Below are 57,671 nucleotides of genomic sequence, written 5' to 3'. Positions count from 1 at the left end.
ATGAAATGGATGCCGACTCCTATTGTTATGGCGATGATTGTTGGCGTGATGATTCGGTTTGCCATCGATATGATTACATCCATTACGATTTCTCCCCTGCTCGCGGGCTCAGCTATTTTAGCTTTTTTACTTTCATCACGATTTTTTAAAAAAGTTCCACCTGTTTTATCCGCACTGTTAGTTGCTGTTCCATTAGCCATCATAACTAACGCCTTTCAGTTTCAAGGGGAACAGGAATTATTTATCGTACCGCAATTGATTATGCCAGCATTTAGCATGGAAGCCATTGTGTCGATAAGTATTCCGCTTGCATTGCTTATCATTTGTTCTGAAAATGCTCAAGCGACAGGAGTGTTAATGGCGCAGGGCTATCAGCCGCCAAATAATGCCATGGCCATTTCCGGATCGGCTATCGGTCTTGTTGCTGCCTTCTTTGGCGCCCATGCCATCAACATTGCTGGACCAGGCACTGCGATTTGTTCTGCGAATGAGGTAGGAAATAAAGAAACTCGATATGCCGCATCGTTTGTGAATGGAATCTTCCATACCCTATACGGATTATTTGCTTCACTCATCGTTCCTTTTGTCATCGCGATGCCAAGTGTGATTGTTACCGTTATCGCCGGTTTAGCGATGTTAGGTGTTCTTACCAAGTCACTGAAGACCGCTTTTTCTAATAGTCAATTTCAAATGGGCGCCTTTTTTGCCTTAATCATTGGTATTTCCGGTGTGAACTTTTTCCATATTAGTGCTCCATTATGGGCAATTATCGGAGGCTTACTCATATCGTTTCTTATTGAAAAAGAACACTTTGGATTACGATTAAAAGCTGAGATGAAATAATATTTTGAACGAATAAAAGGCCATCATTTCGATGGTCTTTTCGATTGTAACAGCTCTTACCCAATTGCTTTTTTCAAGCATTTGTTCATTGTTAACAACTTCTATATAGCATGCGTTCATGCCATTTTGAGATTATTTATCTAGCAATTCACAAAAGCTTATCTCAACCCACTCCTGCATCATCATTTTCATCTTCTTTCAGGTTATAAACTTAACGATATGGCTAAAATGCTATTGAGATTTCAAGCAGAAATACAAGTTTCTTCTTTTATAAAGAAGATCCTCTGACACTTTTTTAGCTTTTTATATCGAAGGTGGATATCACTGATATGATGAAAATTACTAAAACTCAATTGTTTTCGTTAATTATGTTATTCGAAATTGGCAGTACAACATTATTTGTTCTAGGAATTGAAGCAAAGCAGGATGCTTGGATTGTGGTGTTCCTTTCCTCGTTAGTAGGATTATTGCTCCTGTGGGTCTATACACAATTCCCTAAACATTTTCCAAACCAAAACTTTGCTGAAATCTTGACCCAATTAGTGGGAAAAAAGTTCGCAGCACTGTTGCTCCTTTTATTTGGTCTTAGCTTTTTAAGCGGTGCCAGCCATAATTTTTATGAATTTGGCCAACTAATCAAAATGACAGCATTACCGACTACGCCTCTGCTGGTCATTTTGTACATTTTTATCATTGCCTCTATTTATATTCTAAATTTCGGATTTGAAGTGCTTGCTCGGACAGCAGAAATTCTTTTTCCTGTTTTTTTAATATTTCTTCTTACGATTTATATCATCACACTGCTTTCGGGTAATTTTCAGATTAGTGAAATGCTGCCGATACTAGGAAATGGATTATCTCCCATTCTGTCAGAAACACCTAAAGTGATAAGTTTTCCTTATGGAGAAATGGTTGTTTTTCTCATATACTGGCACTATGTAGACAAACAACAGGATATTAAAAAAATAGCCATTACAGCCTTAATTTTTTCTACTATAGCCATTATTCTCACATTAATTGCTATTATCTCTGTACTAGGGGTAAATTTGGCAGCAAATGCGGAAATTCCATTGCTAGAAACCATTTTGACCGTTAATATTGCCGACATTTTTACGAATTTAGATCTTCTCGCCGTTTTAATCATGTTTATCGGTGGCTTCTATAAAATGTCCCTGCGTTTTTATGCATTTGTCTTAATACTAACTTGGTTATTTAAAGCAAAAAGCCCTAAAAAAATCTTGATCATTTCAGGACTGCTTTTTCCGTTATTCACCGTCTATCGTTTTCCAGGTTTGGATTATAAACGCTGGAAGGGTGATATCGAATTGAATGTCGTATTACTGTATGCACTGATCCCAATCTTGCTTTTAATGATTCATTATCTCAAAAAGAGAAAGCATCATAAATCCCAAGAGGAGCGTTCAAATGTCAGCCATTAAGACCCTATTTAGTACAGACTTTCTTATGGGCATCTTATATACAGGAGGAGGTTTATCTGTCCTGATTTTGATCTTAATGATCATCTTCCATTCCATTGCTAGATTCTTTAGACGATAAGGACCGTTTTCACTCAGGCTTAAACGGTCCTTTCATTAATCCTGAACTTGTAATATTTACTTTCACATGTAAGGAATAAGTTACATCAGCAAACCTTTCCGGCCACTCATCTTTTACTTGATTCCAAATCTCTGGATACTTTTTATTTAATGCGGATCCAAAGCCAAATATATCGGTTTGAAAAGCCTGTGCCTTCTCAATCACTTGTTTTATTTCTTCTTCCATTACCTTTTTATTTTCTTCTTCAAGCGCCTCTAAAAAACGGATCTGTTGTTTGGAATCATTAAATTTAACCGTTGCCTGCTGCTCGGTTACTTTTCCTTCTTCAGTGATATGAATCGAAAAGGAAATCTGTTCTCCTTTTACGTCTGGTACAATCTTAGCGTTCATACTTACTACGTCAACACTAACAAATTTACCCTCTTGTAAATCAGTGGGGAGAGAAATCGCTCCTGTCTTAATATCACCCGTTATCCATCGATAGCCTCTCGTTTCGCTTTCGTTTAAAAAATCGATTAATTTATCCTTTTTAAACATAGCAGCGCCGGAAAGCCTTATATTACTTTTTTGAGAATGTTTATCCTTGTCTTTTTCTTCAAGAAGAAGGACACCTGCTACTGGATTTGTTCCTGCTTCCAAAGCATCCTTATAAAATGTAAGCATGTTAGTTGATACAGAATTTAAATGGGATGCCGTTTGTTCAAACACATTCTTTAAAAAGTTAGCCGGGATACGTGACACTCCTACATTTTCCGCTTCTAATATTTTCCTTGCACTTGTTTCTTTGGTTATACAAATCCATACATACCCTCTTATTTCTTTCCCTCGGTAAAAAGAATCTAATACTGAAATTAACCCTTCTCTAGCTAACTCTTCACTTACGATAATCACTTTATTATGTGCATAGAAACTTTTCCGATCGACCATTTGATTTGTTTTTCTTAATGCTTCAAAAATGGTTTTACCTGTTGTCGTTTCTAATAAAAAAGGTTTACCCGGACTAGGGTTTTGTGAACTTTGTGCCGCCGGATTTAAAATTTCTGAGGTAAGGATAAACTCTCCTGTTTCGGGATCCTTATCAATGGCTATCGCTCCCACAATGCCAATTTCTTTTAATTCCTTTCTGTCCCAGCACCCAGACAGTAATAGTATGGAAAGAAAAACAAAGACAAACCTTATCAACTTTGCTCCTCTCCTTCAGTATCAGGTCTAGTTGGTTTATTGTGGTTACTTTGCCTTTTTGATTCTCTCCAAACCACCGATTGAGGTCTTGATTTATGAAGCCATAATGGCATTCGAATGATGGAATCTGCCCATCCACTCCAGAAAATCGGTGCTTGTGGGGATAAAAAGGGTGACCCAAACGAACGCAATGAGCACAAATGACCTAACAGCATTAAAAAACCCATCAAAATCCCATATAATCCTAATGCTCCAGCTAAAAAAATAAGGAGAAATCTTGATAAAATAATTGCATCGTTCAATGAAGATACAACAAATCCACAAATCCCGGTAATGGCTATCACAATGACCATAGGCGCACTAACAAATCCAGCTGTTACGGCTGCCTCTCCAATGACTAATGCCCCGACTATACTGATTGCTGCTCCTACCGGTCTAGGCATTCGAACTCCAGCTTCACGAAGGATTTCAAAAACAATGGCCATTATTATCGCTTCTATAAAGGTAGGGAATGGAACTTTTTCTTCTGCCGCTGCCATTGTTGTAAGAAGAAGCGCCGGAACCATTTCATGATGATAGGTTGTTAGTGCGATATAGACACTAGGAGAAGCTACTGTTAAAAATAAAGAAAGCAGGCGTAATAACCTGATTAATGAAGACAAATAGGGCCTTGAATAATAATCTTCACCAACCTGAAGATTCTCTACAAATAAGTGCGGCACAGTCAAGACAAAAGGTGTACCATCACAAAGAATAGCAACTCTTCCTTCAAGTATTTTGGCAGCCACTTTGTCTGGCTTTTCACTATTAGCTACTGTAGGAAAAATGGAATAAGGATGGTCTTCAATAAATTGCTCTATGTATCCTGATTCTAATATGCTATCAGTATCAATATTCTTTAATCGTTTTTTTACTTCATTAACCACCTTTGGATTAGCAATACCGTCTATATAACCAATTCGAATGTTTGTTTTCGTTTGCTTCCCTATCTTCATCCCTTCAAAAACCAAATGAGGATTATTAATCTTTCTTCGGATTAAGGAGGTATTTACTTTTAATACTTCATTAAAACCTTCCCGAGGTCCTCTTACACTTGATTCTGTATCAGGTTCGCCTACGTTTCTTGCAGCAAATCCCTGAGTGCTAATAAGTAATCCGGTCTCGTATCCATCAACCAAAAGGAGAGTTTCACCCAACATAATACTATCTGTTACTTTGTTCCAAGCCTGTACTTTTTTCACACTCAATGAACTTAAAATCCGGCTTTCTACGATGGTTAAAAAATCACCTGATTCCTCTTCCGCTAAAATAGCAGAGCTTACCGTATGATCTGGTTCCAATAAAGACTTAATAATATGTAAATTGATATAGCTTTCATTCACCAATCCGTCAATAAAACAAAGAAAGACATGATGTTTTTTTGAGGTAACCACTTCTAATTCTCTATATTTAACATCTTCGCTTTTACCAAACAGCGTTTTAATATAATCGATATTTTTATCTAATTGTATATCCATTACATTTTGCTGATCATCAGCAGTAACAGGTTTCTCCTCTTTACGAACATCATTTTTAATCAAATCCATTATTTTACGATACCTGATTCTCTTCATTACCCAACGGCCTCTTTCCAATAACGGTTTTCCTTGTTAGTATTCGTCCGTATTTGAAATAAATTCCTATGAAACAAAAAGATGGCTGCCTCTCCAAATGAAACGCAGGGACTGTTCTCACGTTTCTACTATAGATATAATTGGTTTATATCAAAATAAAAAGCAATCCCTGGAGAGATTTAATTCCACAGAGATTGCTTGATTTAGTAATTGAAACAGAAAATCCGTCCCAATGTTTCCCACTTTCTAACCTAAATAAAAACTACCAACTACTAACCTTTTTAATACTAGGTTCTTGATAATAAAGAATCTCAGACAGAATTTTGTACCCTTTCATATCCTTGAAAGCTTCCCTTGCTTCCTCTTCTGTATGAAACTCATACATCTTAATATTTTGTTTTAAAAAGACAGTTATAATCCACACGAACGGTTCCTCCAGATTAAATAATCCTTATTGTTATTTTTTTAATTTTCCATCTATTAAAAAGACTAATCGTTCTTTATGCTATCAAAATATGTTTTTCATTTATGCCAACTTATAAACCAACTCTGAAATAACGTGATAATTTTTCTTTGTATATACATAACCTTCCAAAATCATCCGTGCTGTACGTACAACCTTGATTGCTGTCATATTTCCAGCAATGATATCCACCTTTGTTTCCATAATCCCAGCTGGATGTCCTAAACGTACGACTTCTTGCTTTACGTTTACCAAATCAGATAAAATGGTGTCTTTCAAAAATGCTCCTGCGGTTGTACAGATTGCACCTGTTATGGCTAGTGCTTGGTGTGGTTTTTGCATAGACATCATTCTGATTGTACAGTCCATATCTTCTGCTTTTCTTTCTATCCCTGTTACATCGATATAATCTCTTGGTGGAGCAATAATGGTCATTTTAGGGACAGCGGGTGATTTTCTTGTTGCTTCTTCTTTTGACGCAAATTGACACATTTCAGCTGCAATCGCTCTAATTTCTTCCAATTCCTTTAGCTTTTCTTGTGTGAATTGATGTGGGAGCTCAGTACCTTTAAGTCCAATATCTTGAGCGTTCACAAAGACTAATGGATTGGCTACATCAACAATTGAAACATTGATTGGACCTTTAGATGAATGTACGATATCCGTTGCATTTCCAGTTGGAAAGAGTTTTCCTGTCACTGCACCTTCTGCATTTGTAAATGATAGATAGATAGGAGACCCAGTTCCTGGCACTCCCGGAATTGAACAAAGACCATCCGTTTTTACATGTCCATTTTCAACCTCTACCTCAGCAATAATAACCTTTTGTGTATTCGTATTAAAAATTCTAACTGTTGTAATAGGCTCAACCGCTGGCACTAATCCTTGTTCAATCGCATATGGACCCACTGCTGAAGATATATTACCGCAATTCCCCTTGAAATCTACTAATTGATTTTCTATACTAACCTGGGCAAATGTATAGTCAATATCAATATCCTTAAAATCTGACTTTTTGATAATAGCTACTTTACTTGTTAAGGAATTTGCTCCGCCTAATCCATCAATTTGTCTGCTATCTGGACTTCCCATTATATCTAATAGAAATTCATCCCAATCTAAACGATCACTTGGCATATTTTCTTCTTTTAGAAATACACCTTTACTCGTTCCTCCACGCATCACGACAACAGGTACTCTCATATCGATCATCCACCTTTCTACTCACCTTGAAATACTATCGGTTCTTCTAAAAATATAGTAAAATATGTGCTATCATAAGTAAAATAGATAATTTATTAGAAATTTCTCAAAAAAAACTTATAATCATGAAAGGATTGGAGGGGAATATTTTGGATGAAAAGGATTGGACTGCGATCCAAATTTTATTTCAAGAGAAAAATATCAGCCGTGCATCTGAACGATTATATATTTCGCAACCTGCCTTAACATACAGGCTCAAAAATTTGGAAAAAGAGTTTGGAACGAAATTATTTTTCAAAATAAAAGGAGGCATTGAATTTACTTCAGAAGGTGTCCATTTGGTAGAGTATGCAGAAGAAATGATCAAGAAGTTACAAAAGACAAAAGACTATATGTTGAATATTCAACAAGATGTCAGAGGAACATTAAGATTAGGAGTATCTAGTAACTTTGCTCAATATAAGCTGCCTAAAATATTAAAAAGATTCTCGACTCAATTCCCAAACGTGCAGTTTAATATAAATACAGGTTGGAGTAACGATATTATTAACCTTCTTAATTCAGCTACGGTGCAATTAGGGATTCTCCGGGGGAATTACGAATGGTACGGAAAAAAGGCCTTATTACATACAGAAAAACTTTGTTTGATTTCTAAAAAAGAAATCAAATTGGAGGAATTACCTGAACTTCCATTTATTAATTACAAAACGGACAGTTCATTAAAAACTCTAATTAATGGCTGGTGGCATGATCGATATTCTGAACCTCCCTTCATCATGATGGAGACAGACCGACTCGAGACCTGTAAAGAAATGGTTAAAAATGATTTGGGGATTGCGATTGTCCCACAAATTTGTCTACAACCTTCAGATAACTTACAAATTCATGAATTATCCTATCATGATGGGGAACCAGTTAATCGATATACTTGGTTAATGTATAATCAAGATTCATTACAACTATCCACTGTGAAAAATTTTATAAACTTCTTAAATGAGAATCCGAATATTTAATAAGAACTTATATAGAAAAAGAGGAATAGGTTGATTTCCTCTTTTTCTTTTTGCTTAGATTATAAGTTTTTTTTAAGAAATTCGTTAAAAATTTTATAGTTTACTTATTTATCCGCGTATTTTATTCTAAAAATATAGAATATTCCGAAGTATACAAATTTCAATTGATAGTAGTTTTTATTGTTTACTCTATCATTTAAGAAAATTTGAAAACGATTACTATTTTAGGAGGGGATTCATATTCTTACTTTTTTAGGATTAGCAATGGTATTGGTTTTTACTTATTTGATAATGGCAAAAAAGTTATCGCCTGTAACTGCACTTGTGGTTGTACCCATCATATTTGCTGTCATTGGAGGATTTGGTTTAGAACTTGGCGGGATGATGCTGGATGGATTAAAGGAAGTAGCTCCTTCTGCCGCGTTACTATTGTTTGCCATTTTATTTTTTGGAATTTTGATTGATGCAGGCTTATTTGACCCACTTATTAATACAATGATGAAATTTGTAAAAGGAGATCCAGTTAAAATAGCAATCGGGACGGCCATCATTGCCATGACCGTGGCTTTAGATGGAGATGGAACGACTACTCATATGATTACGATATCTGCTATGCTGGCACTGTACCTTCGAATTGGCATGAACCCACTTGTTCTTGCCACCATTTCTCTACTTTCTGTCAGTATAATGAGCGGAATGACTCCATGGGGAGGCCCCGCTACAAGAGCAATTGCCTCTTTAGGGCTTGATGCCAATGAGTTTTTCCTGCCTCTGTTACCTACCATGCTTTCAGGAATGGCGTGTATTCTATTCATAGCCTATGTTCTTGGAAAAAAGGAAAGAGCTAAAATTGGAATTATCCATTTAGATCAAATTCCTCAACAATCATTAGAACTAAGCGAAGTCGCTGCTTCTATTCATATACTGCCAACTAATACGAAACGACCTCAGTTAAGATGGGTCAATCTATTGTTAACCGTAGCGGTCATGGTGGTTTTAGTCATGGGGTTAGTCTCCGCACCGATATTATTTTTAATTGGATTTGTTCTCGCTGCGATGATTAACTATCCTAATTTAGATGAGCAAAAAGAACGCATTTTAGCGCACGCTGGAAACGCCTTAACGGTAGTCATATTAGTGTTTGCAGCTGGTATTTTCTCAGGTATTTTTTCTGGTACAAAAATGGTAGATGCTATTTCCAATGCATTAGTTGCCATTATTCCAGAATCCGTAGGTTCCTTTTTCCCGTTAGTCGTTGCACTAACCAGCATGCCATTTACCTTTGTTTTATCTAACGACGCTTATTACTTTGGGGTTTTACCAATTCTAGCCGAAGCAGGGGCTGCTTATGGTGTAAGTCCATTAGAGATTGCAAGAGCATCCGTATTAGGGCAGCCTGTACATTTTCTAAGTCCGCTTGTTGCCTCTACTCTATTATTAGTTGGTATGGTCAAAACAGATATTGGAGAATTTCAGCGTTTTGCCTTTAAATGGACCCTGCTTTGCTCCTTAGTCATTATTTCCGTTGCTTTTATTACCAGTGCAATCAGTTAAATTAAATCCATTCTTCATTCATGAAAGATAAAAATAAAGAGCGATCCAAATTCAGCAAGTTTACTAGAATTTGGATCGCTCTTCTTTATAAAGCAACATAGAAATCTCCACAAGATGGTCTATCTCTCTATTCCCATTGATTGATTATCAGGCCCCGCTATTTTCGTGACCGCATGTACAATGGTTTTGGCGAGATTCATGACAGTAAATAAACGAGTATCATTTAAAAACTGGGATGAGGGCAATGGATCTACATAATTAACAAATCCAACAAAATGATAATCACCTACTTCTGGAAGCATCTTTTCAAGTGCTTTTCCTGGAGTAAGAGGCCCCTCTTTAAACATCACATATCCTACTTCCTTTTTCACCCCGATGGATGCATCAATACTAATAATGAAAGGGTTTTTTATCTTTTTATGAATCTCTTTCAAAATACTTTTTAAATTAAATGCATGGACAGGTTCTTCCAATGTTCCATATACACGATACGGTACATGGTTTTCTATCAGCATGGTCCCTACTAGCGGTCCTAAAGAATCACCAATATAACGATCCGAACCGATACATAGAAAGACAAGCTCCCTATCACTTTCTAATGATGGTTGAATCATTTCTTTCACTTTATGAATAAACATCTCCATCTCTTTTTCATTCGTTCCATTCGAATTTACATAATAGGAACGTTTTTCTTGATTTTTCTTCTCTTTTTCATAATAAAAAGGACACACTAGCCTCACCCCTTCATTTGATTCATTACCAAACTCATTTATTGATAAAGACTTTTTTTCATTATACCGTAAACTAGGCTGATTGATGTGAATGGGCCTTCTTTTTGACCTCCATATACTTTATCAATCGAAATAATGGTGGAAGTGTACTACAGACGGTAACGACTCTTAATACCTGTACGGCAACAACAAAGGTAGAATCCTCATTTAGAACAAGTGCCGTTGTTGTCATCTCTGCAATACCGCCAGGTGCAAAGGCTAGGCTTGCTGTGAGAAAGGTAATATCCGTAAATATTGAAACAAAGTTCGCACATAGAAGCGTAAAAAAGATTAAACCGACTGTATTTAAAAATGAAATCAATATGATTCTATTTAATCCTCTAAACATATTTTTTTGAAAACGCGATCCAATGCTTGCCCCAATAAAAATTTGCGATACGATCATAAACAATTGCGGCCACCAAGCATTAAGATCAAACCCTAGCAGGATGGAACCAAAAGCTTTGACAATTGCAACACTAATCATACTGCCAATCAACCATGGAGCGGGAAGCCTTAAATATTTCCCTAAATAATAGCCGCCACATGCGACCAATACAAACAAAATCGTCGAAGTCAGTTGGTCAATCCCAACAATTATGACTTCTTCAGGAACTGGATTCAAACCTTCTAGACCCTCAAGATTTCCACTAAAAAAAGACATTGCGACAGGAATCGTCAGCAGTACTAAAAAGACACGCATCGTTTGAATAATACTCACAACACCAGTATTCGCTCCTACCTCTTCTGCAATACCAGGAATGGAAGACAATCCCCCAGGTGCAGTGGCAAAAAAACTGGTTAATAAATCCAAGTTACTATACTTCCATAAAATGAATCCAGAAAATAAAGTAAAAAGAATGGATAACAAAAGCATAATGAGAATGGTTAACCAATTTTCCAGAAAAATGTATAGAACTGAACTTGTCACCCTCTGACCCAGTTCAATCCCTAAAATACACTGTCCGATATATAACCAATATTTTGGCATTCCACCTTGATGATAGGATAAATAAGCTTTTTTCGGTCGTAGAACCGTAAGAAAAGTTGCAGTAAGTAGTGTCCCGATCATCCATCCAATTGGAAGACCTGTTAGGGAAAGTAGAAATCCTCCGAATCCACTTAGAAATACAAACCATATGTTCTGAAGAAAACCTAGATGTTTATTCATTCTAATTCCTTCTTTCAATACTGTGGCATAGACTCCTTTTATGGCTTTGCCTATTAGTTCAACTATAGTATAATTTTAGCAATAATAATAATACCGTTTTTTTATCATAATCCATAAATATTTTTTATGGCTAAAGGAGGTTATTGTAGGTGGATGAACGAGATTGGATGGTTTTACAAGTCCTCTATGAAGAAAAAAACATTACAAAAACCTCTCAGCGTTTGTATATTTCCCAGCCAGCCTTGACAAACCGCTTACAGCAATTAGAAAAAGAATTCGGCATAAAAATTGTCAATAGAGGGAGACGCGGGGTCCAATTCACCCCACAAGGAGAATATTTAGCGAAAAGCGCACATGAAATGTTACTAACCATCCAAAGAATTAAAGAAAATGTCCTTAATATGGAAAATAACGTCGTAGGTACCTTAAGATTAGGTGTTTCAACTTTTTTTACTGACTATATGCTTCCTAACCTATTAAAACGGTTCAAAGAACAGTATCCTAATATTGAATTCAAGGTAACAACAGGCTTTAGCAGCCATGTTGCCGAATTAATTCACAATCAGGATGTCCATATTAGTATTGTAAAAGGTGACTATAATTGGAACGAACAAAAACATTTATTATTTGAAGAGTCTATTTGCATAGCTTCCAAAGATGAAATTAATATACATGATCTTCCTAACCTCCCAAGGATTAATTATCATACAGACTTACTATTGAAACATTCTATCGATAATTGGTGGTCCGAAAGATTTACCCAGCCGCCGCTTGTTAATATAGAAGTAGATAAACTGGATACCTGTAAGAAAATGGTTGTGAATGGGTTAGGCTATGCGATTATGCCTAGTTTGATATTAAATGATGTCCATGATCTTTACAAAAAAGATCTTCAAACGATTGATGGAAAACCAATCGTTCGTAAGACATGGATGTTTTACCATAAGGATTCGCTAAAATTAAACATTGTGAAGGCATTTGTTGATTTTATGGAAAAGGAATTTGCTGGGCAATAAAAAAATCCCAGCTTCTCTTGTCATTTGTAACACAAGTGCCGGCAGACAATACAAGCATCTGCCCCTATTAAGACAGATGCTTATTGTTATTATTAAAGATTTAGGCTAATTCTATTTTTTCTTTTGTATACTGTGCGGCAGAAGTCCCCGCTAATTTACCAAAAACAGCTCCAGACATTAAGCCTGATCCACCAGGGTAATTTTTGTAGAAGATTCCACCAACCATTTCACCTGCTGCAAATAGTCCTGGTATGGATCTTTCTTCTTGGTTTAACACCTCACCTGCTTGGTTAACTAATAACCCACCAAAAGCAAAGGTAATTCCACAAGTAACCGGGTAGGCATAGAAAGGCGCTTGGTCGATTCGTAATGCCCAATTGGATTTAGGCGGTGTAACACCAACGGTTCCTTTCCCATCTTTTATCGTTGGATTATATACCCCTTCTTGGACAGCAGCATTATATTCGCTAATGGTTTTTAAAAATTGAGTTTGATCCACAGATGTTAATTCCGCTAATTCCTCAAGTGTATCTGCTTTAATAACTGTTGCTTCCTCTAAATTATATTCCTTTCGCAGCATGGAACGGACTTGAGCATCAAAAATTTGATAAGCCATATGGCCTGGCTGTTTTAAGACTTCACGGCCATACTTGGCATATGTGTAGTTCCGAAAGTCAGCCCCCTCATCAACAAATCGATTTCCTTCATTATTTACCAGCAGCCCAAGCGGAAAGGAAGATTTCTTGTAGATATCTCCCGGCTTATTAAAATCCCCTACTTTTGGCGCCTGATAATCGGTGCCAATGGAGTGACAGCCCGTCCACCCGAACTCGCCATATTTTTGTGCTCCAACCGCTAATGCCATTGTAATTCCATCACCCGTATTGAATTCTGTCCCTCTTACAATCGCTGCTTCCCATTCCCTCCCAAGCTGTGTACTTCTCATTTCTTTATTCGCTTCAAAACTGCCACATGCTAAAATGACACTAGCTGTATCAACAATCATGACATTCTCTTTCTGTTCAATCTTAATACCGGTAATTTTGTCCTTATCCATCTTTAACTCGATTGCACGTGAGTTGTACCAAATGTCAATGCCAAGTTCTTCAGCCCGGTTAAAGAGCTTTTCCATTAACCCAACGCCCTTGTTTACTGTTTTAATCGGAAGTCCTCCCCAAAAATGACGTTTACCACCCTGTTCAAAGGATTGATTTTCATAGTTTAATTCAAATTGAATTCCATGATCATGCATCCATCGAATGGTTTCATAAGATTTGGATATAAGTTGATTTGCGAGGATAGGATTACTTTTTCCTTCTGTCACCCGCATTAAATCTTCATAGAAATCCTTTTCTGTATATTCGGGCATGACCACTTTTTCCGCTTCTTCATCTGTCATTTCAGGGATAATCTTTCTAATGTCCTCCAGATTGTTATAAGCAACACGAATCGCTCCATCCGTAAAAAATGAATTACCCCCACGCTTTTCAATAGGTCCTCGTTCTAAAACAAGTACATGTGAACCATTTTCCTTTGCCGCAATCGCCGCACACAAAGCGGCATTCCCTGCCCCAACTACAACAACATCATAACTTTTTACAGTATCCATCAAAACCCCTCCTACATGTAATTATCTTTCTTTACATAAATCATAGGATAATAACAGAGATTAATAAAATACTGTTAATTTATAATATTCCATAAGAAAAAGTTATGGATGATTCTTGCAGCTCCAAAGGGATAGGTTTGACCCTTTGGACCAAATGTGTTGAAACTCTATTTCTTGCAGATTAGATTTGGATACGTCACACTGATTCCCCGCCTATTTTTTCAACAACTTATTCATTATGTTGGATAAACGACAAATCCAATGTTCTATTGGTATGGATTCGCTGCTTTCTATACTAAAATACAACTATAGATAAAAGAATAAGTTAGATTCAAAAGGAGGAGCAAGAAAGTGACAAACAATCCTAATATGATTTGTGATTTGGAAACAGGTGTATGCGGAGTTGCTGATGCGGAAGAAATGGAGATAATTGATTTTAATTCATCAAAAAAATCAATCGAACTTTATTATGTAACAGATCCTATTTGTTCTCACTGCTGGGCAATTGAGCCCGTTCTTCGTCGATTTATCGAGCAGTACGGACATTATTTCAACTTTCATACCGTTATGGGAGGATTGCTCGAAAAATGGGGTGACGGACCGGTTGATCCTGCGAATGGAATTTTCAAACCTGCTGACGTGGCCGGTCACTGGAGAGAAGTTGGAGTCCATTCCCGTATGCCTATTGATGGGTCGCTCATGATTGATAATCCCGTTCAATCCTCCTACCCTCCTTCACGAGTATTTAAAGTGATACAAAAACATCATAACGATGCATTAGCCTATGAATATTTACGACGTGCAAGAGAAGCTCTCTTTGCGTTTAATAAGAATATTTCCGATACTGCCGTTATGATTGAAATCGTCAATCATCTTGGCCTTGATGGAAAAGCTATTGTGCTTGAAGCAGAGCAGCCAATCGGACAGCAATTATTAAATGAAGATTTTAGTCTGGCTAGAAGCCTTGGTGTTAGAGGTTTTCCGACCATCGTTATGATTAATGAGGAAAACAAAGGAATCAAAATCGTTGGTGGACGCCCGTTCCAATACTATGTGGATGGTTTAAAACAAGTCCTTAATGCAGAAGAACTTCAGCCAAAACAACAGCCATCTCTTTCGGACTTACTCGGAAAAGAAAAATTGCTGTTTTCAAAGGAAATAGAAGTCATGTATGATGTAGAACAGTCAGATATTAACTCTTTTATTGAAAAAGAGCTTTCATCCGGCAGTTATGATAAGAAGGAAATCCTTGGGGAATTATATATTATAAAGGCTGCAAAATAAAGGAGTATAATCATGGCATACGTATTACAGGTAGACTTTAAAATGAATGGACCATTCGGAGATGAAATGGCAGAGGCATTTTCCGATTTAGCGAAAAGCATTAATGAAGAAGAAGGCTTTATATGGAAGATTTGGACAGAAAATCCCGAAACAAACGAAGCCGGTGGAATTTATCTTTTCCAAACAAAAGAAACCGCTGAAAAATATATTGATATGCATTCCAAACGATTAGCCAGCTTTGGGATAAATGATGTCAATGCAAAAATCTTTGCTATCAATTCAAAGCTGACTGAGATTACAAACGGTCCTCTTAAATAATCATTTCTGCCTTTTTCGTTTAGGCACAAAGGTTACATTACTATCAAGATCCTATTGGGGAGGAGCAGATGATATCTGCTCCTTTCTTCATGAAATCGTATCATTAAGATATTAACCTTAATTCTTCCAGTCCATTCAAATGCTCAAATGCTGGAGTAATTTTCGTAATCAATTGATCTTTTAATATATGCTTTAACTCGCTTTTCTTTTGCTTCGCTAATGTTAATTGACTATTATCCGAAAAGAAAATCAATGATTGATTATCAGTGGATGTAGGGTCATGTAAATCGAAAAATAATTCCAATAACTCATTATAAGAAACCTTCCATGGATTAAACCATATTTCTACTATATCAAGATTTTTCTCTCTTAAATGTCCAATTCGAACGTTTTCAATCCCGCGAAAACTTGTAATAAATGCCTCTTGACTAAAAAATTCACTTGCACCAAATACTGCTCTTTCCATTTTTCATTCGCTCCTTTTAGAGCGATAGCCTCTTTCCAATCAAAAAACCTCTCTTTGTATAAAGAGAGGTTCGTATGATTGCATACATTCCTCTCATCTTGCAAAGATTTATACCTTTGCAGGAATTAGCACCGTTCAAGTCAACGTCCTGACTTGATGGTTGCCGGGTTTCACAGGGCCTGTCCCTCCACCACTCTGGATAAGAAGTTATCGCTATTGATTTTTTATTTATTGTTTATGATACTATCATTCAATTATCTAAAAAGCAAGCATTTTAATAAAAATAATTTGAAACTTCCTATTACTCATCGAATTTGTTCTTGTTTCACTATCTCCCCAGTAGCCGTTCCGCTGTGCCAAAAACCTCAACCCGGTTCCGGCCATTATTCTTTGCTTGGTACAGGGCAAAGTCTGCATTTTTTAATAACCTTTCAATATCTAATGGATGTTCCACATCCCCTGTTTCAATCCCAATACTAACGGTTACTCGATTGGTCACAGGTGAATATTCGTGAACAATTCCCATGCTATATACAGCTTTTCTTATCTCATCAGCAAGATGATAGACTTGATCCTCATTCCAATCAAAAACAATCATAACGAATTCTTCTCCCCCGAAACGTGAAAGAAAGCCATCCCTAGGTGCAATCAGCTGTTGAATGGTACTGGCAGCTGATTGGATTACTTTGTCTCCTTCAAGATGCCCATAATGATCATTAAATTGTTTAAAAGCGTCAATATCAAGCATCATCAACGAAACATTTCTCTTTCCCTGATTGTTATCTAATTGCTCTTGTATAAAGTGCTGAAAACCCCTTCTATTCGGAATTTTCGTTAGCTCATCAATGAATGAGAGATACTGAAGCTTTTCATTCACCTTTTTTAACTCTTCATTTATAGCCATATTTTCTTCTATCTTTAGAGCAAGATGATGATTGCTTTCCTTAAGAAGCATTTCATTGAAAAAATTAGCCGCGTAGCTATTATAGAGCATCCGTGAACCTAGCCAGCAAAAAAATAAAAATACAGATAGATTAATATAATGTCCTATTAACGTGTCCATAGAGGATTGAAAAAAAGGTAAACCGATAAACAGCACAGCAATAGGCGGGATATAAAGCTTGATGATTGTGCAGTTGGAAGCAAGAAAAAGGATTGAGACACACACAATGTTCACACTAAAAGCCATCACATGACCATATCCCTTTTGGTCCAGCAGTGTGATAACAGATCCCCACACGCCAAAGAAACAAACAAAACACAACAGTCCCAATCGGAACCACTTATATTGCCTTTCCGTATAATCCTTTATACGTTCAAACCAATGCATATAGCCTAACATGATTACACTCATGATGAGTAAAAGAAGATACAAAATTAAATAAGTATTCGAGAAAATCAACCGCTGATAGTTGGCAAAGCTTGTCGTCAGATTAATACAAATCATGATAGCTTCAAACAAGATCACAATCTTTGCAAACAGCTTACAGCGCTGCAAATTTACATTGAAGACATCCTTTTCCAGCAATTGCAGCTTTTCAGGGGATGCAGATGGGCCTACAAGCACATGTAATAGTTTCATAACAAACCTCAGAAAACATAGAATTTTTAGGCTAAAAGTATGTATTTTCATTCTACTATATCTTATTTCTACTTATTATACGATAGAATTGCTCAGCAGAAATGGAGGAGGAACCTTTGCGAAAAATATATCGTTTAGGAGTTCTGTTGTTTTTCTTTTGTCTAGCAGCCCCAATGGCAGGTCTAGCAGCAGGATTTAAAGATGTTTCCAAGTTGTACACATTCTATGATGAGGTTAATTTTCTTTCCTCACAACAAATCATTACCGGTTATTCAGAAGGAATTTTCAAACCAGATCTACAAGTGACCCGGGCGGAGGCTGCAATAATGATTGGACGAGCCTTAGGGTTCGATGATATTCCACGGGATACAAAGTTTAATGATGTTACTGCAAACGTTACAGGTTCCGGCTACATTGCATCAGCCGTTGAAATGGGAATAATTACAGGTTATCACGATAACACCTACCGCCCGTATGAGCATGTTACACGTGGACAAATGGCTATTTTCATAGACAGAGCATTTGAATTACTAGATAGTAATCAATCCAATAAGTTTCATGATATTTCACCGCGCATGAAGGCATATCAATCTATCTTAAACATACATGCACTCGGAATTGCAAATGGATATTCAGATAACACCTACCGCCCAGATATAACGGTTACCCGGGGACAGTTTTCCGCCTTTTTGGCCCGTGCCCTCGAGCCTTCATTTAGAGGAGCTCTGACCTTCGCTGTTGAATCTGTTTCAGGCTGGGAAGAAGGTTCTTCGATAGTCGAAACGGACATTGACACAGAATGGGTGATTAAGTTTAATGATGAGGTGGATTGGCAAAGGCTTTATAAACATATTTATGTTGTACGAGAAAGTAATCAGCAGGTTCATTATATTCATCCAATAATTGATTACAATCATCCACAATCTGTTAAACTTCTTTTAGGTCAGCTCTATGAATTTGACGAAACCTACACTCTATATATTACGGAAGATGTTCAATCGACAAGCGGAAATCCTTTATCAGAACCAGTAAGGATCAAATTTCATACAAACAAGCCCGAATTTGATGTAGAAAAGTCAGTGGAGCAAGATGGTGTAAAATTTGACATCATGTTAGATCTGACCGACGAGAAGGTTTTCGCAAAGGTTAAAGCAACCAATATCACAAGCGGCCCTATTCCATATGTGGGGTTTAGTGGGTGTGACCCCGGTATTTCTGCCGGACTATCTACCGAATCTGTGGATGGTTCAGTCAAAACAGGCAGTAAATGGCGTTTGTCAGGCAGCTGCACTCCTGAAGTTCCACAGTATAGTCTTCAGCCCGGCGCTTCAATTGAAGTCGTCGAAGTGCTATACCCGCCTGAACAGCCTGCAGGTAAAAATCTTTATGTAAAAGTAAGATTTCAAAGGGGAACAAGTGAGAGTCATTCTACATTTAATCCAATAGATATTTCATTATCTTTTCAAAAAAATGAATAAACCTCTGTCAATACATTGATATCAAAAAACCTCCAAGCTGGAGGTTTTTTAGCTTTTATTTAATCTTTCTATCAGATATGTTCCACTAAAGTCATATTTTACTTAAATATCTTCCCTATTACTAATAGTCACGGTAATTATCCCTGCACATACAATAACATCGTTCAATTGAATTCAATTTGAAAAGAGAGGATTATCATGTTCTGTAGAAGAGAAGTTCACAGAATTTCCCCCGAAAAAATCATCGAAATCAATCAATTCTTTCATGAATACGTTATGCCAATTCAGTTAAAAAATGGAGCGACATTGATTGGACGCTGGATAACAGAGGAAGAAAATGAGATTGTGACCATGTGGAACTATCCAAGCTATGATGAGTATTTAAAAATTGAAGAGAGAGTCAAAAAAGATAAACTGCATAAGCAAGCACAAGCACAGCTTTTAAAATTAGGTAAGCTCTTCTTAGATTATCGTCAAGAATTTTTAACTTCAACAGGAGTGTATCACTCACCCAAGCAAACCGTGACAGTAAGCGGGTATATTACAAATGAAAATGGAGAAGCCTTGCTCGTTCAAACCTATTGGAGATCAGATACATGGGAACTTCCCGGTGGCGGGGTTGATGACGGAGAAACATTAGATGCAGCACTATGCAGGGAAATCTTTGAAGAGACTGGAATAAATGTTAAGCTATTTGGAGTAACAGGTGTTTATTCAAATGGAAGTACACTATCAATCGTATTTCACGGAAAAAGGATTGGCGGAGATGTAATGACATCTAATGAAACAAAGGATGTTCGGTTTGTGAAACTCGATGAATTGAATGTTCATCAATATATTACACGTGGAAAGTTTCTTCCAAGAGTACTTGATGCAATGAAAGGGAATTCCATACCGTATGAATCATTTACCGTTCGTCCATATAAACTTTTGGAAAGATTAGAAGGAATAGTCATACAGGATGAATCTTGAAAAATAAAGCAAATGGATGGTTCTCCTGCTTTTATGGAAGTAGGAGAACCATCCATTTGCTTTTTGTGTTATTTTAATCAAAAATGATGTTTTTCACCTGTAACATGATGTCTTGGATTAGTTCCTCAGCAGTTAAACTTTTTGCTAATCTAGGACTTTGACCTGACCATAGTGACATATAATCTGGATTATTTTGAGCGGCAGCTGTTTTTCGAATCGATTGAGTTAATGTATTTTGAACAGGAAATGCTGGAAATGAGGCTTCATTCTCATGCATGGTTGAAATAAATTGGTTGTTAATGCCTCTCGCCCATTTGCCTGAGAAGGCCCGAGTTAAAATGACCTGGTCTTCGTCGGATTGAAGAATAGCTTCCTTATGCAGCCTATGTGCACCGCTTTCTTGACACGTTAAAAAGGCCGTTCCCATTTGTACAGCCTTTGCTCCTAAACAAATCGCTGCCATCACTCCTCTTCCATCCATTATTCCACCGGCAGCAATCACTGGAATTCGAACACAATCAACAGCCTGTGGAATAAGGGACATTAAACCGATCAAGCTCTCTTGATGACTATTACTGAAATTGCCGCGATGACCGCCTGCCTCACTGCCTTGAACCACTACCATATCCATTCCATTTTCTTGATTTTCCAAGGCTTCTCTTACGGTTGTAGCTGTTCCAATTAAAATCATCTGATGTTCTTTTAATCTGCTTATTACTTCCTTCGACGGGATTCCAAATGTAAAGGAACAAACAGGGACTTTTTCTTCTATTACTATCTCCATATGTTCATGAAACGTTTCCATTAGTTTTCGAGCATCAGGAAGTTGAAAACTATCATCTGCTATGTTTAGATGATTTTTTATAGACTGTAATTTTTCGTTAGCAAAATCGATCCCATTCTGGGAAATGGTAAATTCTCCTGGAACAAATACATTTACGCCAAAATGGTTTAAGGTTAACTCCTTCACTTCCCGAATTTGTTCCCGTAATTGAGCAGGTGTCAGATAACCCGCTCCAATCATTCCGAGCCCCCCGCTGTTTGATACTGCTGCTACTAACTGGGAGGTTGTTATTCCTCCAGCCATTGGAGCTTGAATAATAGGATATTTTATTTTCAATCTCTTTGTTACTTCAGTAGAAAGCATAGTCCTCACCTCGTTTTTTAGTTGGCTATGTTAACGAATTATGTTAATAAGTCAGATTTTTGACTCATCCGTGAGAAATGTCCATTTCTCACGCCTTTCAGCTGTGCTGAAAGGTTGCTGTATAGTTAGGCTTTATAGACTAACTTGTACTAAACTGATTTTACACTCTACCCTAACGTATTCAGCAGTTCCTTTGGGGAATGTACCACATATTTCGGTTGTTCCTTCTCAATCATTTCATAGCCGTCCAAACCCCAACTGACCCACATGAACGGCACATGAACTTTGTTGCAGGCAATAATATCCCGCACTTCATCTCCTACATATACTAACTGTTCAGGAGACAGCTGCCTTTGTTTTAAAAACCTCTTAATGACAGTATCCTTGCCAAATAATTTACTGGATGTCAAAACCTGTGAGACCGTAGTAATTTGTTCTTGTTTTAAAAATAGTTCGATGTTTTCTTTCGAATTAGAGGAAAGAATTGTGATTTCATAGCCTTTTTCTGACAATGCATCCAGCATGTCTTTGATTCCGTCAAACAGCTTAACTTCATTCACATTTTCTTTAAAATAACGATAAATCTTCGGCAAAATAAGCGGTAATTTATGCATCGGAAAGCGAAAGTGCTTTGCCCTTTGCTGGATGGTTAAATTTCTTGTTAAAACAAGATCCTCTTTCACGACAGGTTCATAATCATATTGATCTGCATATGTATTCCAAGCATTTATAAAAACGCCGCTTGAATCAGCCAATGTTCCATCAAAATCAAACATCACATACTTCAAAAACTGCTCCCCGCTTTCATTTCCTTTTCTTTTTATTTTAACAGAAACAAAAAGGTTAGGAGCAGTTCTATTGCTATCAATCGAAATTTGGTTGTCGAATAAGCAAAAGTGTCAGCGTACTGCATAAGCTATCTATGAAACTAGCTGATATACAGTACATAACTGACACTTTTTAAAATTCAGTCTTTTTAATAACCTTTTGAATAATCGACTACATTAATATAGGGCTTTTTCCCTTCCAAGTAGGCTTTCAGATTAGGAATAAAAATATCCTCGACAACCCGCTTATCGTAATACTCTGTTGAACCTGCTGTATGCGGCGTGATGATTACATTATCCATCTCCCAAAGAGGACTGTCTTCACCCAACGGTTCTTTATCAAATACATCAAGGCCTGCACCTGCTATTTCGCCTTCTTGTAAGGCTAGAATTAAATCCTCTTCCTTCACGAGCTTTCCTCGGCCAATATTAATAAAAAAGGCAGAAGACTTCATTTGTTTAAATTGTTGGGCTGTAAACAAATGATACGTTTCATTCGTCAGCGGCAATGTAACCACAACGTAATCACACTTTGGCAATAAGTCGTCTAGCTTGTCAGGCGTATACATTTCATCTACATATTCTGCCGGCTTTCCTGAGTGGCGCACACCCAGCACCTTCATGCCAAAGGCTTTTGCGATTTTAGCGGTTTCTGTTCCAATCGCTCCGACGCCAATAATCCCAAGTGTTTTCTCATGAATCTCAAGCTTCATATGACTATGATGCCATACTTTAGATTGTTGATTTTTTACATATGTATGAATTTTTCGTGTTAATCCAAGCATATAAGCAAAAATCGTTTCTGAAATGGGGTAAGCATGGACACCGTTTGCACTTGTCAGAAAGATTCCATTTGATTTAAATTGCTCAGTCGGAAAATGGTTAATCCCTGCACTTGAAGATTGCACCCATTTTAATTTAGAAAAATCATCAAGCGCCAGTTTATAACCAAGCGTCACTTCCGCATCATTCACATGCGGTCCCCATACTTCTTTATCCCTTCCTGCTATGATGTCCCAGTCTGGAACATGACTTTTTATTTGATCCATTAAGTTCGGTGCTAAATCCATTGTTATCACCATTTTTCTCTTTGCCACCACAAAACCCCCTTTTATCATTCCTACTATAACTATACCTTTTCTTTCACTTTTTTTCATCGAATAAGAATGAGGGTTCCTTGCTTACATAAATATTCTTTTTTTGTCAATGATATATAAGAGCGATAAAAGAAAGATGTGAGAAAATTGCACTTACTATTCATCCTTTGGCTTCTTATCCAGAACATAAAAAAGAAGTCATGGCGGAATCTTCCTGAATATATACCTTCCCTGTTGTATGTTAGTTTTTTTAGCCTTCTATACAATATTCTTTGTAAAGATTATTTAATGTGGGACTTTAAATCAAACATTAAACACCTTAGCACTAAAGTGCTTAGATCTTTACATATATTCATTATCAATCCTCTATTGATTCTGTCGTATCTATCTACTATACCTGATTCTATTTGGAATAAAATTCTTTATACAGGTAAATGGATAGTAAGCTCAACATTAGTCGAATGGTTGGGACAAAGAATCTTTAAAGTGATTTTCTTTGACAACGGATGGCATCTTGGCTGGTCCACGCTTATTTATGTAAAAATGTATTTCCTAAGCTACTTTATGACAAAAAAACCCTTACTAACCTGGATGCTCTCTTTTTTATCCACCATTTTCTTTTTGATTCGATTTAAGGTTCCAGTCATACATAATCTAAAAGAATATAAAAAGGAATGGAATAAAATTCGGACCAGAAAACAAATAGTTTTAGCCCCATATCTAACAATTCTTACTGTACTACTTTTCCTTATCATGGGTTTATCCGCAATACAGAGAAAACATTCACATTAGGTTGTCTATTTGGGAAGTAAGAGAGTGTCCCCCATGTTAAAGTTTTCGGACACTCTCCGTGCACTTCATTCGTTGCATTATTGATAAATTTTTCCACCGGATTGTTTAAATTCTTCTGCCTTTTCTTCCATCCCTTTTTTCATTTCATCGTTTTTTCGGATATCATGAGAGATTCTCATGCTGCAAAATTTCGGACCGCACATAGAGCAAAAATGGGCCGTTTTGGCTCCTTCAGCAGGAAGTGTTTCATCATGGTACTCGATGGCCCGTTCAGGATCCAATGAAAGATTAAATTGATCATTCCAGCGGAACTCAAAGCGCGCTTTTGAAAGGGCATCATCTCTTTTTTGAGCACCTGGATGCCCTTTAGCCAAGTCCGCCGCATGAGCAGCAATTTTATACGTAACCACACCGGTCCGGACATCCTCTTTATTCGGCAGTCCTAAATGCTCTTTCGGCGTTACATAGCAAAGCATCGCAGTTCCGAACCAGCCAATCATGGCAGCTCCGATGGCAGAAGTAATATGATCATAGCCGGGAGCAATGTCAGTTGTGAGAGGTCCTAGTGTATAAAATGGCGCCTCATCACAAACCTCTAATTGCTTATCCATGTTTTCTTTAATCAAATGCATCGGCACATGCCCTGGTCCTTCAATCATCACCTGTACGTCATGCTTCCAAGCGATTTTTGTCAGTTCCCCAAGTGTTTCGAGTTCTGCAAACTGTGCTTCATCATTAGCATCGGCGATGGAGCCTGGACGCAGGCCGTCTCCTAATGAAAAACAAATATCATAGGTTTTCATGATTTCACAGATTTCTTCAAAATGAGTGTATAAGAAGTTTTCTTGATGATGATGCAGGCACCACTGCGCCATAATTGATCCTCCGCGGGAAACAATCCCTGTTACCCTTTTAGCTGTTAACGGAACATATCGTAATAGGACACCGGCATGAATCGTGAAATAATCGACCCCCTGTTCTGCCTGCTCAATTAATGTATCGCGGTAAATCTCCCATGTCAGATCCTCGGCAATTCCATTCACTTTTTCAAGTGCTTGATACAATGGGACGGTACCAACTGGGACGGCGGAATTTCGAATCATCCATTCCCGGGTTGTATGAATGTTTTTACCAGTTGATAAATCCATGATGGTATCCGCACCCCAGCGTGTGGCCCATGTCATTTTTTCAACCTCTTCTTCAATGGAAGAAGTCACGGCGGAATTTCCCATATTCGCATTTATTTTCACATGAAAGTTACGTCCAATAATCATTGGTTCAGATTCTGGATGATTGATATTTGCTGGAATAATAGCACGGCCTTTTGCCACTTCCTCACGAACAAATTCAGGTGTGACATTTTCACGTATCGCAATAAACTCCATTTCAGGTGTGATGATTCCTTTTCTTGCATAGTGAAGCTGTGTGAGGTTTCTGTCTTTTTTTGCACGCAAAGGCTTCCGCTTTAAACCTGGAAATACTTGTTGATTTGCGCGTGGGTCCTCCTCATCCCGGTACCCGTTATCCTGCGGCTTGATTTCTCGGCCTTCATACACTTCTACATCTTCCCGTTCCTCAATCCATAGACGGCGAAGGGCTGGAAGACCCTTTGTCAAATCAACCTTATACTCTGGGTCTGTATACGGTCCGCTTGTATCATAGACACGGATTGGTTCATTTTCTTCCTGTCCAAAGCTCGTGTCGGTTGGACTTAAACCGATTTCTCGCATCGGCACCTTTACATCGGGTCTTGAACCTGTTACATATACTTTTTTACTTCCTGGAAAATGACACATGATGGAAATGTTTTGTTCATTAAGTGGTGATGTTGACATCCTTATCTCTCCTTTAATTGCATATAGGACAAGATAGCGAACAGACGAGCAGGAGAAGAGGTTTACATATATAAAAAAGCCGGTGTCCAATACATGGATGGACCCGGCTTTAGATATGCAGAAGAAATGTATAATCATGCACATTCAAACTTCCCCACGCTGGTATGAACCAGATCAGGTCCCGAGGGTTAAGAAGCTTTCGGCGCGCTTCTCTCTCAGCCCAACTCATTGGACACCCCTAGTTATGCTTTATTTAATTCTTCATCATTATATAGAAATATTTAGAAAATAGGAATAGTTTTTTATAAAAATAGACCAAGAGAACTATAAACCTTAGTGTTACTCCTAGGCAGGCAGTTTTAATTCTCCTAGCACAATTAAACATTGAAGGGCTACATAGATTTCATTTCGATTATGAGCAGTATTGATATCAACTTGCAATAATTCATTAATTTTTCCCAGCCGATAGCGAAGACCGTTAACAGAGAAATTCATGGCACGTGCTGTTTTATGAACATTGGAGCCATTTTCTAGATAATAATAGAGCGTGATTAGTAGTTCCATGCTTTTATTTTTGTCCTCTTCCATGAAATTACCAACCATTTTATACGCATACTTTTCAAGAGCTTCCAAATTATTTGTTTGCAGCAGCATCCCGATAACGCCTAATGAATCAAAATAAACAAGGTTGTGCTGTGAATTTGACACTTTTAATGAGGCAACGCTTTCATTGTATAATTGCGGGGCATCCTCAATGGATGAAACACTTGAACTTACACCCATGGCAAATGAATATTGAGAATACTTATCTGAACAATAGTTTAATAACTTACTGCAAAAGCTTTCTTTTTCCAAATTGCTTTGAAATAGAACAGCGTCTGAAAATAAGATAATCACATTTCCCTCTTTCTTACCTAACAGCCCTTTTACCTGTTTACTCCGAAAATAATTAAAGAGGTCATTCATAAATTGCTCATTAAATTCAATTTCCTCTTTCATCGATGTCTCCTCATATTTTCGTTGAATCGCTACCATAAAATAAGGTGCAATTAAATCAAAATGAATATAATGGGCATAGCTGGCAATTTCAGATGCAGTAATCCGTTTATTAAGAATATCGTCGAGAAAACTGCCTCTAATGGTCTGTTCCGTATTAAAACGTGTCTGCTCATTCAACAAATGTAAGGAACAAGCCAACGCTGCTTGACCTAATACCATTTTATCCACTTCTGTCACTAGATTCTTTTCTGTAATAAAGGAGCAATAACCATGAATTTTTTTGCGGAAAAAGATAGGTGTAATGACTCTTTTATGACCGGGTGAAAGCTCTAGTAATATCGTTTCATGAATCTCCTGCTTTTTTTTGCCCTTTTTATTCCTTTGCTCTGTGAACCATTCCTTTAATTCAAGAGAATATTGCTTAGCCTTCTGTTCAGAAATACCTGCTGCAGCACGGACCTCATAATTGAGGGTTTCCATTATTACAGGAGTTTTCAGCGTATTAAATAATACATCGGCAATCGGCTGAACTCCTGTTTCAAAAATGACCTCTTTAAATAAATTTTGGTGCACTTCATAGGTCTTACTTAAATTATCTCTTTCAAGCCTAAGCTTCTCATAGGTTTCCTCCAGCTCAGCGCTGATTCGGTCTGCTTCATAAAACTGGCGTTCTTTCTCAACCTCAGGATCTCCATTCCATCTGTCCATCGTTTGGCAAACCCAATGACAATGGTCATCTCCCATTGCAATGCATTGAGTTTCTTTAGCAAGCACTTGTTTTCCAATAATCGTCGAAAGATATCCGCTTGCATAGCCTACCAATGAATGGCATACTGGCTCGTCACTAGATCCAAATAATTTTATATGTTCTATTGCTTCATTCGAGTTTCTCCAAATCCCTTCAAAATATAAACTCCCTTTATCAAAGTCTACTTCACAAACAGTCGGCTCGACTTCAACATGACCATTGGCCGTATGCATCGTAGGTCCTGCCATTAAAATATCCCTTTTACATTCCGGCTTGACTTCCATCATCTGCTTACAATCGGTAACCCCGCAATTCCATCCATAGCGAAGTAGGAAACCCTTTGATCGTTTAAAGCCAAGCATATCTATCAACTCTCGCCGCAGCGCTCCAAATGCCGAGCTGGGAATTTTTATCATCGTCTGGTTACTAGTATTGTATATATCCATTTCTCCATTTAACAATGCCCTCACCGCCAAAGAATGTTTTATGGTATTTAATCAATCTAGTAATAAAATAATCACTTTACATCGTATGCTAATAATATTTTATCAAAAATGACAAAAAATAACGAATGCATCCCAACTTCAAAAGAGAAGATGGGATGCATGTTCTACTATTCTACTAGTTTCTTCCGCTGATATCTTCCTGCTGTACTTTTTCATAGTCTTCAAGGGTAATGATATCAAGATCACCTTTTGCTTTCATACAACAAGCTAATGCAAAACCCTTTGCCAATTCTTCATCAGACAAAGCATCGTGAGAACGAATCATATCCTGCTCGTATTCACCATCAAGCACCTTTACCTTACACATGCCGCATCCGCCTCTAATGCAACCGGTTGGAATTGGAATAAACTGATCACGTGCAGCTCTTAATGGCGTGACGTCCGGTGTACAGGAATACTCAAATTGCTGGCCTCTAGCTTTAAGAGTCACCTTAACCATTTGGTTCTCTCCTTCTAACTCATTTTTTATAAAATAAACTTAGATTAAGTTAACGCTTTCATAAAGGATTCAGATAATTCTCTACGGTGGTAGAAAATACCTTGTCCAATTTTATCTTCCGTCCACGTAATGGTCGGCATATCTGGGTAAGCAATGTATCCACCCGCAAAAGCTTCATTTCGATTTCCTGATGGGTCAAAGAAATAAATCGTTTCCCCTCTTGTAATTCCATGACGTGTCGGCGTAACATCAAACGGAACTTCATACATCGATAGTAGATCTGCTGCTTTAAACACATCGTGTAAGGAATCGACATGGAATGCTGCATGGTGAAGCTTGGCGTCAGGACCTTTAACAAAGGCTAAATCATGTGCTTTATTCGTTGTAAATAGGAAGCTTCCTAATAATTCTTCACCATCTACTGTTGTAATTCTTTCACTTTGTCTGAAGTCAAGAGCTTCAATGAAAAATCTTGTAACTGTTTTCAAATCATCACCCGTTAATAGGCAATGATCAAAACGATGCGGTGCAATCCCCTTTTTGCCTAATGGCCATGGGTGCGGATTTAAGTTGCCTACAGCAGTCCCTAATATATTGATTTCATGATATAGTTCGCAATGATGGCCTGTCGGCAGAATAAAATGAACGGCTTCCCCTTCAGCTAATCTTGTACCTTTAGACATACGAGTGGTTGTACAGCCGAACTCTTCTACTTTTCTTTCGTAGTATGCCAAGTCGTCTAATGTTTCCACTTTAAAAGCGATATGAGCCAGTCCAGCAGAATTTGACTTTGTTAAAATCACGCTATGATGATCATATTCGTCCCACGCTTTTAAGTAAACACTATTTCCCATACGTCCTGTTTCTTCCAAGCCTATCACATTCGTATAATAATCTACTGATTTTTCTAGATCTAGTACTTTTAGCTCGACACGGCCGATACGCATAACTCTAGCCATTGTTTTTCCTCCTGTCATATAATCCTATCACTTTAAAATTCGTCATAAGAAATATCCGTACCTTTGACACCGCCCTTATAAAGAGCATCACAGGCTGTTTCAATCATAATCGGCGGTCCGCAAAGATAAGCATCCATGTTCGACATATTTCCAAGTTTGCGTGAAATCACGTCAGCAATAAATCCAACTTCTCCGTTCCATTCATCCCCATCCTCAGGTTGTGATAATGCCGGAACAAAGTGGAAGTTTGGATACTTTTCAGCCAATTCCATCCACTCATCAACAAGATACAAATCCTTTTTCGCACGAGCCCCATAGAAGAACCATGCTTCATTTTCAAAAGATTGAGAGAATACTTCTTCAACAAGAGACTTAATTGGAGCCATTCCAGAACCGCCGGCAATGAAAATCAAATCTTTGTTTCGATTACGAAGCTGCATGCTTCCATATGGACCTGACCCCGTTACAATATCCCCAGCATTTAAATCACACATATAATTGGAGCCTTTTCCCTCAGGAACCCGCTTAATATGAAACTCAATAAACTTTGAGTCTTCATATTTATTCGCCACTGAATAGGCACGTGTATCGTCTAATCCAGGTAGATCGAACTCAAAAAATTGACCTGAACCATAAGGAATCACTGCAGATTCTTGCAGTTTCAGCTTAATCATATGTATATCATGTGTGTATTGCTTATTTTCAACAACCTCCGCTTCAAAATCATGGACAGCGAAGAAAGGTAAATCTGATTCTTCTTCATCTACTTCAATTACAAGATCGCTTTCAGCTAGTGTGCTGCACATTAATGTAAACCCTTCTTCTCTTTCAAAGCTCATTAAGGAATATTCCGATACACGATCCATGATTTCAAAATCGCCTTCGAGGACTTGGCATTTACATGCAGAACAGCTGCCATGCCGGCATCCGTAAGCCACTTGAATCCCATTGCGAATGGCGGCATCCAGTATCGTTTGTCCTTCCTTAACTGTAATCGTTTTTCCACTTGGTTCTAATGTAATTTCATATGTTTCCACCGCTGTTTTTGTTTGACTCATCTCTTAATCTCTCCCCTCTTAATCTTCATCACTCTTTATAAGGAAATGCAAGAAATCTATGTAAAAAAATTGTTCATATCACTTCTTTTTCTCCTTCATATAAAAGTCATTTCACATGAAGGAGAAAAAATCTATAAATTTATCAAACAGAGTCTTACATAGCTCTTACGCTACGACGATTTCTAAATAATCTCCATTGCGAATTCCTGCCTCTTTAACAGTCCCATTTAATGAAATTTCTACTTGACCATCCGCACGAATTAAGAATAAACGATAGTTTTTTTCTTTGTCTGCTTTCCACGCGTCTAAACATGACCCCAGCAATTCTTTGTTTGTCATATCATAACGGGCTCTTAAGCCAATGCTTCCTTGAAACAAATCATTTTCTGTGACTTCTTTTAATACGGGCCAAACAATCAATTGATTTTCCTGCTTCAAATAGTTTGCCATTTCGGTTCACTCCTTGTTTCCTTCGCTCTAGAAAAATTTCTTATCTAACCCTAAATGTTTTCTGTGTTCCAACCAGCGGGCATGTTCCCTTGAAGAATAATGTTCACCCGTTTCTTCTGGAGATAGACCTGTATATTTGAATATACCGGCGATTGGATCATCGCCAAATTCGCCGCTCAAGTAAGCTTCTGCCGGCCACCAAATCTGCATATATTTAAACGGTTCTTGCTCAAAAATATGCTTACATCCAGGAGAACAAGTCACATATGTTTTATTGTTATATTCACTATATTGTGTCCACATTTTGGATGGATTATCTGGATCCGGAAACTCTGCAGGAACTTGACATACCGTACATACTGACGGAATCCCCGGACTTGAACCGGCCAAAACATGATCATCCATACGACGGAAGTAAGGTGAATAATATCGATCAAATGTATCTGGATATTCATTTGATAACCATTGATAATCATCAGGCTGCAGTTTGAATCCTCTAAACAAATTCGCATGTTTGTAGTGATCAAGAATACGCATAACTGAATGAGAGTAATGATTTTTTTCTTTCATGCTGTCTTCCGCATGCTTTGGTAAACGAATTCCATATTTTCGTAAATCTTTAAACAACCCTTCAAACACTTGTTCTTCTACATAAATTTCAAACGCTTTCTTCCAAGAAATCGGACGAATACGTGGATAATAATCCACAAGTGCCGAAATAACTGAGAACAAACGATACGCTCTCCAATACCATTTATCGAGCCATCCTTGAATGATTGGAACGTTCCGGTCGTCTTCCTCTAACAACATTTTCAAAGCAGACATTCCTAATGCCATATGACGGGATTCGTCAGATTGTACAGTTTTTCCAACAGCAGCGAAGTTATCATCGCCCACCGCGCCCGCGGATGAAGCAAATGGCAGGAATAAAATGTTGGTAAACACATACTCAAACGAGAATGAAATCGCTATCAATGCTTCAAATGGACCTGCTGTCATCGCATCATCAAAGAATGATTTTGGAACTGTATTGAACCATAAGTTTTGCGTTGTATTGGCAAAATTATGAAGCCCATCGATTTCTTTACTCATATGAGCATAATGTTTGATTTCAATTTGAGCGTGACGCAGTTCATCAATCGCTTGATTAAAAGTGGCAAAGCGAATCGCTTCAATTGGAATGTTCCGGCCAACATATGCCATTAGACGATGGGCAGAATATTCGGCAGGCTGAACAGCCGTCGCAAAGACTTTAACCCCTTCATACCAACGTGAATCCACTACTTTCGCATGTCCATCATTTGCTTCAAAAGCATTACGAACCGCATGATAAATGCCATCTTTTTCTGATTGAATTTTAACGTATTGGTTATAAGCCATACGAAAAGGATCTTCCCAGCGACTTGGATCTTTCAAAATGATGCCTTCTTTTTCAATTAAAGGGTATACCTTATTCATATCAAAATCTTTTGGTTCCCACATTAAATCCCTTGTCATTGCATGATATTTTTCTTTTACGCCTAATTTTGCCATATTTCGTTGCCCTCCTTATTCTGCGTCTTCCCATTCTATAATTAACTGTTCTTCGTCCCAATCCGTGATAAAACCAAAAGCAGAGGACATGACAATGTGCACTCGATCCATATCAAAATCTGCCCCAAAATGTTCTTCAACCGTTTCTCGTTTTAACACCATTCTTCCAGGCGCTTTTACTTTTTTATAAACCATAAAGTCTTCAACGATGACTCCCTCATTATCTTCTTGAATCGCTGAAATGATGGCATCTACCATTGAACCGCCGCTTGTATCTAAATCCATTCCTACGTATGCTTGTTTTACTGTCATTTTTACCGTCCCCTTCTCTTATCTAAGTGCTATTTCGTATTGTTTAAATGGAAGCTTATATTTTTTATAGATTGGAATAATCGCTTCTTCTTCAATTTTCTTCAATGTTTCTGGAAGGTTGATAGATAATCCATGTTTTTCAAATAATGGAGCTAAAGCAAGTACTGCTTCAAATGCTTTCGGATACCATTTCTCCACCCATTCTTGAATGATTTCTACATTGGAGAGGATTTCTTCTGGAGTCTCCCTAGGGTCACTTAATGTTCTTCCCCAGCGATAATCACCTTCCCAATCTTCATAGCCTAAAGATTTTAAATAATCCCAGCGGCTTTCGGCTTCATCACTTGCTAACAGTTTAAACAGAGAGAATGCCCAATCTCGATGCCAATCTAATTGCTTCGAAATGACCAAATTCAGAATGGATAAATGTGTATCACCTTGTTTAACAGCTTCTTGATTTAATTCACGATACATCAAATTTCCTAATAAAAGGTCTAATGTTAAGTTCTCCGCCACAAGAACTTCTGCCCAGTCATCTGTCACGAGAACCTCTTCTACATAACGACGTAATGGCTGAAAAGCTGGTTCGTTCAGTAGCACCTCTTTGCCATATGCAAGAAACTCCCCATGATGCTCCTGCATATTCATGGCCCATTGTGAAATCCACTGAGCTCTTCCTGTTTTATCGTATGCCTGGTAAGTCGCGCACTGTTCAATCGCTGAGCCTAATGCATAACGGATGACATGCTGCATTTGAACATTCTCACCATATTCAATATGACGAAGCGGCGTATATAGATCTCTTAGTGCATCTGTCCACTGGGGTGATAGATTTTCAATGACTCCTAGTTCATTTGCATAGTTGAAGGCATTTTCAACTTCTTCAGCCATTTTCTTACGGTTATTTACATAAGTTGTGTACCAAAACTTCTTCGGATCACGGTAAGCTTCCCAATCGGAGGATTTTAGGCGTGTATAACGCGGATCATAAATGTCATAATCACGCTCGTCGAATATATGGCGATAGTGCATATGGATATATGGCTGTTGTCTGACTGTCACATCTTCATATTCATTCTTTGTTTTATAATCCCAGGCTTGGTCTCGGATTGTTTTTTTGAATTCAGGTTTCGTTGTCATTTCTCTTCCCCCTTTTATATTTCAGAAAATTACACTTAAATTTTATAGAATACCTTTGCTGCTATCTAAAGAGGTTTGCTACTTTATTTCTTTTGCTATCTTGTAAGCGTATTCTAATATTAAAATAATTCGAATATTTCGTATATGGTTGATGTCACCCAAATTTTTTTCCGTTTTGGTACGATTCATACCAATTTTCATCCTATCTACTTTGAATATAGTGAAGAGACTGTCCAAAAAATCAATGTTACTGACTTTTTGGGCAGTCTCTTATTTTAATTATTGTTACTGTAAGAATAGTTAAAAAACCCCTTAATCGTTGGGTCTTTTCACCTCAATAACAAGTTTCCGATTCCCCTGTTTTTAGGATTTCAAGAAAATCGGAAACCCATCTATCCTTTCATATAATACATAACAATCTTTCCTATTTGTCTTCCTAATTTCAGACCTGCCTCTATGTCTGCTTTGAAATGGACTCCAGCATAAACCCGAGATTGAGCACATTCTTCCATTTTTCTTTGAATGGATGCTGATTCACTTGGAAAGAAATGACTAAGTACCATTTGGGAGCATCCTGCTATGGCTGCATGACCGGAGGGATAGGATGGAGATTGGGGCGTGTCAATAACAGCAGCAACGTTACTGCCATATTGAATGGGTCTTGCGGTATCGTAAAGATATTTAAAATACATCGACATGACAAAGGCATCATTTACGGCAGCATAAAAATACCCTAACACGAAGGCAAGCTTTGTTGCGCCTATATTGTACTTATCTGCTAAACGGAAAATGATTCGTCTAATTTTTTCAGTTAACATTCCGTTTCCCCAATACTCGGCCATTTGTTTTTGCCTGGGAGTCAAGGCAGCTAATGTTTGTTGAACAATCAATCGTTCAAATGTCCAATTAATAAGATTAGGATGCCGAAGGTCCCAACTGATTTTTCGTTGAAAAGGATCGAGGAATACATGGTTCCCAGAGCGATGAATAAACACCATCGGCCCATAACCGGGGACTGGGTTTCCCTTTGGAGGAGTTGAATTTCCAGGATAAGGATGTTCCGACCATTTTTTATACATCAACACAATCAATCCCTTTTCATAGTCCTTTAACTTTCTATGTTTGGAGAATGGAGAATGTGATGAACATAACGAAGATTTCTATTTTTCCAAACAAAATTGGTCAAAAAGATGATTGACATGTTACCCATCTAAATATATGATTAATTTATAAATTTAATATTTTTCTCCTAAAGGGGAGTAGCTTTTACAACAAAGTCGTCATTTCGGAGTTTCAAACTCTCGGCTTTGTTGGCAACGAATGTTGTTAGCAAGACCTTTACCTGCACAACAGGTAGAGGTCTTTTATGTTTTAGACCTTTACCATCAATCGGTAAAGGTCTTTTATTTTTAAAGCCTTTACCATCTTCGGTAAGGGCTTTTCAACTTTTCTGGTAGAAATATATAATTGGAGGATTTGTTCATGCTATTAAGAAAAACAATGTCACTGTTAGGAATTGGTTCGGCAAAAATTGATTTAATTTTGGAGAAAAGGACATATGCTCCCGGCGAAAAGGTTTCTGGTTATTTCTTACTAAAGGGTGGTACGGTTGATCAAACGATTAAACATATTCATTGTGATTTAGTCATGGTTGATGATGAGAAAGAACAAGAAACGGTTGTAGATACAACAACCATATTATCATCAAGAAAAATACAGTCGAACGAGGAAGATCAATTATCGTTTAGCTTTACCATTCCCGAAGATTCCGAACGATCAAGGAAAAACCTATATTACTATTTTAAATCGAAACTTGTCTTTCATGAGGGAATGGAAAGTAAGGACCACGATATCATTTATTTGAAATCTAATTTATAAGAGAACGATTTTAAAAAAACTCTAGGAGGATGAATCAATGGAACTATCCATTTTATTTGAGTACACCTGGGTATTACTATTATTAATTGCGATTGAAGGTTTACTGGCAGCGGATAATGCACTTGTCTTGGCTATTATGGTTAAACATCTGCCTGAGGAACAAAGAAAAAAAGCCTTATTTTACGGACTGGCGGGCGCCTTTGTCTTCCGATTTGGTTCCTTATTTGTGATTTCTTTCCTTGTCGATGTATGGCAGGTCCAAGCAATCGGAGCACTGTACCTGTTATTCATCGCTGTCAATCATATCGTTAGAAAAGTATTCTTGAAAAAAGAAAAAGAGAAAAATGAGGACGAAAAGAAAAATTCCGGTTTTTGGGGAACTGTTTTTAAGGTAGAATTGGCCGATATTGCCTTTGCTGTTGACTCTATTCTTGCCGCCGTTGCCCTTGCCGTTACACTTCCAAATACAAACCTGCCAAATATTGGAGGTCTTGATGGTGGAAAATTCCTTGTTATTTTTGCAGGTGGCCTGATTGGGCTCATTATCATGCGTTTTGCCGCAAACTTCTTTGTGAAGCTGCTTCACACTAGACCAGGCTTAGAAATTGCCGCTTTTCTTATCGTCGGCTGGGTCGGTGTAAAGCTTTCCGTCTACACCTTAGCGCATCCAGAATTAGCTTTATTACCAGAAGGCTTTGCTAAATCTCCGGAATGGAAAATTACGTTTTACGTCGTGTTATTATTAATCGCAGCTGGCGGCTGGTTTTTTTCGAAGGACAAAAAAGAAGAAGCCAGACACTATTAATTAGAAAGTTCTAGAAACGCTCACCAATTATACGGTGAGTGTTTCTTTTTACTGGAAGTTTTCCATTACCCAAGAAACATCCGCTACAATCCAACAATCCACAGGGGCTATGCATGAAATTGTCGCCATTTCTGAATCAGTTGCACGATTAGCTAAAGATTTAAATAACTCCGTTGACCATTTTAAAATAGAATAAAGTCAAACAAGGTGTCAGGCACCACAAATGGACATTTTCTTGCATTTTGTCTTTTTGTGGTGCCTGACCACCTTATATGTTTTCCTTATAGACAAGAAACCGGCACTTCAGCAGCCTGAAGCGGTAATTGGACAGTAACAATCGTTCCTTTAGATACATCACTTGCAAATTCAATTGTGCCTTTATGAGCCTCAATAATCCGGTAGCTCACCATTAATCCTAACCCAGTCCCTTTTTCTTTTAATGTATAAAAAGGTTCACAAAGCTTTGGAATGATTTCCTTTGGAATTCCTACACCTGTATCTTTTATAGAAATAGCAATATTTTGATTAGTTGATTCTTTTATTTCAACAGTAAGGTTTCCGCCGTTAGGCATGGCCTCAAATGCATTTTTGATGATATTAATAAAAACTTGTTTTAATTGGTTTTCATCGCATTGCACATATGGCTCTGTTCCAATAAATTGTTTGTTCATATTTACATTTTGTAATAATGCTTGAGGTTCCATGAATGATAGTACTTGATTAACAATATCCTTAAGGTTATTGGCCTTATATTCAATCGCCTGAGGTTTCGCAATGACCATAAATTCATTTGTAATCATTTCAATTCGATTCAGTTCAGACATCATAAGGTCTAACAAGGATAAACGATTGCTGTCAACTTCTCCCTTAAGCAGTTGTGTAAACCCTTTCAATGTTGTCAACGGATTGCGTATTTCATGCGCAACACCTGCTGCCATTTCACCTACTACTGCGAGCTTTTCAGATTTTCGTAATAACTCTTCTGTCTTTTTTAATTGTGTAATGTCAATGATTGAACCTACTACCTCTACCACTCTTGTCTCTTTTATAATCGGTTTTAGTGAAACAGCTAAGGAGGCTTCTTTCCATTCCCATTCAAAGCTCACATCACGACCATCCCAGGCAATTTGGTAATGATAAAGCAGCTGATCGAATTCTTTATTTCCGGTTGGATAAATGAACATCTGTCCAATCATTTGGTTAGGAGAATTCCATAATTTGTGAAGCAACTCCCCGTCACAAAGGGTATGAATAAAACTATCTTCTACTTTATGATATTTAAAAATAATTCCTTGCTGCTGGCGAATGGTATCCGTTAACTCTTGCTTTGCTTCATGAAGATTATGCTCATACTTTTTTTGCTCTGTAATATCCCTAATAATGGCTGAAATATTACCGGTATGCTTACCATGGATATTTGACAAGGAAATCATGAGATAAATAGTCTCCCCATTTTCTCTTTGTTGTAGGACTTCGAAATCTGTAATATTTGAACCATTTAGAACTTGCTCCAATACCTCTAACAAGTCATCCTTGTTCTTCAGAATTGTTTTGAAATCCTGTCCAATAACATCGGATTCTTTTATATCCATGATTTTCTCAAATCCTTTATTTGCACGGAGTATATGTCCTTGATGATCAAGGATTAGCAGCCCTTCTGGTGTATTTTCGAAAAAGGACTCTAGTAACCCTTGGGTCGTATTTAAATCCTCTTCCATTTCTTCTTTTTTTAGAAAAGTCAGCTGAAGTTTTGAAGAATAGAAGCCTATAAAGATATACATATTCCCCAGAACTTTTAAAAAGTGGACTAAAAAATTATAATACCCTTGGCTGCCGCCATAAAGCAACGTCAAAAGGTTAAGAAGGAATAAGAAAAATATCCCCATAATTAAATAGATATAAATGTAGTCTTTCGTTTTTTTCATACTTTTAGTTATGAGTACGAAGGACAACGTATAAATGAAACAAATAGTAAGGTAGAAAGCAACTCTTAATACTGTTGATTCTCCATTTATTGAAATTAATGGCAGATGGTCTTCAAATATGAAAATAATAGATGCTGATACTAGTAAAATACCTATAGTTGATAGAATATACCAATACTTCTTGATTAATTTTTCTTTTTTATCCTTGAGCATGAATAATACGAAAAGAAAAATTCCAGTTGACTGTGTTAATCTGACCAACATTTCGAACCATCCTGTTTTTACTTCAGAACTTTCTGTAATAAAAGTGGGCATTCCCGGAAATGTAATCATATGCAGTAAACCAAAGGTTCCTATTGAGAAAAAAATGACAGGCAGCCAAAGCGATGTTTTAGACAATATATAAGGATAAGCGTACCAGCCATAAAGGAAAATTGAAAATGATATGAAGATATTGAATATTTCGAAAACAGTGTGTATAATAATACGACTTTCTGATACAAAGATGGATTCTATATAGGGCATTAAAAAAACGGACAAGATCAGCAATAGTATAGAACTATAAAAAGAAACGAAGGTTATTTTTTTATTCTGATACATATAATTAAGCATAAAACCTACCCACCTCTAGCCTGAATAAAAAGAATTAGTTATTCATGATATTTCGACAAAAACATTAATAATCCTCCCCTATTAATCCCTAAAAAAGAGAAATTTTTTTCTTGTTTCAAACAAGGTGTCAGGCACCATAAATGGACATTTTCTTGCATTTTGTCTTTTTGTGGTGCCTGGTGTATTAGATAAAAAGCATGGGGACGGATCTCCTACTTCCAAGGAAGCAGGAGATCCGTCCCCATGTTTCAATTGATATATTTCCCAGCGTTTATGGTTTCTAAAGCAATTCTTCGTTTCAATTTAACGATATCTTCCGGGCTGCTCATAATGAGTCGTTTAGAAATCTGTGAAAATCCTTCATCTTCTATAAAATGATTTAATAGATTAAGAGCTCTAAGCCCCAGCTGCTGGGAAGATTCATGTACATATATCTTTGTACAGTAAATTTTCTGCTGGCTTTTTTCTTCTCCATTTGCTTGAATAGCTTTTTTTGTTCTTAAAATAGCGCTTTCTATTGCATAAATATTGATTGCAATATCCGCAATAAAAGCTGCCGTTTCTTGTTCTTCATCTAAATAGTCCAAACCTTGCTTTTTAATCGTTAAAATAAGTGAATGAAAAAGATTCTTTAGCAGAAGAAGAATTTGCTTTTCATGCTGAAGGATACAGCCCTCTACATTCTCATTTTCAATTGGCTGCAAATCTTTTTTCAATAAAGATGAAGCGATGATGATTCTATTAATTTCATTGGTTCCTTCAAAAATCCTGCTAATTCTGGCATCACGATAGAGTGTTTCAATTTCATATTCTGACATATAACCATAACCGCCATGGATTTGAACCCCTTCATCTACGACAAAATCTAGGATTTCAGTCGACATCACCTTATTAATGGAGCATTCCACTGCATACCGAGCAATGGTTTTTCCAATGTCATCCCCATTCCTCTTCATTTCAGCAAATGCATCCTGCATCGCACCCGCCGTTCGATAAACAGCGCTTTCATTTACATACGTTTTAATCACCATATCGGCAATCTTATTCTTAATTAAATTAAAATTGGATAAAGACTGCCCAAATTGCTTTCGTTCATTTGCATATTTAACTGAAAGCTCAATCGCTCGTTTTGCTGTTCCTAAAGAGGCAGCAGAAATTTTATGGCGGCCGATATTCAGAACATTAAACGCAATAACATGCCCTTTTCCAATTTCTCCAATCACGTTTTCCACAGGAACTTTGACATTGTCTAATATAACTGAACAAGTGGAAGACCCTTCTAACCCCATTTTCTTTTCTTCGGGACTTGTTGTCACACCTTCATAATCTTTTTCAACAATAAAGGCTGTAAACTGTGTTCCATTGACTTTTGCATATACGATAAAAAGGTCAGCAAAACCGGCATTCGAAATCCATTGTTTTTCCCCGCTTATGACATAATACGAACCACATTCTGATAAAACAGCTGTAGTCTTTCCACTAAGGGCATCGGTTCCAGCAGATGGCTCTGTTAAGGCATAGGCGGCAATTTTTTCACCCGTTAGGATATCTAGCAAGTATTTCTGCTTTTGTTGCTCTGTTCCAAAATAGGCAATAGGTAAAGCCCCGATTCCCGTTTGACCTCCAAATGTAATCGAAAAGGACCGGCCAAGAGCCATTTTCTCAGTAATAATCGTGGCTGCTACCTTTCCAAGCTCAAGTCCGCCATCAGATTCAGGAATATCAGCACTGATTAAACCAAGTTCTCCTGCCTGTTTAATTAAGTCAACTGTGTGTGAAAACTCTTTATTTTCAATCTTTCCTAAACGCGGTAAGACCTCATTCAAAACAAATTTACTTGTCATATCTGAGATCATGAGCTGTTCTTCCGTAAAATCTTCGGTTGTAAAAACATCATTTGGAGAAATCGTAACTGATAAAAAATGTTGTTGATTTACTGTTTTGTTTGACATCCCTATCCCTCCACGATTAGTTCAGAAGACTTAAGTCTATTACGAACTTCTTCCGGAATAACCTCAGCTTTGGGTTTGCCTTTAAATGATGTCCAAGCACGGACATCATAGCCCTCTGCAACTAATTGGCCATCTTTATAAAATTTGTGATTTACTCTTATTACCTTTTTTCCTACTTCTTCAACCGTGCTATGTAAAACCACTTTGTCTTCATAATAAAGCGGACTCTTAAAATTACAATGGGTTTCTAGTAATGGAAGCCCAATTTTATCCTCAGCTAAAAGTTTGGAAACAGGAAAGCCAATAGAGGCAAAAATCTCATGTGTCGATTCATTCATCCATTTATAGAAGTTCGGGAAAAATACAATCCCAGCCGCATCCGTATCTCCCCATTGTACTTTAAATTTAAAATCATATTGATAATACATGTTTATCTTCCTTTCTTAACCAATGGTTATTTCTGATGTAATCCGTTCTTTCAGCTGCATCTTTTGAATTTTCCCACTGGCAGTTACTGGGAATTCCATTGTAAAGACCACTTTACTCGGTAATTTATGTGTAGCGATTCTTTCTCTCAGATAGGTAATAATCTCTTCTTCCGAACTTTCTTTTCCTTCTTTCAGTTGAAGAACCGCACAAACGGTTTCGCCGAGAATTTCATCCGGAATACCAATAATCGCCACATCCATTACTTTTGGATGTTTCGTCAAGACAGCTTCAATTTCTTGAGGATAGATATTTAGTCCGCCGCGAATGATCATTTCTTTCTGTCTCCCAATAAAGCGTATATATCCATTTTCATCCATTGTTCCGAGGTCCCCTGAATAGTACCATCCCTCATCGTCTGTAACGGCTTTCGTTTGTTCGGGCATTTTATAATACCCTTTCATATTGCCAAATCCCTTAATGGCAATTTCTCCAGTTTCCCCAGGTGGAAGCTGTAATCGATTTTCGTCTACGATTTTTATCTCTACTCCAGGAAGAGCTTTACCAAGTGTTTCAATGATACTTTTTTCATCATCATCATATGGTGTGATGGTCACAGAGCACGTTTCCGTGATTCCAAAAGATTGACATAGATTCATGCCGAAGCGATCTCTTATTTCTTTTACTTTATTTGCTGGAATGGGTGAAGCTCCGACAATCCCTGCTCTTAGTGAAGATAAATCGTATGAATCGAAATGTTCCACTTCTAATTCTTTAATGAACATTGTTGGAACTCCTGAATGGATTGTAACCTTTTCCTGTTGAACCATTTCTAACATTAACTCCGGATGATACTTTTCAATTAACACAATTCGTGCACCGGTAGCCACCGCACAAAATAGGTTTACAGCCATACCAAAAATGTGGAATAATGGGGCAGCAATAAGGAAAACATCTTCCTCGTTGCAATTAATTTCACTCCCGACCGTACAGGCAGAATTCCCAACAAGTGCTCGATGCGGAACCATCACTCCTTTCGGTACCCCAGTCGTCCCTGATGTATATAATAGGCAAAATAAATCTTCGTTGACATCGATGGTTACTTCTTCTGCACTCATTCCTGTATTCATAAGATCTTCATACGTTTCAAGTCCTTCTACAACACATCGCACAGTAATGACCTCTGGCACTATAGTTAATGCCTTTTGAAACTTTACATGATGGTCAAATTCTTCCGTTGCAATCAAAATTTTCGGCTCTGCGTTTTTCAAAATTCGTTCCACTTCGAAAGATTTATATTTCGGACTAAACGGAACAACGATGGCACCAATTTTAGCGATGGCAAAAAGCACAACCACATTTTCATACCAATTTGGTAATGAAACGGCTACCCGATCTCCTTTATCGATTCCTTTACTTTTTAGTCCGCCAGCCAAGTGATCTACGTCGTTTTTTAGTTGTTTATATGAAAATCGTTGCTTCAAATCATAGATAACTTCTTGGTCTCCATACTTTAAGGAAGCCTCCTTTAATAACTCGTACACAGACATAAGATTCTTATTTTTGTCCATATTTTTCCCCTCTCCATCAGTCAAGAATCTAAGTTATAGATAATAAGGCTATTAAACTTCTATGGATCAAATCATATTTATAAGTGGCAGTCCCAATATCAATGGTGTCAGGCACCACAATTCACGTAAAATCGTCCTGAATATAGATGAATTGTGGATACCTGAAACCTAATGAGACAACCCCCTCCTCTTTTACAAAGCTTCCCAAATAGATGCGATTCCCTGACCGCCGCCGATACAAACAGCTGAAGCTCCGTATTTCTTCTTACGTCTTCTCAATTCGTAAATAAGGGTAGTTGAAATCCTTGTACCACTTGCTGCAAGTGGGTGACCAAGTGCAATCGCTCCGCCATTTACATTTCCAATTTCAGGGTCGAATCCTAATTCCTTTTGACAAGCAAGATATTGGGCTGAAAAAGCCTCATTAATTTCGATTAAGTCCAAATCAGAGATGGATAAGCCGGCTTTGCGAAGTGCTCCTTGAATCGCTGGAACTGGGCCAATTCCCATGTACTTTGGCTCAACCCCAACAACATCCCAAGAAACTAAACGAGCAATCGGTTTTAATCCTTTTTGCTCTGCGTAGTCACTTGATGCCAACACAACGGCGGCTGCACCATCGACCATCCCGCTGGCATTACCAGGTGTCACCACACCATTTTCAGCAAATCGCGGCTTTAATTTTCCCAGCTGCTCCATACTTGTTTGACGGATATGCTCGTCCTCAGCAATGAGCTTCTCTCCTTTTCTTCCTTTCACCGTAACAGGAATAATTTCTTCTTGAAGATACCCTTTTTCTCTTGCTGCAATCGCCCGGTTATGACTGGATAGAGCATGCTGATCCACTTCTTCTCTAGTAATTTCATATTTTACTGCCAGGTTTTCTGCTGTGTCCCCCATCGAACATTTTCCAACTGTGTCATAAAGACCATCCCATACCCAGTCTTCAATCACCGTACCGCCTAATGGGCTTCCCCATCTCATGCCGCGAATCACATGTGGGACCTGACTCATACTCTCGGTTCCTCCTGCAAGAACCACATTGGCTTCACCTGTTAAAATATAGCGTGCAGACGTTAGAATTGACTCAATTCCTGTTCCGCAAAGACGATTAATAGTTAAAGCCGGAACAGGTATCGGTGTGCCTGCTTTTAAACCAACATGTCTGGCCAAAATATGCGCATTTTTACTGGACTGCTGCACATTTCCAAATACAACATGGTCAATTTCCTCAGCAGATATCTTTGATCTTTGGATTGCTTCCTTCGCTGCAATCGCCCCTAAATCGATGGCATCAAGTTCACGAAACGATTCCGACATTTCGGCAAATGGTGTTCTTGCCCCTTCTAATAAAACAATTCCCTTCATTTTCCTCACTCCTTTTCGTTATTATCGTCCAACATAAACCGGTTCTCTTTTTTCAATAAATGCCTGCAGTCCTTCTTTACGATCATCTGTGGCAAAGGCTGTCGCGAAACAAGCGCTCTCCAAAATTAAACCTGTTTCAAGATCTGTATCACTTCCATTGTTAATCGCAACCTTAGCCATCTGCAGGGCAACAGGCGGTTTCTGCGCTAACTTTTCGGCCCATTCTATAGCCGTTTGAACAACCTCTTCTACCGAAACAACTTTATTCACAATATGTAATTCTTGTGCCCGCTCGGCACTGAACATATCTCCAAAATAGATCAATTCTTTCGCAAGGCCTTGTCCGACAATCTTTTGTAAACGTTGCGTACCTCCGCCGCCTGGGATAATTCCTAGTCCTGTCTCTGGGAAAGCAAACTTTGCTCTATCAGAACAAATGCGCAAATCACAAGCAAGGGCAAGTTCTAATCCACCGCCAAGGGCCAAGCCGTTTATTGCTGCAATCACTGGCTTATTCGAGTTTTCTATTTTGATAAAAACATTTCTTGAAACACTGTTCATTTTATTTACGCCAACAACATCAAGACCAGCCATCTCATTAATATCAGCCCCTGCAACAAACGCTTTTTGCCCGCTTCCTGTCAAGACAATCGTACGGACTTCTTCATTTGCTTCTAATGCATCAAATATTTGTGAGAGTTCTTGAAATACTCGTGTGTTTAAGGGGTTCACAGGAGGGCGGTTAATCGTCACCACCGCAACCTTATTTTCAATTTCACATAGTAAAAATTCGTAACTCATAATCCATTCCTCCAATTTTTTATTATTTTTTTTCGTAATCGTAGAATCCTGCACCTGTTTTCTTTCCAAGTCGACCTGAACGGACTAATTGTTTTAATAGCAGTGGTGGTGCATATTGGTCGTTGTTAAATTCATTCTTGAAATATTCCATTACATGGTATCCAATATCTACCCCTGCAAAGTCCTGTAAAGTGAATGGTCCCATCGGATAGTTCAATCCAAGTGTCACGGCCTGATCAATATCCTCAGCAGAGGCTACTCCTTCTTCAAGAAGCTTGATTGCTTCAATAAATTGTGGAACCATAATTCGGTTGACAATAAATCCTGGAGAATCCTTCTTTACTTCAACCGGCGTTTTTGATAGTTTTCTAGACAATTCTTTTAATTCTTCCACCGTATCATCACTTGTTTGATATCCCCTGACCACCTCGACTAATCTCATTAATTGAGCGGGATTAAAGAAGTGCATGCCTGCCACTCGTTCCGGGCGTTTCGTAACCGAAGCAATTTCAGTGATGGACATCGAGGATGTATTTGTAGCGAGAATCACATCTTCCGGAACAATACGGTCAAGCTCTCGGAACACTTCCTTTTTAAGATCCATATCTTCAATGACAGCTTCAATCACAACATTTGCTGCAGAAAACTCTTCAAGATTAGTAGTTGTGCTAATTCGTCCTAATGCCTCTTGTTTTTGATCCTCTGTCATTTTTCCTCTTTCGACACTTTTACTCATAAATTGATCGATTCTTTGTAAAGCATGATCTAAATACCGCTCCTCAATATCCCGCAGAATAACTTGAAATCCATTTAATGCCGCTAGATTGGCTATTCCAGAGCCCATTGATCCCGCTCCAACGACTCCAATTGTTTGAATTTTCATATGAACACTCCTTTTTTATATCCTTTTCTATTTTCTATAAATTCATTATAATCTGAAAAATTATCAATTTATATCCGCACTATATAGGAATAGGACTCTTGTTTTCTGACAAAAAGTACAGTAAAACTATGCAGATTTCTAACAAGGAAAAACGGTTACGCCTCATGCCCATTTCGGAACAAAAAAACTATTGAGTTCTGTGAAAGCAATTCATTTTACAAGACTCAATAGCTTTTTATTCAAATATATTTATTACGATTCAAATTTAGCTGGGAAAAAGTTTTCAACATTCCTAGTTCTTCGTCATTCCATCCCCGTATAGGTCAAAAAATTTAAAAGCCATCATCAAATTCAAACGAACTTCAGCATTGTTTAAGTCTTCCGCTATTAACGATTCAATCTTCTCAAGCCTATATAAAAGAGAACTTCGATGGATGAATAGATCTTCAGCTGTAATTTTGACATTCCCATTATTTTGTAAAAACACATAAAGGGTATGGCATAAATCAATATTTTTATCCTCACTGTACTTTAACAAAGGCTCCATATATTTTTTAAGAAATAATTGAATCGCCTTCACTTCTTTAAATTGTGAAAAAATAGTATACGAACCTAGGTCTTCAAACATAGAAAATCCATCTTCCCAAAAACGACTGTTTACTACATTTAACGCTTGAATCGATTGCTGATAACTTACATGATAATCCTGAATCGTTGTTGTTCTTTCCCCAATTCCTAATAGAATTTGGCATTTGCTCACTTTAACCTCTGAACCTTCCTTCATCTTATTATAGAGAGTTTCCCAAAATACTCGCGGCTGTTCCCCTTCTGCTTCTGCAGGAACAATGAGAATAAAGTGATCATCATGAGAAGCGGTTATGATTTTATGATCGATATCTAAAAGAACGCTTTTGATAAATTCCCATATAGACGTTTTTTTAGCCTGTTGTTCTAATAAATTAGAAGTTTCTACCACCTTTTGATGCAGCTTAATTGATATCGTAGAAACACGATGGCTGCGATATAAATCCCAATGGAATAAATTAGCATACTGTATAATTTGCCCTGTATCCTCTATTTTCTCAGCTAATAATTTCCCGATAAAGCTGCCCTTCGCTTGTTCCATTCCATCTACAACTAGCTTTTGCTTAATAAATTGGATGGAACAAATATTACGTGCCAGTTCAATCGCCAGCTGATCATATTCATCCATCTTTTCATTTGATAAGCGGATAGCTAAATAACCAAGTAAACTATTCCCGCCTGCCACAGGCCAAAATGAAAAATAGTCTTCTGGATCGTTATTTGTTTGAATGGTTAATGTTTCATGATTTTTGATACTCACTACAGCCTTCTGTGCACCCTTTATTAATACTGACATCAGATTGGGGTCCTGATCCGCTCCCTTTAGTTCATATGATATAGGGAGTAAAAATCGATCAAAAAGGATGACTGAATTTTGAAACAGACGGTTAAGCAACGTTGTTATTCCATCAAAATTATGATCATCTACCGTTTCCTTCACAAGAGCTTGCTGATACTCGATAAGGGAGTGAAGCCTTTTTTTATAATCTTTCTCATTATTAAATAGACTGGCATTTTCAAGAATGCTTGAAAAGTACTTGGATAGTAATTCCAGCATCCTTAAATCTTCATCTTGGAAGACTTCGCCTTTTATTTTTTCGATATGTAATACTCCCATTGGCTTTACCCCCATTACAATAGGAACCGTTAATTGGCGGCCGCCAATGGTCTCCAAAAAAGGGAAATGATCTTTCAAAACATAATTATTCATCATGATTTTCACTTCAGGCTCAAATTCTCCAAAGTAGGGATTTTGTAATTCAAGGCAATCCAGAGATCCATTGAATAAATATATACAAGCTATATCTGCATTTGTCGCTGTTCCCGCTCTCGTTGTTAATTCATAAATATGTTGTTCAATCGGGGTACCAAGTGAAAAATTTTGGCTAATCCATTCAATTCCTTCTACTTTTTTTAATTGCGCTTCTTTTTGTCTAGTAATCGAAATGGCTAAGGCAATATCCTGCCCAAAATCTTCAAATGTTTTCTCCATATCCAAAAGCGGGACATAGTTTAAAAAACCAAGTACACAAAAACCATAATGATGATAATCATCTTTTAACGGAACACTAAACCATGTTTTGACATCGTTTTGTTTTAAAATTTCTGCAAATCTGCAGCCAGCGTTCTGAGATTCATCCGTTAGACTATATAGCATGAGTTTTGGGGAGCATTCTTCTACATGAAGCGAAAACGCATTAGCGACAGAAGGGATATGACCGCTCCATGCCTTTGGAATAAAGAGATCATCTTCTTTTATAATCACTCCAACAAAGTCGCAATATAATTCCAGCCGAAATGAATCTGTTAAATATTGTAATGCCTCTTCCTCTGTATTCACTTTGATAAGTTGTCGTGCCGTCTTACGTAAATGTGTTTCGATTCGTTCCATTAATACTTCCTGCTTAGAAACTGACACTTCTAATCCTCCTTTCTGCTTACCTCTGTTTTTTATCTCTCAGGTGGAATGGAGCGACTCCTATTACTCCACTTGATAAAATACAATCTGAACCTCTGATGGTTTTCGAATCCCTTCTCCGATAAAGATCATTTTATTAAGAAAATCGTACTTATTACTACCTGTTTCAAACACCGGACTTGTTTTAAAATAATAGGTATCATCGGGAACTTCTTCTCCCCGTATTAGCTTATCAATAATCTCTTTTGGACCATGTCTATATCCTTTGTTGACTACGTAGATTGGAACCCCATCATCGGTTTGAATCGTATAATGGGCTAGAGCTTCTGTTACACCATCTTGTCGTAAGATTTGATAATCTGCTCCGCCGGGAAGGACTATTCCTTTGAGCAGATCTCCCTCGAAACTGCCGCCTGTAATTGGAATAACCCTCCTATGTCCTTTTCCGCTATCTCCAATTTCAATCGAATTTTCTACCTGAATATGGGCTGTAAACATATAATTTAAGTGTACAGACAAGCACATTACCCCCTCATTTATTTGAAGATTGTAAATTATTATCTGAATATTATAAATTTTATACTAATCTAGCTATTTCAACAAGCTATAAGAGTAAAGCCAGGCATACCCATACTTGAAAACATGGACGTTCCTGGCTTTTTTAAAAGCTTTCAAAATCATTATTTCCCCTATCAAACTAATAACCCCAGGAATCAGATTCCCAGGATTGTTAGTTTGTTATTGGCTATTCTGCAACAATTATTTCTTCATTTGATTTTGAAATGGCTTTTCCTTCTTGTTCTTGCTGATCTTTATTATAGTTACCATGCTTCTCTTGAACAAACAGCATGGCCAAACCGCCAAGAACTGCAGCACTTGCAATGGCTGCAAAATTATACTGTGGCGCAAGGCCTATCGTTAGTAAAATCCCCACAAAAGTTGGTGCCACAATTCCTCCCAAACGCCCAAATGCCATCGTACTTCCAAGAGCGGTTGAACGCATATTACTTGGATAATACTGGGAAACAAACGCATTGGACAAATTCTGTAATCCTACTGATGAAGCACCGACAACGGAAATGAGCGCAAAAACAATAAAGATGCTTTTTGAGAACCCGATTAAGGATAAAGCAATGGCTCCGCTAAAGAATAAAGGAACGAGTACCTTTTTAAATCCAATCTTGTCCACTAATGGACCAAAGATGACTGTACCTAAAATAGCACCAATTTGCATAACAGCTGTTAGGGCAAGACTTGAACTTAGATCATAGCCAACCTCCATCATGAGGGAAGGTAACCATGTATTCATCGAGTAAATTAAGACAAAAGCACTAAAGCAAGAAATCCAAAACATAATCGTACTGACTCCACGCTTTTCCCCGAAAAGCTTGACGACAGGAGAGCCTGCTTCTTTAACTGCTGGTTTCACAAAATGAATTTCAGCAGTATTTTTTAGTTGAGAGTCAATTCTGCCGAGTGTCTTTTTAGCCTCGTCTAGTTTTCCTTTTTGAACTAAAAAGTCAATAGACTCTGGAATACTCTTTAATAAAAAAGGGATAAACAAAACGGGAATTCCCGCAATCCAAAATACTGCTTCCCAGCCCACAGTCGGAATCAAGGAACGACTTGTTAGGGCTGCAGTCATGGCCCCTACAGAATAACCACAAAAGATAAAAGATACAATAGCGGTACGAACCCGCTTAGGAGAAAATTCAGTTGCAAGGGCAATGACATTTGGCATAACGCCTCCAAGACCTATACCTGCTATCACACGAAAGATCGTAAATAAAACAGGACCATTTGCAAGACCAGATAATAGGGTGAAAAAACTGAATATAAAGGTTGTGAATAAAATGATTCTCTTACGACCCAGCTTATCAGAAAGAATGCCAAAAAGAATGGCTCCAATCGCTGTTCCGATAACCGTATAGCTTCCAATCGCTCCTGCTGTTACACCTGAAATCCCCCATTCCTTTATAAGTGATGGAACGACTGCTCCATAAATAACGACATCGTACCCATCAAAGGCAATGACCAAAAACAACCAGAATACTAGAAGGACATGAAATGAATGAATACGACTTCCATCAATGACATTCATTGGGTTAATCTTTTGCATTAAAATAGCCTCCTGTTTGGAATTATTTTCTTCACTATAAACCTTTATTTAGTAACCGCTTTCAACCACCCTTTCTCTTTTGTAAATATTCAGAATTTTCATAAACTAATTATAATCCTAACAAACCAAGTTTTTTTATCCGCTTATTATAGGAAATAGAAAAAATATTTTCGATTGTTTTGTAGCATATAAGGAAACATAGGAATCGTGATTAAATAGTCATTCTATTTCTTTACAAAAAGGTAAACAAAAACAGATAAAAAAACAATTGACATTGTCTGACTATAAATTAAATCGTTTTCTCCTAAAGGGGAGTAGCTTTTACAGCAAAGTCGTCAATTTCGAAATTTTTTACTCTCAGCTTTGTTGGCAACAAATGTTGTTAGAAAGACCTTTACCATCTTCGGGTAAAGGCCTTTTCAATTTTATACAAGGTAATTTATATATGGAGGATTTTAAAATACTTTTAAGAAAAACAATGTCACTTTTAGGAATAGATTCTGCAAGAATTAATCTGGTTTTGGAAAAGGTGGCTAATAGAAAGGTGCTAGACACCACAAGTGATGGACCTAAAAAAGGGACGATGTTCTTACACCTTTATAGGCAGAACGACCGTCCCTTTTATTTTTCAAATAAGATTACTCTTTCGTTTGTTCCATACTATTTTCAGATTTTTGATGCCTAAATGGCAAGTGTTCGATTCCTAGTTCAGCAAGTTCTGCTTGGGCTTGTTCGATGATCGTTTGTGCTTGCGCTTTTGTTTCTTCATTTAAGCCGGCAAACATATCCTTTTTCCCCGCTTTTTCCGGCAGCGTTACTCCTAGTTCTGCTAATTGTGCTCTCGCTTCTTCTTGGGTAATCGTCCCGCCTTTTCGCTGCTCCATAATGGCTTGAGCCTGTGCTTTTGTTGCTTCATCTAAGTTGGCGAACCTATCCTTTTTCCCGCCTCGTTCAGGCAGTTCTACCCCTAGTTCTGCTAATTGTGCTTTTGCTTCTTCTGAGGTGATTGTTCCGCTTTTTTGCTGCTCCATAATGGCTTGAGCCTGTGTTTTTGTTTCTTCATCTAAACCGTTGAACATATCCTTTTTCCCGCCTCGTTCAGGCAAAGTCACACCTAGTTCCGCTAAGTCTGCTTTTAATTGCTCCATAATCGTTTGAACCTGTGCTTTTGTTGCTTCATCTATAACTGAAACCCCTTTGTCTGAGGCTGTACTAGCAGTTGTAGTATTCGTAGCTGCCATAGCTGACAAGCCAGTTCCTAGTAGTCCAAAAGTTAATGCTCCTGTCATAGCTAAGGCATATAATTCTTTCTTTTTCATGTTAGATTCCTCCAATTATTCATTTTTCGATTACAGGCTCGAACAATCATTTCTCCTAAGCAGTCCTCTATTACCTGATAAATCCATCTTATCCATTAAATATGAACAAGTTATGACCAAACTATTAAAGAGTTCATAACTATTAAGGTCAAAAGTATGTTGGTTTATGAAGCCTTCCCATCCTTCACTCTTTTAAAATATTTTAAATTATGCAATAATCAGACTTATCTAGAAAACTACAACAACCTATTTTTTGTGACAGCTTAAGACGGAGGAGAAGTACATGAATAAAGAAAAAACGGCAATTATTGTAGGCGGAGGCATTGGAGGGCTTGTTACCGCCCTTAAACTTCACCGCGTTGGCGTATCAGTACGTGTTTTTGAAAGTGTAGAAAATATTAAAGCATTAGGGGTCGGAATTAACCTATTGCCCCACGCTGTTCGAATTTTAACAGAATTAGGCTTGACTGAAGACCTTAAAAAAACAGGCATCCCTACAGCTGAATTAAATTATTATAACAAGTTTGGCCAGCAGATTTGGCATGAGCCAAGAGGTTTGGATGCCGGCTATAAATGGCCCCAGTATTCCATTCATCGCGGGCGTTTACATATACTTTTATTAAACGCAGTAAAAAAACAGATTGGTGAAGACGTCATTTATACCGGACATCACCTTAAATCATTTCAAACCTTTGATGATGGTGTAGAAGCAGCCTTTGAAAATAAAAAAACAGGCGAAATGATTGGAACGTACCGCGGCGATTTCCTTATCGCTGCAGATGGTATCCATTCGGTCGTCCGGAAACACTTTTATCCAAATGAAGGTCTGCCTAAATTCAGCGGCCGGATTTTATGGCGCGGCATTGCAGAGTCAACTCCATTTTTAACAGGAAAATCAATGATTATGTCAGGATTCCAGGATCAGAAATTTGTTGCTTATCCTGTTTGTCCAGAAACTGCCGAAAAGGGTCATTCGCTAGTTAACTGGATTGCGGAGCTAGCTGTGCCTGGAGATGTTCCGCCTCGCAGTGACTGGAATAAGAAGGTGGATAAAGAAGTATTTGCACCTGCTTTCTCGGAATGGGATTTTGGCTGGCTGAATGTACCAAAACTAATCGAAGAAACCGAAACAGTTTATGAATTTCCAATGGTGGACCGCGATCCGCTTCCGCAATGGACATTTGGCAGAGTAACCTTACTTGGTGATGCAGCACATCCAATGTATCCAATCGGGTCTAACGGAGCTTCACAGGCCATCTTGGATGCTGATGCATTAGGACAAGCCTTTGTTGAACAGCCGACTGTGGAACTCGCCTTAACTGCCTATGCAACAGTACGCATGGAACCAACTGCTAAGATTGTGTTAACCAACCGGCAGAACGGTCCGGAAAGTGTCATGCAAATAGTAGAGGAACGGTCTCCAAATGGATTTAAGAATCTGCATGATGTCATCTCACAGCAAGAATTAGAGGATATTGCGAACAAATACAAGCAGATTGCAGGCTTCGACCGCCAAACACTAAATAACAAAAAGGGGGCAGGAATAAAGTGATTGAACATATTGTATTAATTAAATTTAAGAACGAGCTGACAGATGACCAGCTTAACGGATTGATTCAGCAAACATTAAGTTTAAAAGATTACATTCCAGGAATCATTGACATCCAGCAGGGCCGTAACTTTTCTAATCGAAGCAAGGGATATGAGATTGCCTTAACAGCACGCTTTACCGACCATGAAGCACTAGAAAACTACCTGCCGCACCCAAAACATCAGGAACTCTTAAAATCGCTTACTGAATTAGGACTAGAAGATACGATTGTCGTCGATTTTGAGATTTAATTTAATAAAAAAGCACAAGTGTCAGGCGCCGTAAAAAGACAAAAGGTAGAAAATGTCCATTTGCGGTGCCTGACACTCTATTTATTTTTCGGATGACAAAAGCAGTCCAATGTGTGGTCGTTAATCATGCCGACTGCCTGCATGTAGGAGTAGCAAATGGTACTGCCAACGAATTTAAAGCCGGCTTTTTTCAATTGTTTACTCATATCATCACTCATTTCATTTGTCACCGGCACCTCTTCCCGAGTCTTCCACTCGTTCACTATCGGCTTGTGATTGACAAAACTCCAAATATAATCAGAAAATGAACCCTGTTCTTCTTGAATTTTCAGGAAAGCTTTTGCATTCGTAACGACGCTTTGAATTTTTAACTTGTTCCGAACAATTCCTTTGTCTTCCCTTAATGCTTCTAACTTCTCATCACTGAATTGAACAATTTTTTCTGCATCAAAATGAGCAAAGGCTTTTCGGTAGTTTTCTCTTTTTTGTAAAATCGTCCACCAGCTGAGCCCAGCCTGTGCTCCTTCTAAGCACAGCATTTCAAATAACAATCGATCATCATATACAGGAACACCCCATTCCTGATCGTGATACTCAATATACAATGGCTCATCTGTAACCCATGCACATCTTTTCATCCTATACGATCCCTCCATCATGCATTCCTATTTCGAAAGGTACCGTATTATTTTCTTCTAATCAACTTGGCAGTTCTACAGACTCCACAGTTTTCGCCGTTTTTACTTTGTCAGGTTCAGGAAGCAAGAAATTCATTAGAGAAGCTGCCACTAAGATAACGATTGAAATATACAAGGAGATATTATAATTTCCCGATAGATTATAGAAATAACCAGGTACATAGGCCCCTAACGCTGAGCCTACTTGGTGACTTAAAGATAAACAGCCTACGATAAAGCCAATCGAATATTTTTTGAAATATTCAGCCGCTAACAATTGTGTCGGTGCAACGGTTGCAAAATCAACTAGTCCAAACAATGCCGCAAAAATCAATAATAATAGCGGATTATGAGAATAGACAAGAATCACAATAGATAAGGCGCGCGTGATATATAAGAAGACAAGTAATTTCCGGCTGCTCCAGTAATCAATAATCACACCAGATAACAGAATGCCAATAATATTAAAAGCTGCTAATAGACTAACAGCAGCACTTGTAACTGATGTTGAAAATCCATGATTATGGGATAAAGGAATCAAGTGCGTATCCATTAAGCCAGTTGTCGTAAAACCACACACCGCAAATGGCAGCATCAAGAACCAAAATTGCCTTTTTTGCAATACCGCTCCTATTGATAATTTTGCTTGAGGCTTGTCCTCTTTCGTTACCTGTGCTTCCTCCAATAGACCTCCTACCGGCTGCAGTCCTTTTTCTGTCGGTTGATTTCGTAAAAAAATCAGTACGACCGGGAAGACGATTACGATTAAAAAGATACTTAATAATAAATTCGTCATTCTCCAATCAACATATTGAATGAGTAAAAGAGAACCCGGAACCAGCAGCATTTGACCAAACCCAAAGCCTGCCTCCAAAATCCCTAACGCCAATCCGCGCTTTTTATTGAACCAATTCATGACAAGTACTGTACCCGCTACATTCGACGCTCCACCTACGCCAATGGAAACAAAAGCATACAAAACAAATAATTGCCAAGGCTGATTCACAAATGTGATGAAAAAGAAACTGATTCCCACTAATAAGGTGCTAGCTGAAATAATCAACCGAGCTCCATACTTATCTACGAACCTTCCAATGATTGGCTGTGAGACACCATAAATGACAAAGCTTAAAGCAGAAATAAGCGAGGTCGTTCCTCTATCCATCGCTAGATCCTCTTCCCAAGGTCCCACGAATGCTCCAAATGCCAAGCGCCCGCCCTGGACCGCTAAAAACGATAAGAATGTAACAAAAACGATGATCCAAGCATAGTGAAATTTGCTTTTTTTCATAATAACCCCTTTCCCTGATGTCAAACATCCTTATGTGATTATTTAGACATTTTACACTCTTTTATCTTATCGTGAAATAGTAAACTCATCAATTTAGCTTTTTTAATATGAATAAGAAAATCCAACCAAAAAGAGAAATTAAGTAAATGTCACAGATTTCTACCTTGCATGACTACAGCAGTTAGAGCAGCCACTCCATTTTATTGAATAAGTTTTTCTCCTTGTGAAAAAGATAGATGAGGATGCAAAAATCATTTTCACGGATGAGAGGGATGTATGATGAAGCTCAACATGGTAAAGAAATGTGTATCAACAATCATGACTGTTCTTTTATTATTTGGAGCAGTTGGTGTGACTTCAACTGCAAAAGCTCAATATCAACACAAATCGGAAGCCGTTTCAGAAAATACTCTACGACCGATTATTATTCAGGCACCTATGCCCATTGAGGGTGAAAGCTTAGCCAAAAGACTGAAAAACGTAAAGGAAGAAAAATCCGGGAGCTTTATTTTTTGGATTGGAACCTTGGATGAATATCCAGTCATTGTCACAAAAACGGGAAAAGGCATGGAAAACACAGCTGCCGCTACCGCTGTTGCCATTGAACGATATAACCCTATCGCCATTATCAATCAAGGAACATCAGGCGGACATGATGCAAATCTAAACGTGTTTGACATTGTATTAGGAAAAAGAACGACAAATATTGGTTCAATGAAAACACCCGACCTAACTGAAGGTCAAGGAAGTGCTCCGTTTAAATGGATTCCCATGGACCTATTGGCCTCTGAAGGAAGTGCGGGCGAAGATCCTAGTGCTGAAAAAATTCGTTACTTCGAGGGTGATCAGAAACTACTTGCAGCCGCAAATGCTGTGAAAAATAAATACACGAAGGGAAAAGTGGTCGAAGGAACCATCGGATCAGCTGATATCTGGAATAATGAAGTAGACCGCATCAAGTGGTTTCATGAAAAATACGGAACATCTGTTGAAGAAATGGAAGGCGCCTCAGCTGCTCAAATTGCCGGCGCTTACCATGTACCATTCTTAGGCATCCGAATTCTTTCTAATAATAAAGTGAACCAAGGAAAGTACAATCCAAATACAGCCGCAGCCAATCAAGAGTACGTATTTGAAGTAGTAAAGCAGTATATATCCATGATTAAATAAGCACAACTCCTGTTAATAAGGTGTCAAGTATCCACCATTCTATATCCAGTGTAAAAACTAGATATAGAATGGTAGTGCTGACACCTTCTATTATTTCACCTGTTTTGTGCCCTCATTAGTTGAACGACGATTCCACCAATCTGCCTGCCCAGCCTAAGACCTTCATCGTTGTCAATTTTGAAATGGACTCCTGCATATAACCTTGAAAGAGCACATTCTTCTACCATTCTTTTGATGATAGCTGCTTCTCTCGGAAAGAAATAACTCATTATGACTTCTGCACAGCCTGCAACCGTTGCATGTGCTGACGGATAGGATGGAAACCGGGGCGTGAACACGACAGTGGATAGATCCTGATTATATTGATTAGGACGCGCGACATCCCAAAGATATTTGAAGTACCAAGACATGACAAAAGCATCATTAATAGCTGCATGAAAAAACGCTAATATCCTGGCAGTCATCGGGGAACCTATTCTATATTTATCAGCCAGATGGAAAATGAGCCTAGTCATTTTTTCCGTCGCTTCCCCTGTTCCCCAATATTGGGCAATACGTTCTTGTTCGGGAGTTAAGGATGCTTGAATTTGTTG

General features: G+C 37.9%; 49 protein-coding genes, 1 pseudogene and 2 riboswitches (2 of these 52 running past the window's edge). Of the genes and pseudogenes, 14 read left to right on the top strand and 36 right to left on the bottom strand.

All coding sequences use genetic code 11. The features are described from left to right. Together F4V44_RS04555 and F4V44_RS04550 are read left to right on the top strand one after the other, a co-directional pair. Positions 1–843, top strand: partial view of a benzoate/H(+) symporter BenE family transporter gene (locus F4V44_RS04555; protein ID WP_150438797.1) — the 3' portion only. The gene continues 381 nt to the left of window position 1, outside the view; only the last 843 of its 1,224 coding nucleotides appear in the window; its start codon lies off the left edge, out of view; the stop codon is at positions 841–843. A gap of 329 nt (positions 844–1,172) precedes the next feature. Next, positions 1,173–2,282: a GerAB/ArcD/ProY family transporter gene (locus F4V44_RS04550; RefSeq protein ID WP_150438796.1), complete on the top strand. Its 1,110-nt coding sequence runs from the start codon at positions 1,173–1,175 to the stop codon at positions 2,280–2,282. 127 nt (positions 2,283–2,409) lie between these two features. Here F4V44_RS04550 and F4V44_RS04545 read toward each other — a convergent pair whose 3' ends face one another. From F4V44_RS04545 to F4V44_RS04535, 4 genes are all read right to left on the bottom strand, one after another. Beyond that, a complete protein-coding gene (locus F4V44_RS04545; protein ID WP_150438795.1) occupies positions 2,410–3,582 on the bottom strand; it encodes a Ger(x)C family spore germination protein in 1,173 nt (390 codons plus the stop codon). Next, on the bottom strand, positions 3,579–5,195 hold the full coding sequence (locus tag F4V44_RS04540) for a spore germination protein (RefSeq protein WP_150438794.1): 1,617 nt from the start codon (positions 5,193–5,195) through the stop codon (positions 3,579–3,581). The genes F4V44_RS04545 and F4V44_RS04540 overlap by 4 nt, the downstream gene beginning before the upstream one ends. Positions 5,196–5,457: 262 nt before the next feature. Further along, positions 5,458–5,619: a hypothetical protein gene (locus F4V44_RS27225; RefSeq protein WP_191090563.1), complete on the bottom strand. Its 162-nt coding sequence runs from the start codon at positions 5,617–5,619 to the stop codon at positions 5,458–5,460. Between the two features lie 102 nt (positions 5,620–5,721). After that, positions 5,722–6,861 (bottom strand): 2-methylaconitate cis-trans isomerase PrpF family protein, encoded by a 1,140-nt coding sequence (locus F4V44_RS04535; protein ID WP_150438793.1) that lies wholly within the window; start codon positions 6,859–6,861, stop codon positions 5,722–5,724. A gap of 149 nt (positions 6,862–7,010) precedes the next feature. Here F4V44_RS04535 and F4V44_RS04530 point away from each other — a divergent pair, with 149 nt between their 5' ends. Further along, positions 7,011–7,874: a LysR family transcriptional regulator gene (locus tag F4V44_RS04530; RefSeq protein WP_150438792.1), complete on the top strand. Its 864-nt coding sequence runs from the start codon at positions 7,011–7,013 to the stop codon at positions 7,872–7,874. Positions 7,875–8,114: 240 nt separating this feature from the next. Further along, a complete protein-coding gene (locus F4V44_RS04525; protein WP_150438791.1) occupies positions 8,115–9,428 on the top strand; it encodes a CitMHS family transporter in 1,314 nt (437 codons plus the stop codon). A gap of 119 nt (positions 9,429–9,547) precedes the next feature. Here the strand turns inward: F4V44_RS04525 and yyaC are convergent, their stop codons facing one another. Beyond that, positions 9,548–10,159, bottom strand: a complete 612-nt coding sequence (gene yyaC, locus F4V44_RS04520; RefSeq protein ID WP_223881794.1) for a spore protease YyaC — start codon at positions 10,157–10,159, stop codon at positions 9,548–9,550. A gap of 73 nt (positions 10,160–10,232) precedes the next feature. Further along, the gene (locus F4V44_RS04515) at positions 10,233–11,369 is read right to left on the bottom strand and encodes an AbrB family transcriptional regulator (RefSeq protein WP_150438790.1); all 1,137 of its coding nucleotides are present in this window, start codon (positions 11,367–11,369) and stop codon (positions 10,233–10,235) included. Positions 11,370–11,518: 149 nt separating this feature from the next. On the opposite strand from F4V44_RS04515, the gene F4V44_RS04510 reads away from it, so the two are divergent. Continuing rightward, positions 11,519–12,385 (top strand): LysR family transcriptional regulator, encoded by an 867-nt coding sequence (locus F4V44_RS04510; RefSeq protein WP_150438789.1) that lies wholly within the window; start codon positions 11,519–11,521, stop codon positions 12,383–12,385. Between the two features lie 100 nt (positions 12,386–12,485). Here F4V44_RS04510 and tcuA read toward each other — a convergent pair whose 3' ends face one another. After that, positions 12,486–13,994, bottom strand: a complete 1,509-nt coding sequence (gene tcuA / locus F4V44_RS04505; protein ID WP_150438788.1) for an FAD-dependent tricarballylate dehydrogenase TcuA — start codon at positions 13,992–13,994, stop codon at positions 12,486–12,488. 369 nt (positions 13,995–14,363) lie between these two features. Here tcuA and F4V44_RS04500 point away from each other — a divergent pair, with 369 nt between their 5' ends. After that, positions 14,364–15,278: a DsbA family protein gene (locus tag F4V44_RS04500; RefSeq protein ID WP_150438898.1), complete on the top strand. Its 915-nt coding sequence runs from the start codon at positions 14,364–14,366 to the stop codon at positions 15,276–15,278. A gap of 12 nt (positions 15,279–15,290) precedes the next feature. Then, positions 15,291–15,596 carry a monooxygenase gene (locus F4V44_RS04495; protein WP_150438787.1) on the top strand — a complete coding sequence of 102 codons (306 nt, stop codon included), beginning with the start codon at positions 15,291–15,293 and terminating at the stop codon, positions 15,594–15,596. 103 nt (positions 15,597–15,699) lie between these two features. Here the strand turns inward: F4V44_RS04495 and F4V44_RS04490 are convergent, their stop codons facing one another. Then, a complete protein-coding gene (locus F4V44_RS04490) occupies positions 15,700–16,062 on the bottom strand; it encodes a peptide-methionine (S)-S-oxide reductase (RefSeq protein ID WP_150438786.1) in 363 nt (120 codons plus the stop codon). A gap of 90 nt (positions 16,063–16,152) precedes the next feature. Next, positions 16,153–16,268: riboswitch (SAM riboswitch) on the bottom strand. 122 nt (positions 16,269–16,390) lie between these two features. After that, entirely contained in the window at positions 16,391–17,644 is a 1,254-nt protein-coding gene (locus F4V44_RS04485; protein ID WP_191090562.1) for a GGDEF domain-containing protein, read from the bottom strand. 116 nt (positions 17,645–17,760) lie between these two features. Here F4V44_RS04485 and F4V44_RS04480 point away from each other — a divergent pair, with 116 nt between their 5' ends. Continuing rightward, positions 17,761–19,122 (top strand): S-layer homology domain-containing protein, encoded by a 1,362-nt coding sequence (locus F4V44_RS04480; protein ID WP_191090561.1) that lies wholly within the window; start codon positions 17,761–17,763, stop codon positions 19,120–19,122. Between the two features lie 198 nt (positions 19,123–19,320). Continuing rightward, on the top strand, positions 19,321–20,094 hold the full coding sequence (locus F4V44_RS04475) for an NUDIX domain-containing protein (protein WP_150438783.1): 774 nt from the start codon (positions 19,321–19,323) through the stop codon (positions 20,092–20,094). Positions 20,095–20,167: 73 nt separating this feature from the next. Here F4V44_RS04475 and F4V44_RS04470 read toward each other — a convergent pair whose 3' ends face one another. The 13 genes from F4V44_RS04470 to F4V44_RS04410 all read right to left on the bottom strand — a co-directional run bounded on the left by F4V44_RS04470 (position 20,168) and on the right by F4V44_RS04410 (position 35,015). Beyond that, on the bottom strand, positions 20,168–21,241 hold the full coding sequence (locus F4V44_RS04470) for an NAD(P)H-dependent flavin oxidoreductase (RefSeq protein WP_150438782.1): 1,074 nt from the start codon (positions 21,239–21,241) through the stop codon (positions 20,168–20,170). A gap of 167 nt (positions 21,242–21,408) precedes the next feature. Continuing rightward, positions 21,409–22,020 carry an HAD-IA family hydrolase gene (locus tag F4V44_RS04465; protein ID WP_223881804.1) on the bottom strand — a complete coding sequence of 204 codons (612 nt, stop codon included), beginning with the start codon at positions 22,018–22,020 and terminating at the stop codon, positions 21,409–21,411. A 197-nt stretch (positions 22,021–22,217) separates the two neighbouring features. Further along, positions 22,218–23,165, bottom strand: a complete 948-nt coding sequence (locus tag F4V44_RS04460; protein ID WP_150438780.1) for a D-2-hydroxyacid dehydrogenase — start codon at positions 23,163–23,165, stop codon at positions 22,218–22,220. Positions 23,166–24,034: 869 nt separating this feature from the next. After that, complete coding sequence (gene thiC, locus F4V44_RS04455) at positions 24,035–25,792, bottom strand: phosphomethylpyrimidine synthase ThiC (RefSeq protein ID WP_150438779.1); 1,758 nt, start codon at positions 25,790–25,792, stop codon at positions 24,035–24,037. 134 nt (positions 25,793–25,926) lie between these two features. Next, positions 25,927–26,042: riboswitch (TPP riboswitch) on the bottom strand. Positions 26,043–26,137: 95 nt separating this feature from the next. Continuing rightward, entirely contained in the window at positions 26,138–28,000 is a 1,863-nt protein-coding gene (locus tag F4V44_RS04450; RefSeq protein WP_150438778.1) for a XylR N-terminal domain-containing protein, read from the bottom strand. Between the two features lie 160 nt (positions 28,001–28,160). Beyond that, positions 28,161–28,484 (bottom strand): 2Fe-2S iron-sulfur cluster-binding protein, encoded by a 324-nt coding sequence (locus tag F4V44_RS04445; RefSeq protein ID WP_150438777.1) that lies wholly within the window; start codon positions 28,482–28,484, stop codon positions 28,161–28,163. Positions 28,485–28,528: 44 nt separating this feature from the next. Then, positions 28,529–29,443, bottom strand: a complete 915-nt coding sequence (locus F4V44_RS04440; protein WP_150438776.1) for a catechol 2,3-dioxygenase — start codon at positions 29,441–29,443, stop codon at positions 28,529–28,531. Between the two features lie 32 nt (positions 29,444–29,475). Further along, positions 29,476–30,501 (bottom strand): NADH:ubiquinone reductase (Na(+)-transporting) subunit F, encoded by a 1,026-nt coding sequence (locus F4V44_RS04435; protein ID WP_150438775.1) that lies wholly within the window; start codon positions 30,499–30,501, stop codon positions 29,476–29,478. Between the two features lie 165 nt (positions 30,502–30,666). Then, positions 30,667–30,951 carry a hypothetical protein gene (locus tag F4V44_RS04430; RefSeq protein ID WP_150438774.1) on the bottom strand — a complete coding sequence of 95 codons (285 nt, stop codon included), beginning with the start codon at positions 30,949–30,951 and terminating at the stop codon, positions 30,667–30,669. Between the two features lie 27 nt (positions 30,952–30,978). After that, complete coding sequence (locus F4V44_RS04425) at positions 30,979–32,484, bottom strand: ferritin family protein (RefSeq protein WP_150438773.1); 1,506 nt, start codon at positions 32,482–32,484, stop codon at positions 30,979–30,981. Between the two features lie 15 nt (positions 32,485–32,499). After that, entirely contained in the window at positions 32,500–32,796 is a 297-nt protein-coding gene (locus F4V44_RS04420; protein WP_150438772.1) for an MmoB/DmpM family protein, read from the bottom strand. An 18-nt stretch (positions 32,797–32,814) separates the two neighbouring features. Next, a complete protein-coding gene (locus F4V44_RS04415) occupies positions 32,815–33,936 on the bottom strand; it encodes a ferritin family protein (RefSeq protein ID WP_150438771.1) in 1,122 nt (373 codons plus the stop codon). Positions 33,937–34,328: 392 nt separating this feature from the next. Beyond that, the gene (locus F4V44_RS04410) at positions 34,329–35,015 is read right to left on the bottom strand and encodes a vanadium-dependent haloperoxidase (protein ID WP_223881803.1); all 687 of its coding nucleotides are present in this window, start codon (positions 35,013–35,015) and stop codon (positions 34,329–34,331) included. A 403-nt stretch (positions 35,016–35,418) separates the two neighbouring features. Here F4V44_RS04410 and F4V44_RS04405 point away from each other — a divergent pair, with 403 nt between their 5' ends. Together F4V44_RS04405 and F4V44_RS04400 are read left to right on the top strand one after the other, a co-directional pair. After that, the gene (locus F4V44_RS04405) at positions 35,419–35,814 is read left to right on the top strand and encodes a sporulation protein (protein ID WP_150438770.1); all 396 of its coding nucleotides are present in this window, start codon (positions 35,419–35,421) and stop codon (positions 35,812–35,814) included. Positions 35,815–35,851: 37 nt separating this feature from the next. Continuing rightward, positions 35,852–36,619, top strand: a complete 768-nt coding sequence (locus tag F4V44_RS04400) for a TerC family protein (RefSeq protein WP_150438769.1) — start codon at positions 35,852–35,854, stop codon at positions 36,617–36,619. A 281-nt stretch (positions 36,620–36,900) separates the two neighbouring features. On the opposite strand, the gene F4V44_RS04395 is transcribed toward F4V44_RS04400, so the two are convergent. From F4V44_RS04395 to F4V44_RS04345, 11 genes are all read right to left on the bottom strand, one after another. Then, positions 36,901–39,069, bottom strand: coding sequence for an MASE3 domain-containing protein (locus tag F4V44_RS04395; RefSeq protein ID WP_223881802.1), 2,169 nt, complete (start codon positions 39,067–39,069; stop codon positions 36,901–36,903). A gap of 335 nt (positions 39,070–39,404) precedes the next feature. Further along, positions 39,405–41,108: an acyl-CoA dehydrogenase family protein gene (locus F4V44_RS04390; RefSeq protein ID WP_150438767.1), complete on the bottom strand. Its 1,704-nt coding sequence runs from the start codon at positions 41,106–41,108 to the stop codon at positions 39,405–39,407. Between the two features lie 2 nt (positions 41,109–41,110). Continuing rightward, positions 41,111–41,536: an acyl-CoA thioesterase gene (locus F4V44_RS04385; RefSeq protein WP_150438766.1), complete on the bottom strand. Its 426-nt coding sequence runs from the start codon at positions 41,534–41,536 to the stop codon at positions 41,111–41,113. 15 nt (positions 41,537–41,551) lie between these two features. Beyond that, positions 41,552–43,105 carry a class I adenylate-forming enzyme family protein gene (locus tag F4V44_RS04380; protein ID WP_150438765.1) on the bottom strand — a complete coding sequence of 518 codons (1,554 nt, stop codon included), beginning with the start codon at positions 43,103–43,105 and terminating at the stop codon, positions 41,552–41,554. Between the two features lie 192 nt (positions 43,106–43,297). After that, a complete protein-coding gene (locus F4V44_RS04375; protein WP_150438764.1) occupies positions 43,298–44,473 on the bottom strand; it encodes an acetyl-CoA C-acetyltransferase in 1,176 nt (391 codons plus the stop codon). Between the two features lie 21 nt (positions 44,474–44,494). After that, positions 44,495–45,274, bottom strand: coding sequence for an enoyl-CoA hydratase/isomerase family protein (locus tag F4V44_RS04370; RefSeq protein ID WP_150438763.1), 780 nt, complete (start codon positions 45,272–45,274; stop codon positions 44,495–44,497). A gap of 22 nt (positions 45,275–45,296) precedes the next feature. Then, the gene (locus F4V44_RS04365) at positions 45,297–46,157 is read right to left on the bottom strand and encodes a 3-hydroxyacyl-CoA dehydrogenase family protein (protein ID WP_150438762.1); all 861 of its coding nucleotides are present in this window, start codon (positions 46,155–46,157) and stop codon (positions 45,297–45,299) included. 292 nt (positions 46,158–46,449) lie between these two features. Further along, positions 46,450–48,660 (bottom strand): helix-turn-helix domain-containing protein, encoded by a 2,211-nt coding sequence (locus tag F4V44_RS04360; RefSeq protein WP_150438761.1) that lies wholly within the window; start codon positions 48,658–48,660, stop codon positions 46,450–46,452. 63 nt (positions 48,661–48,723) lie between these two features. Then, the gene (locus F4V44_RS04355) at positions 48,724–49,179 is read right to left on the bottom strand and encodes a DUF3237 domain-containing protein (RefSeq protein ID WP_223881792.1); all 456 of its coding nucleotides are present in this window, start codon (positions 49,177–49,179) and stop codon (positions 48,724–48,726) included. A gap of 226 nt (positions 49,180–49,405) precedes the next feature. Then, complete coding sequence (locus F4V44_RS04350; protein ID WP_150438759.1) at positions 49,406–50,779, bottom strand: MFS transporter; 1,374 nt, start codon at positions 50,777–50,779, stop codon at positions 49,406–49,408. A 638-nt stretch (positions 50,780–51,417) separates the two neighbouring features. Further along, the gene (locus F4V44_RS04345) at positions 51,418–52,098 is read right to left on the bottom strand and encodes a hypothetical protein (RefSeq protein WP_150438758.1); all 681 of its coding nucleotides are present in this window, start codon (positions 52,096–52,098) and stop codon (positions 51,418–51,420) included. Between the two features lie 283 nt (positions 52,099–52,381). On the opposite strand from F4V44_RS04345, the gene F4V44_RS04340 reads away from it, so the two are divergent. Then, complete coding sequence (locus tag F4V44_RS04340) at positions 52,382–53,650, top strand: flavin-dependent oxidoreductase (protein WP_150438757.1); 1,269 nt, start codon at positions 52,382–52,384, stop codon at positions 53,648–53,650. Further along, entirely contained in the window at positions 53,647–53,940 is a 294-nt protein-coding gene (locus tag F4V44_RS04335; protein ID WP_150438756.1) for a Dabb family protein, read from the top strand. The genes F4V44_RS04340 and F4V44_RS04335 overlap by 4 nt, the downstream gene beginning before the upstream one ends. Before the next feature lie 77 nt (positions 53,941–54,017). Here the strand turns inward: F4V44_RS04335 and F4V44_RS04330 are convergent, their stop codons facing one another. Together F4V44_RS04330 and F4V44_RS04325 are read right to left on the bottom strand one after the other, a co-directional pair. Next, positions 54,018–54,578, bottom strand: a complete 561-nt coding sequence (locus F4V44_RS04330) for a DNA-3-methyladenine glycosylase I (protein ID WP_150438755.1) — start codon at positions 54,576–54,578, stop codon at positions 54,018–54,020. A 61-nt stretch (positions 54,579–54,639) separates the two neighbouring features. After that, positions 54,640–55,908 (bottom strand): MFS transporter, encoded by a 1,269-nt coding sequence (locus F4V44_RS04325; protein ID WP_150438754.1) that lies wholly within the window; start codon positions 55,906–55,908, stop codon positions 54,640–54,642. A 417-nt stretch (positions 55,909–56,325) separates the two neighbouring features. Between F4V44_RS04325 and F4V44_RS04320 the strand changes: the two are divergent. Next, a pseudogene (locus F4V44_RS04320) lies at positions 56,326–57,078 on the top strand (5'-methylthioadenosine/S-adenosylhomocysteine nucleosidase); the annotation flags it as partial. Between the two features lie 95 nt (positions 57,079–57,173). On the opposite strand, the gene F4V44_RS04315 reads toward F4V44_RS04320, so the two are convergent. Continuing rightward, positions 57,174–57,671: the 3' portion of a vanadium-dependent haloperoxidase gene (locus tag F4V44_RS04315; protein ID WP_191090560.1), read on the bottom strand. 207 nt of this gene lie beyond the right edge of the window; only the last 498 of its 705 coding nucleotides appear in the window; the start codon falls outside the window, past its right edge; it ends in the stop codon at positions 57,174–57,176.

The organism is Niallia endozanthoxylica (genome assembly GCF_008710145.1).
Classification (GTDB): Bacteria; Bacillota; Bacilli; order Bacillales; family Cytobacillaceae; genus Bacillus_BD; species Bacillus_BD endozanthoxylica.
The sequence above is the reverse complement of the archived record's forward strand: the minus strand, read 5'-3'. Positions and strand labels throughout refer to the sequence as shown.

Bases quoted from the DNA above. Each gene is read 5' to 3' on its own strand.
- F4V44_RS04550 (WP_150438796.1), top strand. From the start codon at position 1,173: ATGATGAAAATTACTAAAACTCAATTGTTTTCGTTAATTATGTTATTC.
- F4V44_RS04540 (WP_150438794.1), bottom strand. From the start codon at position 5,195: ATGAAGAGAATCAGGTATCGTAAAATAATGGATTTGATTAAAAATGAT.
- F4V44_RS04535 (WP_150438793.1), bottom strand. From the start codon at position 6,861: ATGAGAGTACCTGTTGTCGTGATGCGTGGAGGAACGAGTAAAGGTGTA.
- F4V44_RS04515 (WP_150438790.1), bottom strand. From the start codon at position 11,369: ATGAATAAACATCTAGGTTTTCTTCAGAACATATGGTTTGTATTTCTA.
- tcuA (WP_150438788.1), bottom strand. From the start codon at position 13,994: ATGGATACTGTAAAAAGTTATGATGTTGTTGTAGTTGGGGCAGGGAAT.
- F4V44_RS04500 (WP_150438898.1), top strand. From the start codon at position 14,364: ATGATTTGTGATTTGGAAACAGGTGTATGCGGAGTTGCTGATGCGGAA.
- F4V44_RS04495 (WP_150438787.1), top strand. From the start codon at position 15,291: ATGGCATACGTATTACAGGTAGACTTTAAAATGAATGGACCATTCGGA.
- F4V44_RS04490 (WP_150438786.1), bottom strand. From the start codon at position 16,062: ATGGAAAGAGCAGTATTTGGTGCAAGTGAATTTTTTAGTCAAGAGGCA.
- F4V44_RS04485 (WP_191090562.1), bottom strand. From the start codon at position 17,644: ATGAAACTATTACATGTGCTTGTAGGCCCATCTGCATCCCCTGAAAAG.
- F4V44_RS04475 (WP_150438783.1), top strand. From the start codon at position 19,321: ATGTTCTGTAGAAGAGAAGTTCACAGAATTTCCCCCGAAAAAATCATC.
- F4V44_RS04470 (WP_150438782.1), bottom strand. From the start codon at position 21,241: ATGCTTTCTACTGAAGTAACAAAGAGATTGAAAATAAAATATCCTATT.
- thiC (WP_150438779.1), bottom strand. From the start codon at position 25,792: ATGTCAACATCACCACTTAATGAACAAAACATTTCCATCATGTGTCAT.
- F4V44_RS04445 (WP_150438777.1), bottom strand. From the start codon at position 28,484: ATGGTTAAGGTGACTCTTAAAGCTAGAGGCCAGCAATTTGAGTATTCC.
- F4V44_RS04440 (WP_150438776.1), bottom strand. From the start codon at position 29,443: ATGGCTAGAGTTATGCGTATCGGCCGTGTCGAGCTAAAAGTACTAGAT.
- F4V44_RS04435 (WP_150438775.1), bottom strand. From the start codon at position 30,501: ATGAGTCAAACAAAAACAGCGGTGGAAACATATGAAATTACATTAGAA.
- F4V44_RS04430 (WP_150438774.1), bottom strand. From the start codon at position 30,951: ATGGCAAACTATTTGAAGCAGGAAAATCAATTGATTGTTTGGCCCGTA.
- F4V44_RS04425 (WP_150438773.1), bottom strand. From the start codon at position 32,484: ATGGCAAAATTAGGCGTAAAAGAAAAATATCATGCAATGACAAGGGAT.
- F4V44_RS04420 (WP_150438772.1), bottom strand. From the start codon at position 32,796: ATGACAGTAAAACAAGCATACGTAGGAATGGATTTAGATACAAGCGGC.
- F4V44_RS04415 (WP_150438771.1), bottom strand. From the start codon at position 33,936: ATGACAACGAAACCTGAATTCAAAAAAACAATCCGAGACCAAGCCTGG.
- F4V44_RS04410 (WP_223881803.1), bottom strand. From the start codon at position 35,015: ATGTATAAAAAATGGTCGGAACATCCTTATCCTGGAAATTCAACTCCT.
- F4V44_RS04405 (WP_150438770.1), top strand. From the start codon at position 35,419: ATGCTATTAAGAAAAACAATGTCACTGTTAGGAATTGGTTCGGCAAAA.
- F4V44_RS04400 (WP_150438769.1), top strand. From the start codon at position 35,852: ATGGAACTATCCATTTTATTTGAGTACACCTGGGTATTACTATTATTA.
- F4V44_RS04395 (WP_223881802.1), bottom strand. From the start codon at position 39,069: ATGCCCTATATAGAATCCATCTTTGTATCAGAAAGTCGTATTATTATA.
- F4V44_RS04390 (WP_150438767.1), bottom strand. From the start codon at position 41,108: ATGTCAAACAAAACAGTAAATCAACAACATTTTTTATCAGTTACGATT.
- F4V44_RS04385 (WP_150438766.1), bottom strand. From the start codon at position 41,536: ATGTATTATCAATATGATTTTAAATTTAAAGTACAATGGGGAGATACG.
- F4V44_RS04380 (WP_150438765.1), bottom strand. From the start codon at position 43,105: ATGGACAAAAATAAGAATCTTATGTCTGTGTACGAGTTATTAAAGGAG.
- F4V44_RS04375 (WP_150438764.1), bottom strand. From the start codon at position 44,473: ATGAAGGGAATTGTTTTATTAGAAGGGGCAAGAACACCATTTGCCGAA.
- F4V44_RS04370 (WP_150438763.1), bottom strand. From the start codon at position 45,274: ATGAGTTACGAATTTTTACTATGTGAAATTGAAAATAAGGTTGCGGTG.
- F4V44_RS04365 (WP_150438762.1), bottom strand. From the start codon at position 46,157: ATGAAAATTCAAACAATTGGAGTCGTTGGAGCGGGATCAATGGGCTCT.
- F4V44_RS04350 (WP_150438759.1), bottom strand. From the start codon at position 50,779: ATGCAAAAGATTAACCCAATGAATGTCATTGATGGAAGTCGTATTCAT.
- F4V44_RS04345 (WP_150438758.1), bottom strand. From the start codon at position 52,098: ATGAAAAAGAAAGAATTATATGCCTTAGCTATGACAGGAGCATTAACT.
- F4V44_RS04340 (WP_150438757.1), top strand. From the start codon at position 52,382: ATGAATAAAGAAAAAACGGCAATTATTGTAGGCGGAGGCATTGGAGGG.
- F4V44_RS04330 (WP_150438755.1), bottom strand. From the start codon at position 54,578: ATGAAAAGATGTGCATGGGTTACAGATGAGCCATTGTATATTGAGTAT.
- F4V44_RS04325 (WP_150438754.1), bottom strand. From the start codon at position 55,908: ATGAAAAAAAGCAAATTTCACTATGCTTGGATCATCGTTTTTGTTACA.